Annotated in this window: 39 protein-coding genes; 22 read left to right on the top strand and 17 right to left on the bottom strand. The window is 41.3% G+C overall.

What is annotated here, in order from left to right:
• Window positions 1-116: 116 nt before the first annotated feature.
• Window positions 117-611, top strand: coding sequence for an NUDIX hydrolase (locus RMY16_RS22050; protein WP_322660649.1), 495 nt, complete (start codon window positions 117-119; stop codon window positions 609-611).
• A 185-nt stretch (window positions 612-796) separates the two neighbouring features.
• Window positions 797-1,639: an alpha/beta hydrolase gene (locus tag RMY16_RS22045; RefSeq protein WP_322738164.1), complete on the top strand. Its 843-nt coding sequence runs from the start codon at window positions 797-799 to the stop codon at window positions 1,637-1,639.
• Window positions 1,640-1,763: 124 nt separating this feature from the next.
• On the opposite strand, the gene RMY16_RS22040 is transcribed toward RMY16_RS22045, so the two are convergent.
• Complete coding sequence (locus RMY16_RS22040; protein WP_322738163.1) at window positions 1,764-2,612, bottom strand: pantothenate kinase; 849 nt, start codon at window positions 2,610-2,612, stop codon at window positions 1,764-1,766.
• A gap of 109 nt (window positions 2,613-2,721) precedes the next feature.
• Between RMY16_RS22040 and RMY16_RS22035 the strand changes: the two genes are divergently transcribed.
• Both RMY16_RS22035 and RMY16_RS22030 read left to right on the top strand, forming a co-directional pair.
• Window positions 2,722-4,446, top strand: coding sequence for a diflavin flavoprotein (locus tag RMY16_RS22035; RefSeq protein ID WP_322660654.1), 1,725 nt, complete (start codon window positions 2,722-2,724; stop codon window positions 4,444-4,446).
• Between the two features lie 164 nt (window positions 4,447-4,610).
• The gene (locus tag RMY16_RS22030; protein ID WP_322660656.1) at window positions 4,611-6,323 is read left to right on the top strand and encodes a diflavin flavoprotein; all 1,713 of its coding nucleotides are present in this window, start codon (window positions 4,611-4,613) and stop codon (window positions 6,321-6,323) included.
• Window positions 6,324-6,789: 466 nt separating this feature from the next.
• Here the strand turns inward: RMY16_RS22030 and ribBA are convergent, their stop codons facing one another.
• Window positions 6,790-8,463, bottom strand: coding sequence for a bifunctional 3,4-dihydroxy-2-butanone-4-phosphate synthase/GTP cyclohydrolase II (gene ribBA, locus RMY16_RS22025; protein ID WP_322660660.1), 1,674 nt, complete (start codon window positions 8,461-8,463; stop codon window positions 6,790-6,792).
• A gap of 318 nt (window positions 8,464-8,781) precedes the next feature.
• Between ribBA and argC the strand changes: the two genes are divergently transcribed.
• Window positions 8,782-9,840, top strand: coding sequence for an N-acetyl-gamma-glutamyl-phosphate reductase (argC, locus tag RMY16_RS22020; RefSeq protein WP_322738162.1), 1,059 nt, complete (start codon window positions 8,782-8,784; stop codon window positions 9,838-9,840).
• Window positions 9,841-9,903: 63 nt separating this feature from the next.
• Here the strand turns inward: argC and eno are convergent, their stop codons facing one another.
• The gene (gene eno, locus RMY16_RS22015) at window positions 9,904-11,193 is read right to left on the bottom strand and encodes a phosphopyruvate hydratase (protein WP_322660664.1); all 1,290 of its coding nucleotides are present in this window, start codon (window positions 11,191-11,193) and stop codon (window positions 9,904-9,906) included.
• Window positions 11,194-11,993: 800 nt separating this feature from the next.
• Here eno and gloA point away from each other — a divergent pair.
• Complete coding sequence (gloA, locus tag RMY16_RS22010) at window positions 11,994-12,428, top strand: lactoylglutathione lyase (RefSeq protein ID WP_322660666.1); 435 nt, start codon at window positions 11,994-11,996, stop codon at window positions 12,426-12,428.
• Between the two features lie 51 nt (window positions 12,429-12,479).
• On the opposite strand, the gene RMY16_RS22005 is transcribed toward gloA, so the two are convergent.
• Window positions 12,480-12,635, bottom strand: a complete 156-nt coding sequence (locus tag RMY16_RS22005; protein ID WP_322660668.1) for a hypothetical protein — start codon at window positions 12,633-12,635, stop codon at window positions 12,480-12,482.
• A gap of 423 nt (window positions 12,636-13,058) precedes the next feature.
• On the opposite strand from RMY16_RS22005, the gene clpB reads away from it, so the two are divergent.
• The 10 genes from clpB (at window position 13,059) to RMY16_RS21955 (ending at window position 28,888) form a co-directional block, all read left to right on the top strand.
• Window positions 13,059-15,701 carry an ATP-dependent chaperone ClpB gene (gene clpB, locus RMY16_RS22000; RefSeq protein WP_322738161.1) on the top strand — a complete coding sequence of 881 codons (2,643 nt, stop codon included), beginning with the start codon at window positions 13,059-13,061 and terminating at the stop codon, window positions 15,699-15,701.
• A 1,008-nt stretch (window positions 15,702-16,709) separates the two neighbouring features.
• The gene (gene hpsA, locus RMY16_RS21995) at window positions 16,710-21,668 is read left to right on the top strand and encodes a hormogonium polysaccharide biosynthesis protein HpsA (protein ID WP_322738160.1); all 4,959 of its coding nucleotides are present in this window, start codon (window positions 16,710-16,712) and stop codon (window positions 21,666-21,668) included.
• A 202-nt stretch (window positions 21,669-21,870) separates the two neighbouring features.
• Window positions 21,871-22,518, top strand: coding sequence for a hormogonium polysaccharide secretion pseudopilin HpsB (hpsB, locus tag RMY16_RS21990; protein WP_322738159.1), 648 nt, complete (start codon window positions 21,871-21,873; stop codon window positions 22,516-22,518).
• Window positions 22,506-23,615, top strand: a complete 1,110-nt coding sequence (gene hpsC / locus RMY16_RS21985; RefSeq protein WP_322738158.1) for a hormogonium polysaccharide secretion pseudopilin HpsC — start codon at window positions 22,506-22,508, stop codon at window positions 23,613-23,615. The genes hpsB and hpsC overlap by 13 nt, the downstream gene beginning before the upstream one ends.
• A gap of 38 nt (window positions 23,616-23,653) precedes the next feature.
• Window positions 23,654-24,373, top strand: a complete 720-nt coding sequence (locus RMY16_RS21980) for a prepilin-type N-terminal cleavage/methylation domain-containing protein (protein ID WP_322738157.1) — start codon at window positions 23,654-23,656, stop codon at window positions 24,371-24,373.
• A gap of 188 nt (window positions 24,374-24,561) precedes the next feature.
• Window positions 24,562-25,530 carry a hormogonium polysaccharide biosynthesis glycosyltransferase HpsE gene (gene hpsE / locus RMY16_RS21975; RefSeq protein WP_322738156.1) on the top strand — a complete coding sequence of 323 codons (969 nt, stop codon included), beginning with the start codon at window positions 24,562-24,564 and terminating at the stop codon, window positions 25,528-25,530.
• A 19-nt stretch (window positions 25,531-25,549) separates the two neighbouring features.
• Window positions 25,550-26,539, top strand: a complete 990-nt coding sequence (gene hpsE, locus RMY16_RS21970) for a hormogonium polysaccharide biosynthesis glycosyltransferase HpsE (RefSeq protein WP_322738155.1) — start codon at window positions 25,550-25,552, stop codon at window positions 26,537-26,539.
• Window positions 26,532-27,524 carry a glycosyltransferase gene (locus RMY16_RS21965; RefSeq protein WP_322738154.1) on the top strand — a complete coding sequence of 331 codons (993 nt, stop codon included), beginning with the start codon at window positions 26,532-26,534 and terminating at the stop codon, window positions 27,522-27,524. The genes hpsE (RMY16_RS21970) and RMY16_RS21965 overlap by 8 nt, the downstream gene beginning before the upstream one ends.
• A gap of 27 nt (window positions 27,525-27,551) precedes the next feature.
• Window positions 27,552-28,202: a type II secretion system protein gene (locus RMY16_RS21960; protein WP_322738165.1), complete on the top strand. Its 651-nt coding sequence runs from the start codon at window positions 27,552-27,554 to the stop codon at window positions 28,200-28,202.
• 32 nt (window positions 28,203-28,234) lie between these two features.
• Window positions 28,235-28,888 (top strand): TIGR04282 family arsenosugar biosynthesis glycosyltransferase, encoded by a 654-nt coding sequence (locus tag RMY16_RS21955; RefSeq protein WP_322660686.1) that lies wholly within the window; start codon window positions 28,235-28,237, stop codon window positions 28,886-28,888.
• 118 nt (window positions 28,889-29,006) lie between these two features.
• Here RMY16_RS21955 and RMY16_RS21950 read toward each other — a convergent pair whose 3' ends face one another.
• Window positions 29,007-29,663, bottom strand: a complete 657-nt coding sequence (locus RMY16_RS21950; RefSeq protein WP_322660688.1) for an NAD(P)H-binding protein — start codon at window positions 29,661-29,663, stop codon at window positions 29,007-29,009.
• A 178-nt stretch (window positions 29,664-29,841) separates the two neighbouring features.
• Here RMY16_RS21950 and RMY16_RS21945 point away from each other — a divergent pair, with 178 nt between their 5' ends.
• On the top strand, window positions 29,842-30,513 hold the full coding sequence (locus tag RMY16_RS21945; RefSeq protein WP_322738153.1) for a DUF1997 domain-containing protein: 672 nt from the start codon (window positions 29,842-29,844) through the stop codon (window positions 30,511-30,513).
• A 105-nt stretch (window positions 30,514-30,618) separates the two neighbouring features.
• On the opposite strand, the gene RMY16_RS21940 is transcribed toward RMY16_RS21945, so the two are convergent.
• Window positions 30,619-31,089, bottom strand: coding sequence for a DUF4079 domain-containing protein (locus tag RMY16_RS21940; protein WP_322660692.1), 471 nt, complete (start codon window positions 31,087-31,089; stop codon window positions 30,619-30,621).
• Between the two features lie 196 nt (window positions 31,090-31,285).
• Between RMY16_RS21940 and RMY16_RS21935 the strand changes: the two genes are divergently transcribed.
• The gene (locus tag RMY16_RS21935; RefSeq protein ID WP_322738152.1) at window positions 31,286-32,569 is read left to right on the top strand and encodes an ankyrin repeat domain-containing protein; all 1,284 of its coding nucleotides are present in this window, start codon (window positions 31,286-31,288) and stop codon (window positions 32,567-32,569) included.
• A gap of 574 nt (window positions 32,570-33,143) precedes the next feature.
• Here RMY16_RS21935 and RMY16_RS21930 read toward each other — a convergent pair.
• The 6 genes from RMY16_RS21930 to RMY16_RS21905 all read right to left on the bottom strand — a co-directional run bounded on the left by RMY16_RS21930 (window position 33,144) and on the right by RMY16_RS21905 (window position 41,873).
• Complete coding sequence (locus RMY16_RS21930; RefSeq protein ID WP_322738151.1) at window positions 33,144-34,535, bottom strand: PP2C family protein-serine/threonine phosphatase; 1,392 nt, start codon at window positions 34,533-34,535, stop codon at window positions 33,144-33,146.
• A gap of 1,338 nt (window positions 34,536-35,873) precedes the next feature.
• Window positions 35,874-37,547, bottom strand: a complete 1,674-nt coding sequence (gene ftsY / locus RMY16_RS21925) for a signal recognition particle-docking protein FtsY (protein ID WP_322738150.1) — start codon at window positions 37,545-37,547, stop codon at window positions 35,874-35,876.
• Between the two features lie 253 nt (window positions 37,548-37,800).
• Window positions 37,801-38,442, bottom strand: coding sequence for a transcription antitermination factor NusB (gene nusB / locus RMY16_RS21920; RefSeq protein WP_322660699.1), 642 nt, complete (start codon window positions 38,440-38,442; stop codon window positions 37,801-37,803).
• Between the two features lie 279 nt (window positions 38,443-38,721).
• Window positions 38,722-39,486: a DUF502 domain-containing protein gene (locus RMY16_RS21915; RefSeq protein WP_322738149.1), complete on the bottom strand. Its 765-nt coding sequence runs from the start codon at window positions 39,484-39,486 to the stop codon at window positions 38,722-38,724.
• A 509-nt stretch (window positions 39,487-39,995) separates the two neighbouring features.
• Window positions 39,996-40,904, bottom strand: a complete 909-nt coding sequence (locus RMY16_RS21910) for a glycosyltransferase family 2 protein (protein WP_322738148.1) — start codon at window positions 40,902-40,904, stop codon at window positions 39,996-39,998.
• 126 nt (window positions 40,905-41,030) lie between these two features.
• Window positions 41,031-41,873 (bottom strand): HpsJ family protein, encoded by an 843-nt coding sequence (locus RMY16_RS21905; protein WP_322738147.1) that lies wholly within the window; start codon window positions 41,871-41,873, stop codon window positions 41,031-41,033.
• A 790-nt stretch (window positions 41,874-42,663) separates the two neighbouring features.
• Between RMY16_RS21905 and RMY16_RS21900 the strand changes: the two genes are divergently transcribed.
• The gene (locus RMY16_RS21900; RefSeq protein ID WP_322738146.1) at window positions 42,664-43,308 is read left to right on the top strand and encodes a glycoside hydrolase family protein; all 645 of its coding nucleotides are present in this window, start codon (window positions 42,664-42,666) and stop codon (window positions 43,306-43,308) included.
• A 17-nt stretch (window positions 43,309-43,325) separates the two neighbouring features.
• Here RMY16_RS21900 and menH read toward each other — a convergent pair whose 3' ends face one another.
• The 5 genes from menH to metG all read right to left on the bottom strand — a co-directional run bounded on the left by menH (window position 43,326) and on the right by metG (window position 48,762).
• Window positions 43,326-44,144 carry a 2-succinyl-6-hydroxy-2,4-cyclohexadiene-1-carboxylate synthase gene (menH, locus tag RMY16_RS21895; RefSeq protein WP_322738145.1) on the bottom strand — a complete coding sequence of 273 codons (819 nt, stop codon included), beginning with the start codon at window positions 44,142-44,144 and terminating at the stop codon, window positions 43,326-43,328.
• Window positions 44,145-44,655: 511 nt separating this feature from the next.
• Complete coding sequence (locus RMY16_RS21890) at window positions 44,656-45,057, bottom strand: metal-sensitive transcriptional regulator (protein ID WP_322738144.1); 402 nt, start codon at window positions 45,055-45,057, stop codon at window positions 44,656-44,658.
• Window positions 45,058-45,149: 92 nt separating this feature from the next.
• Window positions 45,150-46,361, bottom strand: a complete 1,212-nt coding sequence (gene lptC, locus RMY16_RS21885; RefSeq protein WP_322738143.1) for an LPS export ABC transporter periplasmic protein LptC — start codon at window positions 46,359-46,361, stop codon at window positions 45,150-45,152.
• Window positions 46,361-46,990: an NYN domain-containing protein gene (locus tag RMY16_RS21880; protein WP_069072029.1), complete on the bottom strand. Its 630-nt coding sequence runs from the start codon at window positions 46,988-46,990 to the stop codon at window positions 46,361-46,363. The genes lptC and RMY16_RS21880 overlap by 1 nt, the downstream gene beginning before the upstream one ends.
• Before the next feature lie 167 nt (window positions 46,991-47,157).
• Window positions 47,158-48,762 carry a methionine--tRNA ligase gene (gene metG / locus RMY16_RS21875; RefSeq protein ID WP_322738142.1) on the bottom strand — a complete coding sequence of 535 codons (1,605 nt, stop codon included), beginning with the start codon at window positions 48,760-48,762 and terminating at the stop codon, window positions 47,158-47,160.
• Between the two features lie 379 nt (window positions 48,763-49,141).
• On the opposite strand from metG, the gene RMY16_RS21870 reads away from it, so the two are divergent.
• From RMY16_RS21870 to RMY16_RS21860, 3 genes are all read left to right on the top strand, one after another.
• Complete coding sequence (locus RMY16_RS21870; protein WP_322738141.1) at window positions 49,142-49,867, top strand: 1-acyl-sn-glycerol-3-phosphate acyltransferase; 726 nt, start codon at window positions 49,142-49,144, stop codon at window positions 49,865-49,867.
• 269 nt (window positions 49,868-50,136) lie between these two features.
• Window positions 50,137-50,940 carry an alpha/beta hydrolase gene (locus tag RMY16_RS21865; protein WP_322660718.1) on the top strand — a complete coding sequence of 268 codons (804 nt, stop codon included), beginning with the start codon at window positions 50,137-50,139 and terminating at the stop codon, window positions 50,938-50,940.
• 308 nt (window positions 50,941-51,248) lie between these two features.
• Window positions 51,249-52,415, top strand: coding sequence for an EcsC family protein (locus RMY16_RS21860; protein WP_322738140.1), 1,167 nt, complete (start codon window positions 51,249-51,251; stop codon window positions 52,413-52,415).
• The last annotated feature ends 321 nt before the right edge of the window (window positions 52,416-52,736 follow it).

The raw sequence follows: 52,736 nt of genomic DNA, 5'->3' as shown, positions 1-52,736 counted from the left end.
AGAATAAAATCTCAAACCACAAACATTTTTGTATAAAACAAAACTCAACAAAATTTTTATTAGTTGAGTTATGTAAGTGGTAGGGACCTATAGAATACAACACAAAACTTTGAAGATTGAACGTTATTGCTTTTTTTCCGGCAGCTGTAGAGTCCACACGTAGCTTATGGCGTATTGGACAAACAGTATTGGGTATAATATTTCGTCATCCCATTACTGGCACTAGTATCATCCCAATTTTACCGGATGGTCGGATTGTACTGATCCGGCGGCGTGACAATGGTCTTTGGTCATTGCCTGGAGGGATTGTGGATTGGGGAGAAGATATTCCCAATACAGTACGTCGGGAATTGATCGAGGAAACTGGGCTAGAATTGGTGAAAATTAATCGTTTGGTAGGAGTTTACTCTGCACCAGACCGCGATCCCAGAATCCATTCAATTTGTATTGTGGTTGAAGCCGAGGTGCATGGGACAATGGAGATTCAAGACACTTTAGAAGTCATGGAAATCCAAGCTTTCTCTCCCTGTTTACTACCTTCAGAAAAGATGTCTCACGACCATACTCGGCAGTTGCAAGACTACTTGAATGGCTTGACAACATTGGCATAATAATATTTTGTCATTTGTCATTGGTCATTTGCCACTAAAGTGATGATTTAAAGAATCTTCTTTACGAGAGGCTCCCCCAAGGAGACGCTAAACGAATCGCACCACACCTTTGGGTTTGTAATTTGACTAATGACTAATGACTAATGACTATTTATTATGATGCTAAAAGTTAACTACTAAATAAAATGGATACACTATTCCGTAACTCTCGGAGAAAGCTCTCTCAAGGGTTACTATTCTGGCGTGAAGTCGGTGAAAAAACTCCTATAATTTTTTTACATGGTGCTTGGAATGAGAGCAGTCAATGGTTATCTGTGATGGAATCCCTTGCACAAGATTTTCATTGTTTTGCACCTGATTTGTTAGGATTTGGTGAATCAGAAAATCCTAATATCCACCATTCGATAGATTTACAAGTTGAGTGTTTAGCTGAATTTTTGCAAGCTGTGAAGCTAAAAAAAGTATATTTAGTGGGGCATTCTCTTGGGGGTTGGATTGCTGCTAGCTATGCTTTAAAGTATCCAGAGAAAGTTGATGGTGTGGTATTGCTAGCACCAGAGGGCGTAGAGATAGCAGGACAAGAAGAGTATTGCCAGAAGATGCGGCGATTATTGAATTATCCACCATTAGTAGTTAAATTGTTGCGATCGCTCAGTCCTTTGACTAAAATCCTGGGTTGGCATGAAAAAATTACACAAGACTTGCAGTTGCGTCAAGCGCTATTGCCGTATCCCATAGGTTGCCAGTTACTTTTCAAACGGCGACAAGTAGAAATTGAGGCGGAATTACTGCAAAAGCAGCTTTACATGATAGATGTCCCAGTTTTTATTTTACAAGGTGGACAAGATACCCCAGATGCTTTAGCCAGAAGTCGTGTTTATGCTCAACTAATGCCAAAAGTCGAGTTGAAAATGATTGCCCATGCCGGAAATGACTTGCCAGAGTCTTGTGCTGAGGTTGTGGCGAGCGAGATTCGGGAGTTTATTCAAGGTATTTTAAAAAGTCATAATTTCAACGAATTAAACTAGCTCATTCAGGGTTTGTTGCCAATCTACTACACTTTTGGGCATAGTTTATTTAGGGATAAACTTCTCTTTTAATTGTATGCTATCTGGGCTTTGGATTGTCTCTTTGCCGTGAAAACTTCGGTTCCTACTCCTTATTCTCCATTACTATTTTCTGCATTCCCAAAAAAATCAAATTTGGTTCCACAATTAAACGTGTTGCGATTTCAGGATATAAAGCTTGCAAATAATTTAGTAATAAAGTGCGATCGCCTCCTTTAATCGCAATCTTCCCATCAAGAAATAAATCCCACCACGCCTCAATAAAATCTTTGATGCCAGCTAATAATGTGTAAATTACTCCGCTTTGAATTGCTTCTTTAGTATTGAGAGCAAAACGTGGTGGTAGAGACGGAAAACTTTGCATTTCTACTAATGGTAATTGTCCTGTTTGTTGATCGAGAGTTGCAAATTGCAAACCTAATCCCGGCAAAATTGCACCTCCAAATAAAGACTCATTAGCATCCGCAGCTGTAAAAGTTAGCGCTGTCCCAGTATCAATTACCAACATTGGAAAACCCCAAGTTTTTCCCGCACCCCACAAAGCTAAAGCGCGGTCAATTCCTAGTGTGGAATACATCCCCTTGAGTGATATTTGCTCTAAAGTAATAACACGAGTATTTGGGTAAGTTTGCCAAATAGCAGTTTGGCTGGGAACTACCGAGGTGAGGAGGACAGGACAGGGTGGCAGAGAGACAAAAGCGCAAAGGGGTGGAGTATTTGTGAGAAAATTACCTTGTTGATCGGGTGGAGAAATTGCCAGCAATAAATCATCTAGGGTTTGACATTCAGCTAGATGTTGTATGACAGACTCAGGAAAATAGTCGGTATCCCAAGCTGAGTAAAGTGTCTCGCCAATAAACAATGCCCAATGCAGCCGAGAATTCCCAATTTCCAAAGCTAACCAAATTTCCTCTTTGTGCCTCTGTGGTTTCACACTTTTAACTTTTTTAAGTCAACTATAGGTTTTTTAATAAAAATTAACATTCAAGCCGTGTCACAATAAAAGAAGAGGAAGAAATACTCATTGTGTCAAGGAGGGAGTTATGGTAGCACTCACCGAAAAAACTGAAAAGCGGCTCACCATACAGACTGTAGAGATTGCTCAAGAGACAACGGCTATTCGCTCTTTGGATTGGGATCGCGATCGCTTCGATATTGAGTTTGGTCTGCAAAACGGTACTACTTATAACTCGTTTCTCATTCGCGGGGAGCAGACTGCCTTAGTTGATACCTCCCATGAAAAGTTTCGTCAACTATATTTTGATACGCTCACCGGACTAATCAACCCAACAGAGATTGATTATTTAATTATCAGCCACACTGAACCAGACCACAGCGGTTTAGTTAAAGATTTGTTGCAAATGGCTCCAGAAATAACCGTTGTCGGTTCTAAAGTGGCAATTCAGTTTCTTGAGGATTTAGTACATCAGCCATTCAAACGGCGGATTGTGAAAAATGGCGATCGCTTAGATTTGGGCAATGGGCATGAATTTGAATTCGTGATTGCTCCAAATTTACATTGGCCCGATACAATTTTCAGCTTCGACCATAAAACCAAAACTCTCTACACCTGCGATGCTTTTGGGTTGCACTACTGCTCAGATAGCACCTTTGATGAAGACTTAGCAGCGATTGAAGAAGACTTTCATTACTACTACGATTGCTTGATGGGGCCAAATGCCCGCTCGGTTTTGTCTGCCCTGAAGCGGATGGCGGAACTGAAAACGATCGACATGATTGCCACAGGACACGGCCCATTATTATCTCACAATGTAGAAGAACTAGTTGGACGTTACCGCACTTGGAGCCAAACGCAAGCCAAGCCAGAAACGGTAGTTGGAATATTTTACGTTTCCGAATACGGATATAGCGATCGCCTCGCGCAAGCAATTGCCAATGGTATCGGTAAAACCGGTGTCGCTGTGGAAATTGTCGATTTGGGATCTGAAGTCGATTTACAAGAGCTGCGAGAACTAGTTAGCCGTTGTGCTGGGCTAATCGTTGGTTTACCTCCGGCTTCTGGCGCTGCGAGCATTCAAGCTGCACTCAGCACAGTTTTAGGATCTGCTAAAGAAAAACAAGCTATCGGCGTGTTTGAAACTGGCGGTGGCGATGATGAGCCAATAGATCCTTTGCTGAGTAAATTCCGCAATTTGGGTTTGACAACAGTTTTTCCAGCAATTCGGATTAAACAAACGCCTACAGAAAATACTTACAAGCTGTGTGAAGAAGCGGGTACTGACTTAGCTCAATGGGTAACACGCGATCGCAGCATCAAAGCCATGAAATCTCTTGGTGCTGACTTAGATAAAGCATTAGGTAGAATTAGCGGCGGACTGTATATTATTACTGCTAAAAAAGGTGATGTATCCAGTGCCATGTTAGCCTCTTGGGTTGCTCAAGCCAGCTTCAAACCATTGGGATTTTCCATTGCAGTCGCCAAAGATCGAGCAATTGAATCACTCATGCAAGTAGGCGATCGCTTTGTTCTCAACGTTTTAGAAGAAGGCAATTTCCAACCATTAATGAAACACTTTTTGAAACGGTTCGCCCCTGGCGCAGATCGTTTTGAAGGTGTGAGAACTCAGCCAGCCGAAAATGGTGCGCCCATCCTCAACGACGCTCTCGCCTACATGGAGTGCGAAGTCATCAGTAGAATGGATTGCGGCGACCATTGGGCAGTATATAGCACAGTTTACGCCGGACGGGTTTCTAAACCAGAAAGTTTGACTGCTGTGCATCACCGTAAAGTTGGCAACCACTACTAAAAAGTTAGGAGTTAGGAGTTAGGAGTTAGAAGTTAAAAATTAGGAGTTGTAGGGACGAGTTGGACAAAAAATATCGTCTGTACAACGGAAGTTAAAAAATTTAGATTAACGACTTTCTTCAACTCATAACTCGTAACTCATAACTCATAACTCTTGTTTTAGCCATGTCAAAAAATAAACCCCGTGACGTTCAAGTTTTCCCGATTGCTACAAATACAAGAATCCTGCGATCGCGCAGTTGGTCAAGGCTGAGATTTGAAATTGAATATGCTCTTGCTAAAGGTACAACTGCTAATTCTTATTTAATCGAAAGCGAGAAAACTGCCATAATCGATCCTCCAGGGGAAACATTTACGCAAATTTATTTAGAAGCTTTACAGCAACGTTTCCATCTTGAAGATTTAGATTATGTAATTTTAGGACACGTAAATCCTAACCGTGCTGCAACTTTAAAAGCTTTGTTAGAAATTGCCCCGCAAATTACCTTTGTGTGTTCTAATCCAGGGGCGAGAAATTTACGTGCGGCGCTGGAAAATCCAGATTTGCAAATTCTTGTCATGCGTGGCGAAGAAACTCTAGATTTGGGTAACGGGCATAATTTACAATTTATTCCCACCCCCAATCCTCGTTATGCAGATCAACTTTGCACCTACGATCCACAAACAGAAATTCTGTACACAGATAAGTTATTTGGGGCGCACGTTTGTGGAGATCAGGTATTTGATGAAGGTTGGGAAGTATATAACGAGGATCGGCGTTATTATTTTGATTGCCTCATGGCTCCCCACGCTCGTCAAGTTGAAACAGCACTGGATAAACTTGCTGATTTTCCTGTGCGAATGTATGCCAATGGACACGGCCCTTTGGTACGCTATGGCTTAATCGACCTGACCAAAGCTTATCGAGAATGGAGTCAACAGCAAACATCTGCTGACTTGACAGTAGCGTTAATTTATGCATCAGCGTATGGGAATACAGCCACATTAGCCCAAGCGATCGCTCGTGGCATTACAAAAGCTGGCGTTGCCGTAGAATCGATTAACTGCGAATTTACTGAACCAGAAGAAATCCGGGCGGCTGTGGAAAAAGCCGGTGGTTTCATCATTGGTTCTCCTACTCTTGGTGGTCATGCACCGACACCTGTACAAACAGCTTTAGGAATTGTCCTATCCACCGCCACTAACAATAAACTCGCTGGCGCTTTTGGTTCCTTTGGCTGGAGTGGGGAAGCGGTTGATTTAATTGAAGGTAAATTAAAAGATGCTGGCTATCGGTTTGGTTTTGATACCATCCGCGTAAAATTCAAACCCGACGATGCCACCTTACAATTGTGTGAAGAAGCTGGAACCGACTTTGCCCAAGCACTGAGGAAAGCGAGAAAAGTGCGATCGCAGAGTCTTCCTGCAACAACAGTAGAACAAGCAGTTGGTCGGATTGTCGGTTCTCTTTGCGTTCTCACAGCCAAAGAAGGCGATCGTTCCAGTGCCATGTTAGCTTCTTGGGTATCTCAAGCCAGCTTTAGTCCACCCGGTTTAACCATCGCCGTCGCTAAAGACCGCGCAGTAGAAACACTGACGCATACAGGAAACAAATTTGTCCTCAATATCCTCAAAGAGGGGAATCATTTGGGGTTGATGAAGCACTTCCTCAAACCTTTTGGCCCAGGACAAGACCGATTTGCTGATGTCGCCGCCGAAGAAGCTGAAAGCGGTTCTCCTATACTTACGGATGCCCTAGCATATCTCGAATGTTCCGTACAAAACCGGATGGAATCTGGCGACCACTGGCTGGTTTATGCGACTGTGGAGAATGGCAAATTGTTAGATAAAGATGGCGTTACAGCTGTGCATCATCGCAAGTCGGCAACTCATTATTAGACTTTTTGCAAAAGTCTGGGTAAAGGTGAAGGGGAAAAGGGTTAAGACACTCAAAATCCTTTTCCTTTAACCTTTTCCTTCTCTTACAAAAATATATTTTTGCAAGAGACTCCATGAGCTGCGCTCACAAGGAACAATGAAAATGATCTTGGAACGATTTTGCGTTGTTTCAGCCTCTATTTTCAAGGCAGGTCTATTAAATCAATGCCACAAGCAGCAAACGGCGAGACAGCCTAACAACCCCGTCGTACCAAATAATCCCTAGCCGCGCATCTTTTGATGTAGTTTTTCACAAAAAACATGACATCAGAATCTCATGAAACGCTAGATACAGCAGTTTGCAAGTAACTGAGGTACAAAATGCAGGAATTAAGATCAGACATAAACAGTTTCTAACTGCTGGCTTCTGCCTAAAAACCCGTAACTTTGTACCTCATGTAAATAGAAAACTGCTGTAAATACGTGGCTATTTGCTAAAGCTGTAAATTTGCTGTGTCTCCAAGCGATCGCTAATTGATGAAGGCAGTGTAGCATCGGCGAATGTCTGCCGATCTAGTTGGACTTGTAAATTACTCAAAGGATCGCAACCAGAGGAAATTAGAAATTCTAATTTCTGGATGTATGGCAAAGTTGCTAGGTTGTCCAGAATTTGGAAGATTGCCTGTATATAAGGATGACCATCCTGGCGATACCAATCACAGCTAGCAACTTTTGCCTGATCGAAACCCAAGTGTACTGTTAGAGATGGCTCGTCAAATATAGCGATCGCTAAAGGACGCGCTTCTTCCTGCAACAATAGATCGTTAGTTTTCGCTAAGTGTCGCAGTTTTTCTAAGCGTTCATAACGTTCCGTTACAACTTCCGGGTCATCTTGCCAGTGGATTGCTACTGTCACCAGATAAGTCTGTAACAGCATGTGACCCAGCTTTTTCGCCTTTGTCGCTAGATAATAGGAATTGTAATCAGTTGCCTCAATCAACAATGGCACGCGATCAACTACTTCCAATCCATAACCCTTGACTCCAGCAATTTTGCGAGGATTATTGGTAATCAAGCGAATCTTTTTGATGCCCAAGTCCATGAGCATTTGTGCCCCCATACCGTAGTCTCGCAAGTCAGCAGGAAATCCCAAACGCTCATTAGCTTCCACTGTATCCAGTCCCATATCCTGCAACGAGTAGGCTTTCAGCTTATTAATCAAGCCGATTCCCCGCCCTTCTTGACGCAGGTATACAACTACACCTTGGCCAGCAGCCTCAATCATTTTCAGTGCAGCTTCAAGCTGCATCCGACAATCGCAGCGCAAAGACCCCAAAGCGTCACCAGTTAAGCATTCTGAGTGCATTCGTACCATCACTGGCTCATCTTTGAAGTTAGCTGGATCGCCCTTGACAATTGCCACGTGTTCTGTATTATCCAGGGTATGGCGATAAGCGTAAATTTCAAACTGACCGAATTGACTAGGCAGTTTAGTAATCACCTCACGATACACTAAGCGATCGTGCTGTAAGCGATAACTTATTAAATCAGCAATACTAATAATTTTTAAATTGTGACGTTTAGCGTATTCAACTAACTGCTGCAACCGCGCCATTGAACCATCAGAGTTTTGAATTTCACAAATTACTCCCGCTGGGTATAGCCCTGCTAGCCTAGCTAAGTCCACAGCAGCTTCCGTATGTCCTGCGCGTTTGAGTACGCCTCCAGCCTTAGCCCGAATCGGAAAAATATGACCAGGACGGCGTAAATCGCTGGGTTTTGTGGCTGGGTTGAGAGTAACCTGGATAGTTCGGGCGCGGTCTTCTGCTGAGATGCCTGTGGTGACACCTAATTCTGGCCCGGCATCAATACTGACAGTGAAAGCAGTTTGGTTAGTATCTGTAATGTTGCTTACCATCAAGGGTAAGTCTAGCTCGTCTAGGCGATCGCCTGTCATTGCCAAACAAATTAGTCCTCTTGCTTCCACTGCCATGAAATTAATCATGTCGGGTGTGGCAAATTGGGCAGCACAAATTAAGTCGCCTTCATTTTCTCTATTTTCATCATCTACCACTACAATGACGCGACCAGCTTTTAGGTCTGCTAAAGCGGCATCAATCGAATCAAATTTAAAAGCTTGGGTAGGATTAGGCTGTGACACAGAAAGATTTCCAGCTATAAACGTAAATTTTTTTAACAATTTCTTCTTTTAGATTGTAGCTCCTTTATAAGGCAGAGAAGTAGACTAGCAATGATTTGATAACGGGGCAAAAATTTTTGCTATTAAAAGTGGCGATAAAGTGCAGCGACATGAAATTAAGGATGAAGGGGATGAGGAAGAATAATAATCGTTTCTTCGCTCCCTTACCTCCTCAGAATAAATTAGAGGGGTTTAAGACGTTTTGTGCGCTGTGCGTCTGGTCGCTGATATTGTTAGCTGAGAACGAATTAACCATTCATGGGATAAGGATTTCAGATCATGGGCAAATTTAGACGCGTACCCGTTGGGATTGTTGGCGCGTCGGGCTATGGTGGAGTGCAATTAGTACGACTACTGATGGATCACCCAGAAGTCGAAATGGTTTATTTAGGAGGTGAGACTAGTATCGGGAAATCCTTTGGGGATCTCTATCCACATTTAGCTCATGCAACTAACCTGCTAATAGAAACGGTAGAACCAGAAATAATTGCTCACCGCTGTGAAGTCGTTTTCCTGTCTTTACCAAATGGTCTGGCTTGTCAAATCGCACCCAAACTGTTGGAAAAAGGATGTAAAGTACTAGATTTGAGTGCGGACTATAGATTCAGTGATTTGACAACTTATACAAATTGGTATGGTATAGAGAGAAGCGATCGCACAATTGCAGCAACAGCAGTTTATGGATTACCAGAACTTTATCGCGATCGCATTGCTGAAGCTCAACTTATTGGCTGTCCTGGTTCCTATCCCACTGCCAGTCTCCTTGCACTTTCGCCACTTTTAAAGCAAGGCTTAATCAGACCAGAAACAGCTATTATCGATGCCAAGTCTGGCACATCTAGCAGTGGACGGCAGGCTCAAACCAACTTATTACTAGCTGAAGCAGACAACTCCATAGCCGCTTTCAATATTGGTCGTCACCGTCATACCCCAGAAATTGAGCAAATTTGCAGTGACTTAGCCGGTCACGAACTCATGATCCAATTTACACCGCACCTTGTCCCAATGGTACGCGGTATTTTGGCAACGGTATATGCCACAATGAGCGATCCCGGTCTAGTACGAGATGACTTAATCACAATTTTCTCAGCCTTCTACCGCAACTCTCCTTGGGTAAGAGTCTGCGGTAGCGGCGTTTACCCGCAAACCAAATGGGCTAACGGTAGCAATCTTTGTTATATCGGTGTAGAAGTTGACCCACGCACAGGTCGCGTAATTGTCATGTCAGCAATTGACAATCTAATTAAAGGACAGGCGGGCCAAGCTATTCAGTGTCTAAACCTGATGATGGGCTGGGATGAAACCTTGGGGTTGCCCAAGTTAGGGTTTTATCCGTAAATCAGTTAGGAGTTAAAAGTGATGAATTATGAATTAAAAACTCCTAACTCCTAACTCTTAACTCTACTTCGGCCCTAATCCTACAGCACCAGCATAAACGGCGCGATCGCCTAGTTGATCTTCAATTCGCAGCAAGCGATTATATTTTGCTACGCGTTCGCTGCGACACAGAGAACCTGTTTTGATTTGACCGGCACGGGTTGCTACAGCTAAATCAGCGATCGTTGTGTCTTCTGTTTCACCAGAACGATGGCTAATTACTGAACGGATACTGTTGCGAGTTGCCAAATCAATTGTTTCTAAGGTTTCGCTGAGTGAACCAATTTGATTGAGTTTAATCAAAATGGCATTAGCGGCTTTTTCTTGAATGCCTCTTTGCAAGCGAGTGGCGTTAGTCACAAACAAGTCATCCCCTACCAACTGCACCCGCGAACCTAACTTCTGGGTCAGCAATTGCCAACTTTGCCAATCTTCTTCGTGCAAGCCATCCTCAATTGACACAATCGGATATTGATCAACTAGTTGTCCTAAATAATCAATAAATTCAGCTGGGGCGTGAGGTTTACCATCGTAAACATACTGACCATTCTTGTAAAACTCACTAGCCGCCACATCCAACGCCAAAGCTACTTGTTCCCCTGGCTTGTAACCAGCTTTCTGAATGGCAGCAACCAGCAATTCCAAAGCCACCTGATTAGATTCTAGGTTAGGGGCAAAGCCGCCTTCATCGCCGACACCAGTAAGTAAACCCTTCTCATCTAACACTTGACTGAGGGTAGCAAATACCTCTGCACCCCAGCGCAATGCTTCCCGGAAGGAAGTCGCCCCAATTGGGACAATCATAAACTCTTGAAAATCCACATTATTTGAAGCGTGTGCGCCACCGTTAATCACGTTCATCAACGGCACTGGTAGCAAATTCGCTAAAGGGCCGCCCAAATAGCGATATAGAGGAATTTCGAGAGATTCAGCACCGGCTTTAGCAGCTGCTAAGGAAACGCCCAAAATCGCATTCGCCCCCAAATTGGATTTGTTAGGAGAAGCATCTATCGCAATCATTGTGCGGTCTAGGAGTTCTTGGTTGAGGGCATCTAAGCCTAGTAATTTTGGTGCAAGTGCTTCTTTGACGTTTTGTACTGCCTTGAGTACGCCTTTGCCTCCATAACGGCTTTTATCGCCATCACGCAATTCGTGAGCCTCAAAAGTGCCTGTGGAAGCACCACTAGGAACCTGCGCTAGTCCGACAACACCGTTGGCTAAATGTACTTCGGCTTCAATTGTCGGTCTACCGCGTGAATCAAGAATTTCACGGGCTGCGATCGCCTCAATGGCAGTATCTAGAAATTTACTCATCTGTACTTTATCCTTTATTCGAGTGTGTTACGCATACAGTCCAGTTGTCTAACCCAATCGCTAGCATAGGCGTTTAAGAGACTTTGTTGGCTGAGATTAAAGAAGATTTCCAGAGTTGGAGTCAACTAACAGGAGAATTGAGCAGATTCTGGAACCTTCGGAGACTGGATTGACTTATGTAACAGCGAATTAAATCATACTGGTGCAAGATATAATACTTCAACAAAAAACTCATATTAACTGTACAAAAACCCACCCCCAGCCCTTTCCCCACAAGCGACGAGGAGACTATGATGTACCTCATGTAATTAAGAAACACTATCAGAAGATGAAGAATCATTTTAATATAACTTTTCGCAGCAAATTCAAGCTGCTAATTTTAACTATATTTTTTGTTTTAAGTTTCGTTGGTTCAGTTCTCAGTCCCACTCATACATAATATTTAACTTTTATCATCGATTTATTGATCAATTTTATTTATAAAAGCATTTCTGAACTTGTAATTTTTTCTTCTTTGGTAAGTAATATAGTGAATTCAAACATTGACATTTAGGCAACAAATATTCTTACAATAAACATACCACAGAGGCTGTAACTATAAGTATGGCTAAATCTTTATCTAATTCAACCTAATTGAATAATTACTTTTAAAGTTGTAGACGTTGAGTAATGGGAAATAAGTTACCAATGATAGAGTTACTAATAATTGAGCAATTATAAGCACAGTTAATGGTAGTTATCTGTGGAAATTGCTCATGAGATATAAAATATAAGAATTATCTAACTAAGCAAAGGTCAACATGCGATTACTACACACAATGTTGCGAGTGGGCAACCTTGAAGAGTCATTAAAATTCTATTGTGAAGTTCTGGGTATGAAATTACTGCGGCGAAAAGATTATCCAGGGGGAGAATTTACCCTGGCTTTTGTAGGCTACGGTGATGAAAGCAACGAGGCGGTGATCGAACTAACTTATAACTGGGGCGTAGAAAAATACGAATTGGGTAATGCTTACGGTCACATTGCCCTTGGCGTTGAAGATATTTACTCTACGTGTGAGGAAATTCGCAATCAAGGCGGTAAAGTTGTACGTGAACCAGGAGCAATGAAACATGGTTCGACAGTAATTGCTTTTGTGGAAGATCCAGATGGGTATAAAATTGAACTGATTCAACTGGGAACTCAAGGGTCAGAAGTCAAACAGGAATCACAAGAACAACTTGTGAGTCAGTAATTCTTATAAGGATTTCCAAAAAATAAATTATCCGGTAGGGTTGAATGTAACTTAACTTAAGCTAGATTTAGATCCCCAACTTTTTGAACCAGTCGGGGATCTAGGTAGTAGCTTTTGCTTAATAGCGATCGCAAAAACCACGCCCATATCTTGAAAAGTTGAGCCATATACGGAGAGATTGATTCTTCCCGCAGATAGGTGTCTCATACCGATAAACCCAAATGTGTGAGACTTTTCGCTTTTTTCCTCCCCTTTTTAGGCGGGTTAGTAAATCTTCTTTGTGTAAATTATATTACTCCCATGCTCTCTTTCATGAGCAACATTAATAACCTAGTTGTAGTCCGCACTTCGACAAAGCTCAGTGACCATCGTAGACATCGCTCTAATAACACCATCTGCCAAAGTCCACTCATAACAGTGTTTTCGTTTTAAATTAGGAAATAGGCAATCGATTAAACTATCACCAATTGCCAATCTAAAATTGCCACCGGAGATACACGCAAATAAGACGCTGAGAATGTTTGGATCGTTGGAGATTAGGGACTAGAGGCTTAATTTTCTTCCCAATCCCCAATCCCAATCCCCACTCCCAATCCCTAAACTAAAAATCCAAATTCCAAAATTATAAAGATGCAACCTACAGATCCGAATAAATTTACTGATAAAGCCTGGGAAGCAATTGTTAAATCTCAGGATATAGTCCGTGCTTATCAACAACAGCAACTAGATGTTGAACATTTAATTATTGCCCTGTTAGAAGAACCTACTAGTCTAGCAATACGTATCCTGGCTCGATCTGAGGTCGATCCGCTCCGCTTGCAGCAGCAGCTAGAAGCTTTTACCCAACGCCAGCCCAAAGTAGGTAAAAGCGATCAGCTTTACCTTAGCCGTAATTTAGATATTTTACTAGACCGGGCCGAGGAAGCTAGAGCCAGGATGAAAGATTCCTACATTTCCGTGGAACACATACTTTTGGCTTTTGCTGAAGACGATCGCATTGGACGAAAAATACTCAAAGGCTTTAGTGCGGATGCACCTAAACTCGAAGCTACGATCAAAACTATTCGTGGTAGCCAAAAGGTGACAGATCAAACCCCAGAATCTCGCTATGACGCCTTACAAAAATTTGGCAGAGATTTGACAGAACAGGCAAAAGCTGGAAAACTCGACCCGGTAATTGGGCGGGATGAGGAAATTAGGCGGGTAATTCAAGTATTGTCTCGTCGTAGCAAAAATAACCCCGTACTCATTGGCGAACCTGGGGTAGGTAAAACAGCGATCGCAGAAGCATTAGCACAGCGGATGGTAAACGGTGATGTTCCTGAATCTCTGAAAAACCGCCAACTCATCTCTTTAGACATCGGTAGTTTAATTGCTGGGGCAAAATTGCGAGGAGAATTTGAAGAACGCCTGAAAGCTGTCCTCAAAGAAGTTACGGAATCTAACGGTCAAATTGTCTTGTTTATTGACGAACTACATACCGTAGTCGGTACAGGTTCTAGCCAACAAGGGGCAATGGATGCGGGAAATCTGCTCAAACCAATGCTGGCGCGGGGAGAACTGCGTTGTATTGGCGCGACTACCCTCGACGAGTTCCGCAAACACATTGAGAAAGATGCTGCCCTAGAACGCCGCTTTCAGCAAGTATTTGTCGATCAGCCAAGTGTGGAAAATACTATTTCCATTCTGCGGGGGTTGAAAGAACGCTATGAAGTGCATCACAACGTCAAAATTTCTGATTCGGCTTTGGTAGCAGCAGCAACCTTGTCAGCGCGTTACATTAGCGATCGCTTTTTACCAGATAAAGCTATTGACTTAGTAGATGAAGCAGCAGCACAGTTGAAAATGGAGATTACCTCCAAACCAGCCGAATTGGAAACCATCGATCGACGCCTCATGCAGTTAGAAATGGAAAAGCTGTCATTAGCTGGCGAAGAAAAGGGTACCCCCCAAACAAAAGAACGTTTGGAGCGCATTGAACAAGAAATCGCCAATTTAACGGAAAAACAGCAAATATTTAATGAGCAATGGCAAGGTGAAAAGCAGATATTGGAGGCTATAAGCGCCTTAAAGAAAGAAGAAGATGCCTTGCGAGTGCAAATTGAACAGGCGGAACGTGCTTATGACCTAAATAAAGCTGCCCAACTGAAGTATGGCAAATTGGAGGGAGTGCAGCACGAGCGCGAAGCCAAAGAAGCGAGCCTTTTAGAAATTCAAAACCAAGGTTCCACGTTGCTAAGAGAACAAGTTACTGAATCCGATATTGCCGAAATCGTCGCTAAATGGACAGGAATCCCCGTCAATCGCCTGTTGGAATCGGAACGACAAAAATTGCTGCAATTAGAAAGTCATTTGCATCAACGAGTCATTGGGCAAGAAGAGGCTGTAGAAGCAGTAGCAGCCGCAATTCGCCGTGCCCGTGCCGGGATGAAAGATCCCTCTCGTCCCATTGGTTCATTTCTGTTCATGGGCCCCACAGGTGTAGGCAAAACTGAACTCGCCCGTGCTTTGGCTCAGTTTCTGTTTGATTCTGATGATGCATTGGTGCGCTTGGATATGTCTGAGTACATGGAAAAACACTCAGTTTCTCGCCTTGTAGGAGCGCCTCCAGGATATATAGGCTATGAAGAAGGCGGTCAACTTTCCGAGGCAATTCGCCGCCGTCCTTACTCAGTGGTGCTGTTGGATGAAGTCGAAAAAGCGCACCCCGATGTATTCAATATTTTGTTACAGGTACTAGATGATGGGAGAATTACTGATTCTCAGGGAAGAACGGTAGATTTTCGTAACAGCGTTATTGTGATGACCAGTAACATTGGTAGCGAACATATTTTGGATATATCTGGTGATGATTCCAAGTATGAGACGATGCGGGTTAGGGTAATGGAAGCATTGCGATCGCATTTTCGCCCCGAATTTCTCAACCGCGTCGATGATATTATTCTCTTCCATACACTAAATCGCACAGAAATGCGGCAGATCATCCGCATTCAACTCAAACGGGTAGAAAATCTCCTCCGCGAGCAAAAAATCTTCTTTGAAATATCTCAATCTGCCTGCGATCACCTTGTCGAATCAGGCTATGACCCAGTTTACGGTGCCCGTCCACTCAAACGGGCAATTCAGCGAGAAGTAGAAAACCCCCTCGCCACCAAATTATTGGAAAATACTTTTATCTCTGGAGACACGATTATCATTGACAAAAATGAAAACGGTCTGTCTTTTAGCAAAAAAGTGGTTGTGAAGGTGTCAGTACCACAGATTGCTACATAGCACCTGACGTCTCCCCTTCACTCAACGGGAGACGCTAGCGCCTGCTGTATGATACCCAAAGGGCTGTAGGGAAAGACCACATTGGCTTCACAAACAAAGTCTAAGGAGAATTGAGAGTTTGAACCTACGGAGGTGGGTAAACCCCGTGTAGTTGCGGTTTCTAACAGTCTTTTTTAGTGTTAATTTGACTGTGGTTGTATCTATGATGCATGGTAGCTTCTGCTACAGGGTACGAAAAATTATTACCCTGTGGCAAAGACTTGCTTGCCTTTAAAGGTAAGCTAAAAAACATCTAATTTGCATAATCGAATTAAATATAACTCTTGTGGGGTAGGCATCTTGCCCGCCCAGCTTATGCAATTTAAATGTAGAACAGCTTAGTAGTGGGATTTACGCCAAGTCGTACTTAGTAGTCTGCCAACCCAAAATTGTTAGGTGAGGGCTGGGAAAAGTGGAAAGGTTAAAGGAGTAAACATCTTTTCCCTTTCCCCCTTGCCCTTTACCCTGCCAAGTTTCCTTGGCAAACTACTAGTGAGTAATTAGTAATTAATCAAAGCAATGTGAACAACAAGATTCCCGACTTCTTAATTAAAGAAGTCGGGAATCTAAGCTGCACATCTGATTATTTTGCACCTAACTGATATCTTTCCTTTAACAGATGGGTATTATAAGTCTACTCTGCTAATAACATCTTCATAAATTTGTCTTCAAATAAAACACATTTACGCAATTCTACTGTGAGGTAATGCTCTTATTATTTATCAGACTAGAACTAAATAATTCTGAAAAAATCAGTGTTTACCGGATAAAATGAACAATTCATAAATGATATAACTTTAATAAATTATCTTTTTTTTATAACTACTTTATTTGGAAGTTATTCAAGCCAAATAAAGTAGTTAGACAAATATCGTCTCATCTAATGCCTGTAACAATACTTGATAGGCATGACTGAAAACTTTGAATAAATAGAAAACTCGCTATAATCCACTTGACCAGGAAGCAGATATGTCTCGAAAACGTCAGCTATTCAAGGTAATTCAAAAAACCTTCAGACAAATTAGCAAGCAGTTTTTATCTGCAATCAACAAGCAGATTATTTGGCTTTTGCGAACTATTTCTGGTACTCAAAGAAGACGCAGTTCGGTTAATTCTGGCTTTGTATTGCCAACAGTGGCGATGGTAGTTTTGGTAGTTGTACTGTTAACAACTGCAATTTTATTTCGGTCTTTTGAGCGTTCTAAAAATGCTAGTAATGTCCGTGTGAATGAAGCGACAATGCAAGCTGCCACCCCTGCTTTAGACAGGGCTAAAGCCAAAATAAGTGCACTGTTTGCCGACCCAACTCTACCACGCTCTGTCCCATCAAATCTAACCCTATACAACACTTTAGTTAATAAACTTCCTGTCTATACATTTGGTGATGAAACTCCTATAACCCTAGCTTATAACCTTAATAAAAGTACTTCAGCTCCGAAGATTGAAGCAGCTAGTAGTATGGCTTTAGAAAATCAAGAAAACATACAAACAGCCTGGAAATTTCCTGCCGATACAGATAATAACGGTAAATTTGATAGCTTTATTCTCTATGGTATCTACTTCCGTACTCCCCCCCAAACTGGTACAACCCAAACCAGAAGTAGAAGCCCACTAGATGCTAGAACCCCTCCTATGCTACCAGCTAAAGCAGGTGGAGCTTGTGACATAGCTGGTGATACTAGTGCCAGCTTAGTAGGTAGTTCGGGTTGGTATAAGCTACCAAATGGCGAATTGAAAAAAAGCTTTTTCGTTTATGCAGTAACTGTTCCCATTAGTGATATTGCTCAAGCTACTTCTCTTGATACAACCAAATATGAGAAGTATCGAGGTAATAAGGGCTTCTCGGCTTTAGAAATGCAACAAGATCGTAGTCAAGTTTCTATTACTAATAATGCTGTTGTCTATGAAGATGACTTAGATATTACACCAGGGCCTAGATTCCGTCTCAATGGACGTATTTTTACTAACAGTAACTTATTTACTGGTGAAACTAGTGAAGATATAACCTTCTATCAGGTCAGTAGTAGGTATTCATGTTATTACGAACGAGAAAATGGCAAGATAGTTATTGGCGGTAATATTGCAACTAGTAGCCCAATCAGTACAACTAATCTAGGTGGAACACGCGTAGATTTATTTCGAGAAAATAATGCACCTGATACAACTAAATCTTTAGCAGGGACTAATAAAACCACCTCAGATGATTCGAGTGATATTGCCTATAACACTCAAGCTTATGCTCAACGCATAGACTTATTAGTGAAGGCACAACTTAACAAAGCTGCTACTACTGATCCTCAAGAAATCAGAACTAATATAACCAATCGGCTTCTAAACGATCCAAGTTTAGATACGAATAAAGTACGTAAGGAAGAATTGGAAAATTGGTTCCGTAAACGTACTAGGCGTGTACCATTTCAAGAAGTTCCTTATGGTACTTCTGCTATTATAAAATCTGGCACTACTGAGTACGACTCAAACTCAGTAACAGATGTAGCAATCTTTATGAACGGTTCCGTGAATACGCTACGTCCAATGGATGCCTGGATTTATCCAACAGATGCTAATACATCACTAACATTAAATACAGCGCAACTACCTACTAGAGATCCAGACATTGTAGATAATACTCCCGTAATAGAAACAGAGTTAGGCGATCGCATCGTAGTAGGCAACAACCTGCCTGAACTAATATGGGACAACACAAAAGGAGACTTTGTAGGAGAGAATGATCCTCAAGCCATCTCCCCTGCGGTGAAGTGGACAGGTAGCACTACCAAAGATCGTACTCGTAGCACTCGCGTTAGACAGTTATCAGATTTAGGTGTAACAGGACGTGATGGTTTTTGGGAGATTTCAGCCGCTTCACCCCGATCTAATCCTCTTGATGTGGTCGGTGGATTGAGGGTGATTACAGGTGCTGGAATATATAGACCTAATACAGATTCTGGATTACCTACTCGTCCAACACCACCTGATGATCTAAGCACGCCAGATCCAAGCAGTCCACCAAGCACGCCACCAGTGGTAATCAACGAAAGCGCTGGCATAGTAGTCTGGCCTGATACTATGCCTATGCTTGTACCTGATTCGACCGATCCTCTGAACGGTACGCCAAAACGTGGTGATTTGGTAATGCGTGCCACAGCAGTTTATCACTACAAGTTTAATTCCTACGATCCTCAGGCGGCTGACGATTATCAAACACCCATGGCCTGTGTAAGTAGCTACTACGATCCCACAAACAAGGATACAGCAAGAAATACAGGTACACTGGGGGATGTGAGCGGTGAAGTAATTGGTGCTAGACCCGCTGGAGCCAAATCAAATAATGGGATCGTTTACGAGGCTCCCGCTACTACATCTGCTGGTATAACTAGAGGACAGACAGTAGATGGCAATGGTTTTTTTGCACTTGCGGCTAGCGCTGATGATGTGACTAACACTAGTGTAACTTTGCTAGATCGCTTGAAATATCAAGCCAAGTTGGTATTTCCCAATGGCCGCCTTGTCAATCCATTACTACGGCAAGCACTGGCCAAAGCAACAACCAGTAAACTCACTCTCTCTGAGCAATCAGCAATTGACTCTACCATCTGTGCAATCCAAATTGCTGATGGCACTTTGACTAGGAGTACTACCTACGTTCCTGATGGCGCAATCAAAGAAACTGCATTTCTTGATGCCCGACAAATTAAAGCTATAGATAAAGGTGCTGTATTAACTGGAAAATACAATCTGGAAGTGGAACAGCGTCAGCCATTAGAAATTCGTGCCACTACCATAGATTTAAGTCTGCTTCGCACAAAAGCAATCGGCCTTGTATCGGATAAGGAATATCTGTTGCCCAATAGCGGCATTATCTATGCCTCTCGTGATGATGCTCAAAAAGATCGCAGTGACTCAGCAAGTGATAATGTCAGCGCCAGTGACTACAAACTAGATCCTGAACGCCGACCCAATGCCATTATGTTGATTAATGGCAGTAACTTGAGTCGTCTGACTGATTACAGACCAGAAGAAAAAGGCTTGATTTTAGCAACCGAGCTACCAGCGTATGTTAAAGGCAATTTTAATCTCCACGCTAAACAAGAATTTCTAGGTGGGGATCTTTTAGATCCTAGTGCTGCTAACTACGATACTAAATTTTATGCTCGTACTGCGGCAAATCGCGATCCTAACTTTGCTTGTCGGCCTAATGACTCTAGACTACCTAATTGCGCAACAGGCGAAACTTGGCGACCAGCATCAGTACTTGCCGATGCTGTCACCTTGCTGTCTGGTAACTTCCGCGAAGGTTTCCGCAATGAGGGTGATTACGACTTGCGAAATAACCACCAAGTGAGTGATACTGACGCCGTATTGAATCGATTGAAGGCAGGATTTTGGAATAACAACTTTGTTACTTCATCTAATTTCTTCACTTCATCTAATGATGATACGTACTACAAAGGGACTCCCACTGGTGCTGACTCAGTAAACTTTAACAGTTCTTACTTGAACAATTTCGTCACACCCATTCAACGACGAGGAAGTTTCCCAGAGTATGTAATGGAAATGTGCTTCAAAATACCAGTTTCAGAATGTAGAGAAACTGATTGGTATATTGGTTACGACGGCGATAGATCAATACAATCTCATAATCTTCCAGCAAATGCAGAGCGTGACAAACTCTTAGCTGGTACTACTGCCAAATCGGCACAGGCTGATTTTAGAAGATTTGCCCGGCGGGTTGCGTTCAAACGAGATAATGTTGGTAAGCTGCTTACTAGTAGTGGTGTTGTCATAGCAAATATTGGTACCACTTCTCCCGTTGCACTAGGCATAACAACAGTAGGGGGAGCTAAAGTAGTAGCTCAATTTAATGATGGCAGCCTACCCGAACCAGCAAATAATGCTCTCTGGTTTGCAACCACCAAAGATATTAATACTAGTAAGCCACCACCATTCAACGGCAGCGAAATAATTTACAAAAATAACATTCGTCTATTCTACAGGTATCCCCAAGTACCAGCTGCTTCGCTTTCTTCGCTTAGGGATTTTCCTGGAAGCACGACAACATTCACAAGAGATGGATCTCTTCAACCACTATTAGAGCCTGTATTGCAATTACAGGTAACAACCACAGATCCTGACGATACTGAAAAGACTTACGTCGCTATAGCATCATCGTCTAGTTTTGTTAAAAACACTAGATGGTTGTCTCAGGCAAGTGAAACAACTTTTAATCTAGTAATTGCTTCTGGTGACACTCCTGCTCGTGTGAATTCAATTACCGGGGGTTCAACTCCAACCACCTACGAAATTAACGGGGGTTTGCATAACTTTGTGCGCTTCTTAGAAAACTGGAATGGGATTAATGCCAATATCAACGGTTCATTCATCCAATTTAAACGCAGTATCTATGCTAGCGCACCATTCCAAGTTCTCGTCAGACCAGGGCCAACAACTGTTGCTGCAACCTCTCCTAACCCTAGTTCTCTTTCTTCTACTGCCAATATTGACAGTATATTTTTCAGAACTCTCTTTTCTACAAGACCTGGTTACACATCAGATAGTACTTTCACTACTAATGGTGCTGGGGAAGCGCCTTATTATACGCCTCCTAACCGTAACTGGGGTTTTGATGTGGCGTTACTGGCACAAAATCCTGATTTGTTTGCCCAGCGCTTTGTAACTCCAGCAACAGATCCTCCGAATGAATACTTCAGAGAAGTAGGCCGCGATGACCTTTGGGTGAAAACTCTGTTGTGTGCTGTCCAAGATGAAAATGCGAGTGCAGGGAATGGGTTTGAGGATGCGCCCAGCGCCTACTTTGGCACCATCGTCTCTACCCCTGTTACTACCCCTCCGGCCCCTGACCGCAAGTTCAAATTTGCGCTACCTGCAATTGAACGTCCTACTAGCTGCGAACTCCAACCGTTATAAAGTGTCTGAATGAGAGTTTTTACAGCACTTTTTGGGTGAATAGATCGCGTTAACAGACCTAACCTCCTAGCCCCCTTCCCTATTAGGGAAGGGAAAATTCAAAGCCTCTCCCCTTGTAGGGGAGAGGTTTGGAGAGAGGTTACGAGTATATTACACCCGACCGCAAATTACTTTAAAACATAGCCCTATTAAGAAATTGAGTATGAACCCACGCCAACTACAAGAATTATCTGCGCAGTCTAACGAGTCTGGTTTTACGATCATCGAGTCGCTTGTAGCGATCCTTGTGGTTGCCATTTTGCTGGTAGCGATCGCACCTGTCCTAGTAATGTCAACAGCAACTCGTGTGCAAGCTAAACGGGTGGAATTGGCAACAGGAGCAGCTAAAGCCTTCATTGATGCTATCAAATCCAAAACAATCTCAGATCCGACAATCACCGTTACACTGACTGCTAGCACAAGTAGAAATGTATCCAGTTCAAGTAGTGACTATTTATTGAGTACTACGTCAGCTCCTACTGCTAGCACTGGTTTGTATTGCTTTAACAAAAATGGCAGCCTTGCTAATCCCAACTGTACTAGCGATTTATTTTATATTCAGGCTATTCGCGTTGCTGTGACAGATAGCGACGCTGATAAAGGTCAAGGCTATCGTTTGGGAGTTCGGGTATATCGTTCAGATGCGGAATTTGGTTCTTTAACTGCGGGTAGCAGTGGAAAAACAGCAGCAACATTCACAGGGGGACTAGGCGATCGCAAAGCACCCCTAGTAGAAATGACAACTGAAATTGTCAGGGGTCAAAGCTCCTATAGCGCTTTGTGCAATCGCCTTGGTGGTTGTCAACCATAATTAACTCGGTAAACATAAATAATTTCATGACTCAGTATCGGTCAATAAGGAGAACCTGTAGCAAAATGAATATATTGAGGTGGCTGTTAAGTACTCAGCTAAAACCCTCTCACAAGCAAAATAAAAATAGTGGTTTTACTCTGATTGAATTATTGGTGGCTATGCTCATTGCATTTTTAGTAATTACGCCGTTACTAAGTTTTATGATCAGTATTTTAAACACTGATGGTCAGGAACAAGCCAAAGCGAACTCTGAGCAAGAAATTAAAGCTGCACTAGATTATATTACTCGCGATCTCCAACAAGCAATATATATATATGATGCTACTGGAATTGCTTGTCTAAGCGGTACTGTTGATACTAGTACTTGCCCAAATGCAAGTACAAATCAACTACCTAGCCCAACAGATAGAGTTCCTGTGCTTGTCTTTTGGAAACGAGAATTTAGCCAAGACGCTGTTGAAACTAAAAATTCTTCAGGTGTGGTTCAATTTAAAGATGATTCTTTTGTATACTCATTGGTAGCTTACTATTTAATTCAAGACAGTAATCCTAACTGGTCTAAAGCTGCCCGCATCGCCAGATGGGAAATTAAAGATGGCGTTACAAATAGTACTGGAAGTACTTGTAATGGATTTACTGAAAAATATAGTCGATGTCCAGATGTAGGTTTTAAGCCTTTTGATTTATCCCAAAAGGGCATAACATTGCAAGCAAAAATGAATAGTTGGACAAATAGTTTGGTATCTGGGGGCAGTTACAGTCAAGTTCCCGTAGTTTTGGTTGATTTTATAGATCAAACAACAATAGCACAGGAAACCCCGACAGTTACAGCAGCATCAATAACTTGCCCTGCCCCTACTGGCTTGGTCTTTCAACGAGTTCCATCAACGATTGTTAGAAGAGGCTTCTATGCTTGTGTTAATTCGGTTGGTGCAGATAATAGAAGTTCTGTTGAAGTTTTTTTAAGGGGTAATGCACAAGCTCGTCTAATACAAAATGATGAAACTAAAGTACGTTATGCGCAAAGCAAATCTAGTTATTTTCCGAGTGCAAACATTAAGGTTCAAGGAAGCAGCTTCATTTTTACCAAATAGCTTCTATCTTTGATAAATATTAATAAAAGCAGGATAGTATGCCGAATATTATTAGTTTACAACTATTAGATTATTTCCAGTTGCACTGCCGAAAAACAAAGCTAAAGCAGCAATATTTAGCCAATAGAGCCTCTACTAATGGCTACAATCAACAAGATGCTGGATTTAGCCTTATAGAGTTAATAGTAGTACTGCTGCTAGTAGGAATTTTAGCAGCGATCGCAGCTCCTGGTTGGGCTGCCTTTGTAAATCGGCAACGGATAAATAAGTTTAATGACGCCGTTTTCGCCGCACTGCAAGAAGCACAACGCGAAGCTAAAAACAATAAACTTAGCTACAGTGTCAGTTTTCGGAAAAATAGTACAACCCAAAATGTAGAGGTTGCTATTTATCGTAGCGATGCTGCAATCGGCACATGGACATGGAAACCTTTAGCGGCCGATGTGGGAACCAATTCTGATAGATTTTTGCTGGGCGGAAATCTTAGTGGGGAAAACATTGCTAATACTACTATTAATTCTCCTGTATCCTATCCTTTAAGTACATCAGCAAAAATTACCTTTGACTATATGGGAGTTCTAACTCTGCCAAATAACTTTGGAACAGTGGCAGCAGGTACAGAGCCACCTGGGTTAAAAATAGTGGTAGCTGTACCAAGCTCTGCAAATCCTACATTGGCTAGTAGCGTAAAGCGATGTGTCATCGTGAAAACTCTCTTAGGCTCAATGCTGACAGCAAAAGATGATAAATGCAGTTAAGTAATTTAAATGCCAATATTTCTTTAAAAATACGTAATATTGCTGTACATAAAACTGCACGTTGATAGCAAAATTGAAACATCATGTGCAGTTTTAATGTTTGATAGAGTTATTTAAGAGCCATTGATAAATTAGCCATTGCCTGACCATAATAAAAAGCGTCATCATCAAAATATACTTTTCGGAAAATGACTGATAACCTTGACTTTACTGTAGCTATCCCAACTTATAACGGTGAAAGTCGTTTGCCTGAACTACTAGAACGACTACAAAACCAAGTTCACACCGAAAATTTATCTTGGGAAATTATAGTTGTAGACAATAACAGCACTGATAATACAGCTAAAGTTGTTCAAACCTATCAAAAAGATTGGCGATGTCCTTACCCTTTAAAGTATTGCTTTGAAGCAAAACAAGGCGCAGCTTATGCTCGAAAAAAGGCAGTTTTAGAAGCTAAAGGTAAGTTCATAGGTTTTCTAGATGATGACAACTACCCAGTATCAAATTGGGTATCAGCAGCTTATGCTTTTGGTGAAAAGTATCCGAAGGCGGGAGCTTATGGCAGCCAAATTCATCCTGACTGGGAAGTAGAACCACCTGAAAATTTTCAGAGAATTGCTCCATTTTTGGCAATTACAGAGCGAGGTAATTTACCACTATTATATGAAGCAGCTAAAAAATTGCTACCACCATCTGCCGGACTTGTTGTTCGTAAACAAGCCTGGTTAGAAAGTGTACCAGAGAAGCCTATTCTAACTGGAAGAGTTAAAGGCAGTATGCTTACCAGTGAAGACTTAGAAATGTTGTCTTATATCCAAAAAGCAGGATGGGAAATTTGGTATAACCCAAAAATGGAAATTTCTCATAAAATACCAAAATTTCGTTTGCAAAAAGATTATTTAATTCCATTTTTTCGAGGTATTGGACTTAGCCGTTATGTAACTAGAATGGTTAATGTCAAACAGATATATAGACCATTTGCTTTTTTAGCTTATCTGACAAATGACCTGCGTAAAATCATTTTCCACTTATTTAAGTATAGAACTATGTTGAAAACTGATTTAGTAGCTGCTTGCGAAATGGAACTGTTTTTAAGCAGTTTTATTAGTCCTTTTTACCTTTGGAAAAATGGTTATTTAACTAAAAAATATAATTAAAAATTAATATTTTACTTTTATGGATATTGAAAAACTAGATTTTACGGTAGCTATTCCTACATACAATGGTGCAAAACGTTTACCTAAAGTTTTAGATTTGCTACTCAATCAGACAGGTATAGAAAGCCTAAATTGGGAAGTTATTATTATTGACAATAATAGTAAAGATGAGACTAATCAAGTAGCTGATTATTACCAGAAAAAATTTAATCAACATTTTACATTGAGGTATTTTCAAGAAAAACAACAGGGAATAGCATTTGCAAGAATGCGGGCTATCAAGGAGGCTAGAGGTGAGTTTATTGCATTCATAGATGATGATAATCTCCCAGCATCTGATTGGGTTTTTCAGTCTTATACTTTTGGAAAAGAGCATCCTCAAGCTGGTGCCTGGAGTGGTCAAATCCACGGTGATTTTGAAGTAAAGCCACCAGAAAATTTTACAAGAATTCAAGCCTTTCTAGCCATTAGAGAACACGGATTACAGCCATATTTATTTGATGCAGATAATTTAAGGCTTCCTCCAGGTGCTGCATTAGTTGTTCGTAAGCAAGCTTGGTGTGAAAGTGTTCCTGATGAATTGGTTTTTAAAGGTAGACTGAGTAAATTGATGGTTGGCGGGGATGATACAGAAGCTCTCTTATACTTACACAAAGCAGGTTGGGAAATATGGTATAATCCCGCAATGCATATCAATCATCAAATTCCACATTGGCGCTTAGAAAAAGATTATTTACTAGTGCTCGCACGTGGTTGTGGTCTGTGTATTTTCCAGCTACGCTTAATCAATGCTAAAAATTGGCAAAAACCATTAGTTGCGATCAAAACTATATTGGGAAGTTTACACCGATTATTAAAACATTTTATTAAGTATCGAGGTCAATTAAAAAGCAATTTAATTGCACTTTTTGAAATTAACTTTTACTGGGCTAGTATGCTCAGTCCTTTTTATTCTTTAAAATGGAGGATAGATAGACTTTTAGAAAATACAACTATAGAAAATGATTAACTCAACTTTAAATACAATATTTGTTTCTGTAATTATACCAGCTTATAATAGCGAAAAAACCATTATTGAAACAGTTCAATCTGTCTTAAACCAAACTTTTAAGAATTTTGAGTTGATTATAATAAATGATGGTTCACAAGACTCAACTTTAGATGTTATTGCAGAAATTAAAGATCCCAGAATAAAAGTGTTTTCTTACCCTAATGCTGGCGGAAATGTAAGTCGTAACCGAGGGTTAAAACATGCAGTTGGAGAATTTATTAGTTTCTTAGATGCAGATGATCTTTGGACACCTGATAAGCTTCAATGCCAATTAAAGTCTTTGCAAGAAAATCTTACTGCAAAAGTTGCTTACAGTTGGACTGATTATATCGACGAAAATAGTGAAATAGTACTCTCTGGTACACACGTTACAGCCAATGGAGATGTTTATGAAAAGTTATTAGTGACAAATTTTTTGGAGAATGGCTCCAATCCTTTAATTCGTAGAGAAGCTTTAATCGAATTAGGTGGATTTGATGAATATCTATGTGCTGCTCAAGATTGGGATATGTGGCTACGATTGGCCTGTAAATTTGATTTTATATGCGTACCATGTCCACAAATCCTATATCGTATAAGTCCTAATTCAGTTTCTTCCAATCTTGTTAGGCAAGAGAAAGCTTGTTTGCAGGTGCTTGAGAGAGCATGTAAGGAAAGGTCTTTAGCACTTAATAATATTCGAAATCTAAGTTTGGCGAATTTATACAAATACTTAACATGCAAAGCCCTACAAAAGCCGTTTAATCGGCAAAAAGGTTTAACTGCCGCTAAATTTTTATGGAATTATGTTCTGAATGACTCTTCAAGGCTTCAGCATATAAGTTTCACTTTAAAACTATTATTAAAAATTTTCATAATCCTTTTAATGCCTACGTTGCTCGACAGTATTACTAACCAGCGCCAAGTAAGAAGCCAAAAAGCTGAAACATTGTTCAACAACTAGGTGGCAGAAAAACGACCAGAAGCAAAAATGGATAGCCTGGTGCATCTACCGTCTTTAGTTTATGCAAAAAATCTCTTGAAGAATAATCATTCTAACAGTGGTTTTACCTTACCAGAGATTTTAGTAGTTATTGTATTAATTGGTATATTAGCTACGCTCGGAATATCCAATTGGCTGACTTTTGTGGAGACTCGTCGTCTCAACACTACTCAAAATGAGGTTTATTATGCTATGCGCCAAGCGCAAAGCCAAGCCACTAAAGATAAATTAACCAGGCAAACCAGTTTTCGCATACAAAATGGTGTCGTGCAATGGGCAGTTCATCAAGCAGAGGCAGGACAATTCATTTCTGATACTGTTAAAAACAATGGCAACCTATGGCATAATCTTGAGCCAAACATTCGCATTGATGAAGAGGAAAACAATAAAGGAAAAAAGGAGACGACTTTACTAAAACACCCTTCACAGCAAATGTGGCGAGTTTTATTTAACTATCACGGTTGTCCTATCTCTGAAATTGGAAATCAGTGTACTGTAGGCGGATTAGGACAGATAACCTTCTACAGCTTGAATGGTGGTAAAGCTAGACGTTGTGTCTATGTTTCTACGATTTTGGGGGCCATGCGAATGGGAAAAGATCATGCTAGAGCTAACGAAAACGACAAGTATTGCTATTAATATATTTTTAGTTGATTCAAACAAGGTATTGTGTGCTGAATTTACCAGCAAACTCAAAACAGCACCTGATTATTTTCACCCGTTATCCAGAACCAGGTAGGACAAAAACCCGATTGATACCTGCTTTGGGAAATGTTGGTGCTGCCAATCTTCAACGGGAAATGACTGAGCATACAATATTTCAGGTTCAAGAATTACAAAAAGCCATTTCCATATCTGTGGAAGTGCGTTTTGCAGGTGGCGATTCGCAACTTATGCAAAAGTGGCTGGGGTTGGATTTGGTTTACCAGTCTCAAGGAGAAGGGGATTTAGGTTCGCGGATGGCGCGATCGCTTTTTGATGCTTTTCAATCTGGTGCAGAAAAAGTAATTATCATTGGTACAGATTGCCCTGGAGTGAATGCCCAGATTTTAGCAACAGCCTTTGAGAAGTTACACGCCTTTGACCTCGTACTTGGGCCTGCGATCGATGGTGGATATTACTTAATTGGTTTGCGCCAACCCATCCCGGAGCTATTCGTTAACATCGAGTGGGGAACTGCTCAAGTATTCCAGAAAACCGTGGATATTGCCCAGAAACTTAATTTATCATACGTGGACTTGTTGCCCTTAGCTGATGTTGACCGACCGGAGGATCTGCCAATTTGGGAACAAGCCCTTGCACGGGAGATAGAGCGATCGCTTTAGGAAGCAAAATCAAGGGGCGAATTGAAAAAGTGCGTAGGCATCACTTTTCCATGAAGATGTGAGTCGATTATTTTGGGGATGAGAATAAGAAGCAGAAGCAATAAAATCCTGTGGAATATCAGCACTGCTGAAATAGCTCCTTAAAGCTTTTTGAGGCTGCTTCAGGTTTAGCAATAATTTCGACAATTTTATTACGTGCATCTGCTTCAAGCAGCGCCTCAACAGCAACTTGGGCGACTTTCTGCCTGGGGATACTACCATCAAACAGTGTATCTGCACTCTGCATCACGATGCGATCAGAGTTGTCTTCGTTCTTTAACCCACCAGGCCGCACAATAGTATAAGTAAGACCACTTTTTTGAATATACTCTTCAGCTTGTTTTTTCCACAACAAAATTAGCCAAAACAAGTTTAGCGGATGGAAAAACCGGGAAGTACACAAAGAAGAAACTAAGATAAGATGCTCAATTCCCTTTGCCTTAGCAATATCTACTAAATTTTTAGTCCCTTCAAAATCCACTTTATAGGGGCCAGTAGGGTCAAAGCTAGGTTTTGCCCCAGTCGCAACCAACAGAACTGTGCTATCTCCCAACGCAGCAGTTAAACTTTCTGGTTGTAATACGTCGCCTACCACTAATTCGGCTTCAGGAGACAGAATACCCCTAGCTTTCTCTATATCCCGCACCAAGGCCCGGACGGGAATATTCCGCGCTATCAACTCTTGCACAATCCGGCGACCTGTTTCACCTGTTGCCCCTGCTACAAATGCTTTCATGATAAATGCTATCCTGGGAAACTATTGTGTGCTTGTTTAGTTCTTTATTTTAGTAATTCTATGGAGTCGCTCGCAGATTAATAAGGTTTCGGTCAAAATGGGATCTGAATGCGAAATGATCCAGGTATGTGGGGAATCATTAATATAGACCAACGCCAAAATATACAGTAATGCATTTATGCTTTCAAGAAAAGGCGAATATAAATCCTGGGAAATAACAGAAGCTGTTTTACCTGTAGTGTCCACCCAAGAAGCCGAGGACACATTAACAGAACCAAATGTAGCGACGCTTACAAAATTTTACGGTCGTTATCAAGATTTTATGGAAATGGCTGCTCCAGTAGAGAAGGTTGCTGAGTATCTCAATGCTCACTCCTCATGGTTTTCGCGCTGTGCTGAACCCATGAAAGTACAATCACTTGGGGAAAATGGCTATGCTTTAACAATTGGTCGTTTTGGTTCTTTCGGTTATGAAGTAGAACCAAAAATAGGTTTGGAATTGTTGCCCCCAGAGGAGGGTATTTACCGCATCCGTACAATCCCCATTCCTGACTACCAGCCGCCTGGTTATGACGTAGATTATCGGGCATCTCTACAGTTAATAGGAAATGATGCTTGCAGCAGTATTGGCGAAGTTACAAAAGTTGAATGGGAATTAGATTTGATAGTTTATCTTCACTTTCCCCGATTTATTCAGCGATTACCTAAGTCTATAATTCAATCTACTGGCGATCGCTTACTTAATCAAATTGTCCGCCAAGTCTCCCGCCGCTTAACTCGCAAAGTTCAGGAAAATTTTCATAAATCTCTAGAAATACCATTTCCTGGGAATTCCAAACAAAAGCGCTGAGTCAACAATCCTTTGTCATTTTTCATCTACTAATGACAAAGCGCAAAGTCTGAGCGGAGGTTTCCTCCGATCAGAACTTTGTAAGAGAGGACAAATGACAAAAAACTATGCTTTAGTGAGAATTCTTTGGACAATTTGCACCCCAGTAACAGCCTGCCAAGCAAAAAGTCCCAAAAGGGTGAAATTTATCAAAATGTGAGTTGCACGCGCCCAATTCGCCCCTTTCTGCATATAAGGGGACAAAGCAGCAGAAAATGCTATTAGACTTGTCATACCTAGTCCTGCTAATAGGTGAGGACCGACAAACAACTTACCATTATTTATGTAAGTGACGGCCATCCCTCCAATCGCACCTGCCACCATCAAAGCTAGGAGTATAGACCCGATTTGGTAGTGTCTAATGTTATATCTACCTTTAATCAATTCTTTCTTCTCTTCCCCCTGAGCATTTCTGGTACGCTGTAATTGCAGTCCTAAATAGGCAGCATAAATTGAGAGTACTAATAGCGCCCACATGAACGCTGGATGGAAAAAGTTCAGCCAATATTTCACCGACGTAGAAAGTTCCAGACTCATTGTGTTCTCGCCTAATTATTAAATCTTCATAAAAATTAGCATAACTCTATTTTCTGTGCTTAAAGTTGCACAAATAAAAAGAGACTTTCCCCTCTTACCCAGCTATTTTCCTTTGCCCCCTTGCCAAAGTGGATAAACAATCTCAGACTAAATTTTGAGGGTAGACGAACAAAACCCCCTGTGTGGGATCTTATTCATGATTGAAAACAACGATACTTTGCTGCTAAAAGCTGCTAAAAGTGGCGATATTAAGGGGCTGTGTGCGCTATTGGCTGCTGGTGCGAGGGTAGACGCGTGCGATCGCCAAGGCACCACGGCGTTAATGTTTGCTGTCAATTTAGGCTACACCGAAATTGTGCGATCGCTGCTGGATGCTGGGGCAAATATCAACTTGCCGAGAAAAACCTATGGTTTGACGGCTTTGATGTTGGCAGCTAGTGCTAAGCAGCTTGACATTGTGCAACTTTTACTATCGAAAGGTGCGGATGTCAATGCCACTAATGAAGATGGCAGTACAGCTTTAATGGCAGCAGTACTCAAAGGTCATATCGATGTAGTGCGAGTTTTATTGGCTGCTGGTGCCCAAGTTAATATCGCTGATAAAGATGATGATACGGCATTGAAACTTGCCGTTAAGCAGGGAAAAATAGAAGTTTTACAAGCAATTCTCCAAACTGGTGTCGATGTCAATATCCCAGATGAGGAGGGTGAGACACTTTTAATGCTAGCGGCAGATTTGGGACATATAGAGATTGTGGAAGCACTGCTAGCAGCAGGGGCTGATGTGAATGTGAAAAACGCAGATGGTGGAACTGCTCTATCGGCAGCAGTAGCGGCTGGACACAGTGCGATCGCAGCAACTTTACTAGATCGAGGTGCCCAGATTAATCTTCAAGATCAAGATGGTGAAACTGCCTTACACCTTGCCGTTGTGGAAGGCTACATTGATGTCGTACAAATATTACTTAACAGGGGTGCAGATGTCCAAATAAGGAACCATCTAGGCGATACACCACTGCTTGTAGGAGCATTGCAGGGACATAGCCAAATTGTCGAGGCACTACTACGTTTTGGCGGAGATATAAATGGGAAAAATCTTGGTGAAGTTCCTTTGACGTTGGCTGTATCGCAAGGACACACCCAAACGGTGCAAATTTTATTAGACTATGGTGCTGATGTTAACATTCCAGCGGATGATGGCAAAACTGCTTTAATTAAGGCAACTGAACGCAAACACAAAGAGATCGTACATTTGCTGCTAGCAAAGGGGGCAGATGTAAATTTTCAAGACTCAGCCAGGGCCACATCATTAATGTGGGCTGCTTCAGCAGGTTATGGCGAAATTGTGCAGTTATTACTCCAAGCTGGGGCAGATGTGAATTTGAAAAACCGGGGTGGTTATACTGCTTTGATGATTGCAGAATTTAATGGTTATAAAAATGTGGTGCGGAGTCTGCAAAAAGCTGGGGCGCAAGAATAGCCATCTAAATTCTTCATCTAAAATATTTTCATAAATATCTTGACAAATCAATTAAATAAAGGCTAAATGCTTAAATACCAAGAAAGTTTAAAAAAACCAAATCTGGGTCGAAAAAATAAAGAAAGCAAAACTCCGTCGTAGCTGTTGTGAACTTGCTATGGCGGAGAAATAAAAAATTAAAACGCCAAAAGGGAGCAGACCAAATGCTTGCGTCACAAGGATAGAAAGAAAGCAAAAATGAAGAAGTAAATTTACCTTTTACTTTTTACCTTGTACATTTTACCTTTTACCTGCTCTCCCCCTTGGCGTTTCCTACTGTGCTAGATGTGCAAAATATATAATTTTTAATTGAACAGAAAAGTATTCTAACGATCATTTTTTATGTATTATGCTAAAAGCTAAATACAAACAAGTTTCCAAAAAAGGTTGATATACAACCATTTGGGCGATCGCTACGGAAATTCAAAGAAAAATAAATAAAAAATTAAATTTAGTGAAATCACTGTGGTGAATCCTCTGTCACCATAAACTCAAGCATTGACTCATGACTTGAGCAAGCATAAATGTCCAATGATTATAAAATTTGCAGGACAACTAGTGTCATATCATCAGTGTTTTGTTTATCAGCACCGATGAATTGCTGAACTTGGTCAAAGAGGTAATCCACAATCTCCTCTGGTCCATTGCAGTATTTACAAGCCGTATTGAAGCCAGCAACAAAATTGTCTTCATCGAAGCGATCGCCACTAGCAGCAGCAGCATCAGTCAAGCCATCTGTATAGTAAATAATTGTATCCCCAGGCTCTAACTGTGCCTGGGCATCTTCATATTGGCTGTTAGCATCCAAACCGATCAACATTCCCAAAGTATCTAAACGGGTGACAGTTTTCGTGGCTGCGTGCCACCACAATGGAGGATTATGTGCGGCATTACTATAAGACAAAATTCGGCTGTGGGGGTTATATTCTGAGTAAAATAGCGTTACAAAGCGGTGGGAATTTTCCAAATCCGCATACATAACTCTATTTAAGTTTTGTAGAATTCCGGCTGGCGAATTACCATGTAGCACTTCTCCTCGTAGCATTCCCCGCATCATCGTCATAATCAGCCCAGCGGGGACACCTTTGCCCATGACATCTCCAATAACCAAACCCCAGCGACTAGTTTCGTTGCCACCTTTGATTTTGGGCTGAATCTTATTATGATTGGTAGCAATAAAGTCGTAGTAGTCTCCGCCGACGCGATTGGCAGGTTTACAGCGTGCCGCCAGAACTGCACCAGGGATTGTAGGGCATTGACGTGGTAGAAGTCGCCGTTGAATTTCTGCGCCAATTTCTAATTCTTGGTCTAGGCGTTCTTTTTTTCTTAGTTCTACAGCTAGTTCATCGTTTTCGATCGCTACTGCTGTTTGGTCTGCTACTAACCTAACTAACTTTTGTCTGGTTTCTGTCCAGCTATATTCTGGATCGCGACTCAAGACATAGAGCCATCCCCGTTCTGTATGCTTTACCAAAATCGCCGTACCAAAGATTTGCACATCTGGGCCCAAATAGCGATGCATCTGGTCATCCAAAATCCCCGTGGCATTCGCTAGGGGGGCAGTATTGGGCAAAAGCGTAATTTGACTACTGGCTATTTCTAGCGCTTTGCGGATATTCTTGCGCTGGCCACTATCTTGCCAATGTAACTGTTCTAACCTGACTTGACCATTAGGTTTGTAAAGAAACAGGGCGCTACCGTCTGCATCTGTCACTCTTGTTGCCATCAGCGGAATCAGTTCCAAAAACTGATTCAAATTATTGAAACTTCTCAGGGCAAATCCTAAAGAACTTAGCAAATCTTGAATTTTGTTCTGTTCCCGGTGCAACCTTGCCACAAGTTCTTTGAGTGCCACAACTGGTGTGACATCCGTCGCGGCACTACTATTATTATCAGTGGGTTGAGAGGGCAGTTGAGACACAGGCACGGGTATTATTGCACTTTATATTGGCAGATTTTAGATGACTTATAAATCTTTTGGCTTTGGCATTGCTAAACCATATTTAGACAAGACTTGCCATTTTAGCAAGAGTATAAAGACGTAACAAGCAAATTTTATAAGTATTTTATTTGCTTATTGTATTTAAGATGGAATGTTAGTAATTTCAAATCATGTATTTTTAGCCCAAATTCTAACCGTAAAAATTACTACTTTTGCTTGATCTATCAGAAAGCTTTTCATTTTTCCATAACTTAACTACCAAAACATATCTCTAAAGTCATAAGAATACTTTATTCAAAGAATAATTTATAACCCTCTCTGAGGAACTGTTTAGGTAGAAGCAGCTAGGAGACTAGAAGTCTTTTGACTGAAAACCTCTATAAGCGCTCAAATAGAGCTTGATTTACTCAAAAACAGACTTATGCTCGTTCCCAAACCTGAGAATATGTCAATAAGTTTTCAAATACTTAATTTGTATACCATAATTACTGGGATAATCGCCAAGATTGAGCTTTTCCATTTTTAATTTCTTGTTTTGCGAATTTTGAGTTGCTGAAGATGCAAAACTTCAACCCATCAAAACAGGATAAAAGTGAAGTAACCTATCTTTTTAGTCAGATGTAACAGAGTTAAACCATTAGCTTGTAATTTATTCTAGAGGTGAGTCATTTGGTAAGTGTAAGATATGAATATAAGAGATGACACTAAAAATATAAGAAATATCTTCCAAGAAGTTTAAGTCAAAAGCCAGAAAGACTGTTTTCATTTAACCATCAGAATTCAAACCTCTCTAGAGACGTTGCACGAACAAGTCGCCATGGGCAACACTAAGCACCTATGGAGGGAAAACCTCCTGTGCTGGTTCACCAACGCATTTTTCACCACTGAGACTGCTGTCCATCCCATAACAGAGTTCTATGGGAGTCAGTGTCTCGATTCCCTTTTCAATTGCTGCAAGATGAAAGTCTAGGGGCTTTTGTATGTCGCAACTAAATACCTTGATGCTACATTTAAAAAGCCAATTTTAGACTTCAAAAAGGGCATTAGCTAGAAATTTCAGCAAAAGTCACCCATTTATTTTGACAAATTCATAATTTTAGGACTTGAGCTGTTTCTAGTTAGTTCAAGTGATAATACCAGATCAGTCATCCCTAAATTTATTAGTTTTAGGACTTACGCAAAAATAGCTAAAAAGCTTAATTTATCGAACCTCCTTCTCTGTTAGAGGCTGACGCCAAAGCGCAGTGTCTCTTAGAGAAGAATCATACAGTATTGCGTAAGTCCTAAGTCTGTTGAGAAAATTTTTAACTCGAAATTTTTCAACTAACCACTCAAGAGAGCTTCGACAAACTCATAGCTCGAAAAGGGGCGTAGGTCTTCAATTCCTTCGCCAGCACCAATAAAGCGAATGGGTAAACCTAGCTGCTGTACAACGGCAAGGGCAACGCCGCCTTTGGCAGTGCCATCTAGCTTAGTTAAGACAACACCACTGAGTTGGGCAGCTTGGGAAAAAACTTCGGCTTGCCGCAGCCCATTTTGACCTAAAGTGGCATCTAGAACTAATAGTGATTCTACCTTGGCATTTGGGGCTTTTTTGTCGATAATTCGCCGGATCTTACCGAGTTCGTCCATTAAATTTTTCTTGTTTTGCAGTCGCCCAGCTGTATCTACCAGAAGTAATTCGGTTTGACGCGCTTGAGCGGCGGCGATCGCATCAAATACAACTGCTGCCGGATCTGTATTTTTTCCCGGATTGGCAATTACATCCACGCCACTTCTACTACCCCAAACCTTCACTTGTTCCACGGCGGCGGCACGGAAGGTGTCTGCTGCCCCAATCAAGCATTTATAGCCAGATTTTTGTCCCAAGTGGGCAATTTTGCCGATGGTAGTGGTTTTACCGGCACCATTTACCCCAGTGATTAACCAAATATTTAAAGTTTCTTTTTCTGGGGTAAAGGTAGTTTTGTGGGAGGTTTTGCTCGGTGCATCCAGCATATCCCGGAGGATTTTTTTCAGGAAAGTGATCGCTTCTTCAGGTGCAGTAACTTCTTCTCGAAGTTTTGTCTGTAGGGCATTGATAATAAAGTCTGTCGCTTCTACACCCACATCAGCTTGCAAAAGCAATGCCTCAATTTCTGTTACAGCAGCTTGGTTTAGCGGCCCTTGACCAACGATCGCCTTGAGTTGATTAAGAATACTACGGCGAGTTTTGTCTAATCCTTGCCGGAGCTTTTTCAGCCAGGTAATTTCTTCAATAGAAACGTCTTCTGCACTCCTACCTTGAGCTGCTAGAACTTTCGCTGACCAGACAAACCCATCATCAAATACCAATCCCGGAACTTCCTCTCCTGTTTCTGAGGTTGTCGCTACTGGCTGTACTACCTCCGGTTCTGGAACTTCAATGGCGGTGGCTATTAGTTGTTCTAGCTTGGCTTGCCGTTCTGCCGCCGCCCGTTCTAAGAAGGATAAGTTAGCTGGTGCTGTTGGCTGTGTTGCCTCTGGCGTAGCTAGTGGTTCAGTGGGTGTTGGTTCAACTTCGCTTGCCGTGAGTTCTGGGCTGGAAATATCTGGCTGTTCAGCAATTGCTGCTAGTGAGGAATCTTCTGTAATTTCTTCCTCACTAGCAGCTTGGATAACTTCTGGCTGTGTAGTTTCTACGGTTGTACTAGCAGGTTCCTCAGTTGCTTCTGGTTGAGTGATTTCCGCAATTACCGTTTCTGCGGTTTCAGGTTGTATTGATGGTGCTAAGGTATCTGCTGGATCGGGTGGGGTTTCTACTACCTCGACTTGCTGTTTTTGCTGAATATTTTTGTAGGCAGCTTTCGCAAATGCCAATAAGTCTGCCGTTGTGTCTGGTGTAGTTTCAACAGTTGGTGTTGAGGTTTCGGCTGGCTCTGGTTGGGGTTCTTTTGCAGGAGGAGTTTCTTCCTGTTTCTTATCAGAAGGAGTGTTAGAGGAATCGTTATGTTGACGACGGAACCAATTAAAAACCATTGCAGCAGTATTAGTTATATGAGTTATAAGTTATAAGTTATGAGTTTAATTTAACTTTGTACTTTTTCTTGGGGTGAAAACTTCCGGGTTATCCTCACCTTTCAACGCCAGTTTAAAGAAAATCAGTTCGACAAAAGGTTTCCTTTGTTAGCGCAGCATCTCCCTTTGGAAGGGTTCCGCTTGGAGGAAGCCGCAGAAGCGGCTACAGACTTTTCTCCACGGCAGTATAAAAATTATTAATTCCGTAGCAGTACTATGCAGTTTTTTTCTGCTCAGTGACTCGGCGCAAAACACCGTTAATAAAGCGATGACCATCGTCTCCACTGTAGCGTTTGGCTAGTTCCACAGCTTCGTTGATGGCGATACTGTCTGGAACTCCTAAGAACTTCATTTCTGCCACGGCGATTTGCAAGATATCGCGGTCAATTTGGGCGAGGCGAGTTACTTGCCAATCTACTAAGGCAGCAGAAATGAGTTCATCTATAATGTGTCGATTTTCGTTGACGGTAATCACAAGCTCTTTAGCGTAATTCCGAACTCCCTTGTCCTGATTGGCTAACTGAATCAATACTGGGAAATCAACTGCTGTACCCAACTGATTGATTGCTGTCTGGGTGCAGGCGATCGCTTCTTGAAGCATTGTTCTGGCAGTATTGAGGTCGGAGGCCCGAGTTTGGCTACTTAAGAGGCGATCGTTACTGCGTTGCAGTTCACCTGCGGCATTATCGAGGGTATCTTGTACTTCTGATGTCAGAGTGCGTACTGCACCTAGCACTAACTTGGATACTAGTTGATCGTCTTCCAATTTATCTAATTTTTTTGGGCTGACTGGCAATTGGCTAAGGCTTAAAAGCGCCAATTCACGGGCAATTTGCTGGGGTTTACGAGGTTGCATAAAACTGAGGGGTGATTGTGCAAGAACTGAATTAACTAGGCAAGACAAACTTACAAGCCTATCAATTTTGACACAGTTAAACAACATTACGCATTTGCTTGTGACTATGCCAGATTGATTCCAGAGAGGCAGAGGGCAGGAGAAATACACTCTTATATCTCTTGCCGCAACCAAAGCTTTTCTTGGAGTTTAAGTCAAGATCGCCAAAATCTCTGAGTTGGTGGCTTGGAATTAGATGGGGTGCGATCTGCTATTCTTTATTCCAACCTCCTGCCTTCTTCACGTTTCTTCAACGGGAATAACCTGCTGCTTGATTTCTTCGTGTTTTACTTCGAGTGTGGACTCTTTGGAGAAAACCAAAGGCGTATTGGGGGCGACAATGCCACCTGATACAACTATTTTAAAGGCGTCTTCAATCGACATCGAGAGGTTCACCACCTCGTCTTCAGGAACGACTGCGTACCATCCCGTAGTCGGATTTGGAGTGGTGGGAATAAAAACACTTAATACAGGACGCGACATCTGGGCTTGGATATCACTGCTGATTGCACCAGTCACAAAAGCGATCGCCCAAATTCCTCGGCGAGGATACTCCACCAAAATTACCCGGCGAAACTTGCCATTAGAATCTTTCAGTATTGTTTCTAAAAGCTGTTTGAGAGTTTTGTATACCTGCCCTGCTAAAGGAATTGCCTGTAAGAATCGCTCACCAAAATCTAACAACCACTGCCCAGCTATATTTCGAGCCATCAAGCCCATTAGTAATATACTTAGTAGTGGTACAGCCAAACCTACTAATAAATTAAGTATATTTACTAAAAATGGGTTTAACCCATCAAAGGGATTTAATTGTTTGGGAATTTGCGTGAGGAAGTTGATTACCCAAGTAGCAATGGTAATTGTCAGCCAGATAGTGGTTGCTAGGGGAATTATTACCAACAAACCAGCAATTAGGTCGTTTTTTAAGTCCTGTTTTAGGCGATTGATTACCAAGCCCCGATTCTCCTGTTTTAAGCTAGAGGAACTTTTGTTATTCGTATCCATACCAGCAGATTCGTCAAATTCCGAAGGCTTTAACTTTGGCAGATTCTGCCGCAAGTAACTGTCTACAACGCCAGCAAGTTGCCTGCTGCTGGAAATCAGTTATTTTCCTATAAGCATACACATAGACATTAACCAATCCGATGGCGACTAGTTATTCTTAGAGGATGTTACTTTTCTTTATAAGACTTGTAAATGATTGTTGCAACTTCTTAGGTATTATTAATCTACCGCGCTTAATCAAAAGTTGCTCATGATTGTGAAAGTACTACAGGGTAAACTAATAAATTATTTTATCTGGTCAGTCACTCACTTTTGAGCAGGGGCGGCTTTTATGAAAATGTTCTGTTAAAAACATTAATTTATTAGGGATTCTTAAGAAATAAATAAGATCCCCGACAACTTTTACAAAGTCAGGGATCTGTGTAGCACATCTGTGTGCCCTATGATTTTGCGTAGTTTACCGCCGTAGGCATCGCTATACAAGAAATCCTTCTAATCTCCAGCCCTCTTCACGCCGCATCAACCTGTGTAGTTTCAGAATCCGCGCCCTGCAACTGTTGCGTACTCTCTTGTACCAAAATTGCTGTTGTATCTAAATTAGGTTTTGGTAGATGCTTCATTTCCCAGACTTTGAGCAAAATCAGGTATTCGTAGAATGCCTGTAATGTACACCAAGCCACTCCGGCGCGTCCATCTAAACATCCGCCTAAGATAAAATACATATATATAAACCGTAGCAACGGTCTGGCGGGCAAACGTAAAGATAAATCCTTCAAGGCACGCCGTCTTTCAACTTCCGATTTGCCAAAGAATAAATCTTGCCAGTTAACCTTTCCCTGTTCTAGCTGATACAATGTTTCTTGAGCTTCATCCGTAGAATAACGGTTGTGTTTATCAATCCAGCGGCTCAAACCTTTGCTACAAGTGTAGTGTGGGTATGTTTCTTTTAAAAAGCTAGTTGCACCCTCACAAACTTCTCGCTCAGTATGACCGTAGTCTGTAAACCATACTTTACCGTGGCGGAAGAGTCGCATTTGGTAACGGGGATACTGTGTGCTGTAGCGAATCCAACGATTCATGAACATGACGCGTTCAGCCACGTAGTAACCGATGTAGTCTGGATTCTGACTTGCCTTTTCGCATTCCGCAAACAGTTCTGGGGTCATACGCTCGTCAGCTTCGAGAATGTAAACCCATTCATGCTTCGGAGCGATAGACTCTAACATCCAGGTGCGTTGGCGTCCGTGGCTTTCAAAAGCGTGTTGGACGACGCGGATGGGATAGCGACTGGCGATTTCCACAGTGCGATCGCTACTGCATGAATCCACAACAATGATGTCATCTGATAACATCGCCGATTCGATACAAGCAGCAATATCTAGTTCTTCGTTATATGTCAGTATGTAAATTGAGAACATTACTCAAGTTTTATAGCGATTTTACTCAGTGATAATTGTCTTTTTATTGTTATTAGCTATTAGACGCATGGCAGTATCAGCCGTCAATAATTTTTGGATATTTCCTACTGCCATGCCAATAGTGGATTAGCGTGCGGCAGTTCTAGGTTTACCGCCTTGTACAGCACCACTACCTCTTAGGCTTGTCCAGCCGATGATAATGTAACCAATGGACAATAGCAAACTGCTAATACCAATCCGCAGTCCAGATTTCCAAGCAGTATCTTTAGCTTGTTGCAGTGCTTCGTCTCGGCGCTGGCGAACTTGGCTCAATTGTTGAGTTTGCAGCGTTTGAATATCTGTTTGTTGTTCGATAGCTTTGTCAAGTACTTGGGGATTTGTTTTAGCCTTCTTGAGTAACTCTTTTATATTTGCGGGAATTTGAGGGCTTTCAATTGCTTGCTTATATTTTTGGTCATCTTTGAGGATTTCACTAAACTGAGCTTTGGTTTGGTTTCGCAGTTGGTCTAGTTGCGCTTTTCCTTGCTCAGTATTCAGTTGTGCTTGCAATTGCGATAACCGAGTGTCCAGTTGATTTTCTGCCTGAGCTGCTTCTTGGGTGATTCGGTTGACTGTTTGAGCCTTCGCTTGATTGACGTTATTTAGGTGCAGGGGAAAAATCAGCAAGAACATCAACCCTAAAATACTGGAGATAATCGCGGCGGGAAATCTTAAATCGATACCTTGGGGGCGATCGCTTGCTGGATCGGCATTCTCAATCCAATAGGCACCAAACAGAAGCCCCAAACCGACTAGAGGAACAATTCCTCGATCGACGAGCGCTGTTCCCAAATTGATTTGCCATACCCGATCGGTGGGTTGAAAGGGTAACAACAGAATCAAAAAGTCAACGAAAAAGGACAAAATGCAGATTATTCCAACTACCTTAAGTGTGAGAGCAGTAGTCACGGAAGTAAAACGGTTAACCATAGTTTTTCAAACTGGTGGTGAATACGAATGATTTTCATATTTCAAGCTACTTGAATATTGTGCCCATGACTATGACTATTGTGTAAAAACACAAAGCAGATTCAATATTGCTAAAGGCTATCTGCCTCTTGGTTTTCAACTAGCCCACAGTAACATTTGTTATCTACAGTGTCTTCAGAAAATTCCTGGTATTTTAATATACGTAGTTGATGCAGGGCTAGAGGAATAGACTCATTAATTACCCAATCTCCCTGATTTCAGTTCTCAATCGGTCTTAATGCAGACCTTTTATAAGGGTTCACAGATGTGCATCGGTATCAACTTAAATCGAAGCTTTGCAATGAGGTTGTATAGACTTATTGCCCGATTTGAGCAAGGAAGCAATAATTACTGAGATCAGATGCTACCATAGGCAATTGAGTTTATATTTAGGCGTAATTTTTGGGAGTATCTCACTTGCTATACTTACAGTAGTTTTATTTTGCATGAAGTAAAAAGCTATCGGTTTTGAGGCAAGAGGTAGAAACTCCTTATATTTAATGCGTGAGTCCTGCATTTTGTATATCAGTTACTTGCAAACTCTTGTATTTATACTCTTTTTTGCTAATTCCTAAAAAAATGAGCAAATCGGAAATAATAACTAACAATCAGGTGTGAACTTTACCGGAATCAGTTCGTCGATGATTTTTGTTAGCAAAAAGAGTGAATTTGAAGGAGTTAGGCTCTGAAAGGCTTTGAATTCAAAGGTGTTGAAAAACTTATTGGCCCAATAGCCGCGCTTCTCGGCTTTGTGTATTTGTTGCAATGGTATATTGGAGACTTGCGATCGCCTTCCGATCCTATCTTTGAAAATCAACAGCCGCCTTTGGTGATGAAAGAGGGCGACCCTTATATCCGCGCTTTAATGCGAACCATCTCGGCAAGTGAGGCTAGTGGAAACCGTCCCTATTCGCTGTTATACGGTGGACAGCAAGTCAACGACCTTAGCCGACATCCTGAGATATGCGTCACAATTGTCACAGGCCCCAACACAGGTAATTGTTCTACGGCTGCTGGCAGATATCAAATTATCAACATTACTTGGTATCGTTTAGCCCCTCTTTATCACCCAAAACCAATGCAGATGATGTTTTGGACTGCTTATAGTTTTGAAGCAGAATATCAAGATGTAGTAGTTTATCGTTGGTTAAATGATTCTAAAGTTTGGGGAACTAATATTTCTCAACTGTTGCGTCAGGGAAAGTTAAATGAGGTTTTGCGGCGACTCTCTCCCACTTGGACAAGTCTGGGATATGGTATAGAAACTAATTCTGTTAGTAGCTCTTTGCCTAAGGTTTACCTGAAAATGTTGCAAGAAGAATTAACCGCAGCTAAACAACCGACAGCCCCGATGCCAGCATCCCCAACTCCTTCTAGCAAGGCAGTAAAGAAGTAGTGAAGTTATCCTAATTTTTAATTTGCTGCGGATAAAAAGCTTTTGATATTTTCCCCAAATACCAAGGTATTTTCAAAGTGGATATTGTGTCCAACATTGCTAATTATTTTTATCTGAACAAATTCACATACTTTAGCTATTTCTGTATTAATAGATATAAATTTTTGATCGTATTCACCTACTAGTAAAAGCATGGGAATTTTATTGAATTGTAGCTTTTCCCATAAAGAAGGTTGACATCCAGTACCCATAAAGCGCAGTGATTTATCTAATTCCTGTGGATTGTTCTGCAACCGACTTTCAACCATGCGGTCGTATTCTGGATGATTTTTTATATCACCAAAAATCGGTTGATTATACCAATTTGATATAAAATTGGCAAAATCGCTTTTTTCGAGACTTCTTGTTAATTTTCTGCCTATTTGAGTATCAAGTTTAATGCGTTCTAATCGTTCTGCTTCTGTTGGCAAACCTGGGGAAGCTGACTCTAGAACAACTTTATGAAAGCGTTCTGGAAAATGCAGGGTTAGGTATAAAGCTAATCTTCCACCCATTGAATAACCAACTAAAAAGCACTTGGCAATTTTTAACTCATCGAGTAAGTTGATTAAAGCATGAGCAGTGTTTGCCATTGTATAGTATTCATCTTCACCCAAAACTTGGGTTTTGCCATGTCCGGGAAGGTCAAGTGTTAAATAGGAAAATTGGTTGAATAATAATTTTATGACTTCATCAAATTCATCAATGTTACCCATGAAGCCATGCAAAAAAAGAATTAGTGGTTTATCTAGAGTGCCAATTAAAGAATAATGAAATTGATAGTTTTTTAAGATCATAGTCTAGTTAAAACATCGTTATTCCACAGCATATTTATTATCTGATGGAATAAGTTTTTCCCTCGTTGCCTCTTAGAGTATAGCAAAGTGCTGAGTGCTGAGTGCTGAGTGCTGAACAAAAACCCAGTCGTTTCAGGCCTTTGAGCAATCAACACTGTCCTAACCTATGTGACTACGGCTATATGTTTGAAAAGTTATGATTGATGTATCAAATATTTTTTTACCCCACCCTAACCCTCCCCTTATAAAGGGGAGGGAACCGGATTTTCTTGTTTCCCCCCTTTATAAGGGGGATTAAGGGGGTAATAATTCGATTAAAATCACAACATATCACTTTTCAAACATCCTCTTAGAAAAAGTAAAAAAAGGAAAGTCTATAAAAATAGATTGTCTACCAATTGGCAATATAATGTTGCTGGAGTGAATGTCAGGATGCAATATTGAGTTTTGATGTATCGCTGCTAATACATCACTAATTTTGCGAATACATTTTAGATTGTTTTTCTAATTCTTAAGGCAAAAATCGATCTAAAGCAGCTTTTAACTGTTTAATTTCAACATCAATATTACCCTCTTGTGCGGCTCTACCAATACACTCAGTTAAATGTTCATCCAAAACAATTCGCGCGACTCGATCCAATGCGCCCCGCACTGCGGCAATTTGCAGTAGAACATCAGGACAAGGGGTGCTTTGCTGCACCATTGTCTTAATACCACGAACATGTCCTTCTATACGCGATAATCGATTGACAATTCGCCGTAAAGACTCTTCGCTATGGACGTGAGGATGAGTCAACTCTCCAGTTCCATGAGTACGATCTGTATGCTCTTGGTCTGTATCGTGATAGTGGGAATGTTCTACTTGCTGGGATGTTGGCAAGGATTCCTTACTTAATCGGTTTGATCCATTCATGGGCTATGAAAAGGCTTGTATTACTAAGATCCTAGTCTAGTACTCGACCAACCCAAAATTTATGGGTGAAGGTGGGACTCATTCACCTAACTTTACTGCTGACGATTGGCTTTTTCTTGAGGAATAATCTCCGTTACTACCCTACCGCTAGAACTGCCACCTTTAACAACAATATTTTCTGTTTGCAGATTACCAACTGCTGTTTCACCCGCAAAATTTAAAGGTGGGTCAATTTGTCGGTAAACAACATTTCCCTGAGCTTCAACTAACTTATTATCTAAATACCAAGTTAGTGTATTGGATCTTAGAGACTGCCGACGCTGACCAATAGCATTGACGTTACCTTTTAAGTAAACGGTTTTTTGCGGTATTTTCATTTCACCTTGATTGGCTGTCACTGTGACATTTTCGGCACGATGGAACATTCGCGCAGGTGATTTTGTAGTGACAGTTTCTGCGTTCATGTTCCAGGTCATAGAGTTACTAGCTATTTGCAGTGGTGGGTCTAGTAATTCTAGTTGAGCATTTTTTTGGACAATGGCAATTTTTGTTTTTAAGTTGACTTCAGCAGAATTTCCCTTACCGCGATCGGTAATTTTATTATCTTTGTAGCGGTCAATTTCTAGAGGGCGATCGCCAATCAGTTTTTCTTCTTTAATATTCCAGATTAAATGTTCGGTTCTCACTTGCATCTGGGGATCGATAGAATTTGCTACTACTCCTCCAGAAAATTCCATCCGCTGTTCGCGGGTTTTTACTCGCACTTCCTGCGCTACTGCTTGTAGTTTTTTATGAGTACCGTTAATCTTGTTACGAACAATCAACAAATCTTCTTTGGGACGCCATTCTAATTCATTCCCTTGCAACACAATCCCATTACTAGGATCTGTGGCAAATATCTTACCTTTCAGAAACAACTGCTTCCCATCTTGTTCAATGTCTGCTACATCTGCCTTGATTTGGTAAACAATTTTACCATCTTGATATAGTTCACCATAAGGACTTTCAGCCTGACCAATTTGTTTTTCTTTGGTGTATTTTGCGGTTTTAGCCTTGACTTTCCAAATTGGTCTTCCCACTTCATCTGCTTGTTCTAGGGTGACATCAAAGAAAGTCAAATTGCTATCTTTATTAGACGAATCCACAGTATTTTGTTGCGAAGTTAGGGGAGATTTGCTTCCGCAACCAACTAAACCAAATACCAAGAAAAAAGTCAAAGGTAAAATAAGAAAGGAGGGAGTGGAGGAGAAAATTTGAATTTTTCTCTTTCCCCATCTCCCTCTTTTATGAAATTGATGCGTCATTATTCTTGGATTTCTAGGTGTCCATCACTACTTCTGGGATCTTCCAAAAAACCGATCCCAGATAATGGCCGGTATGGATAGCTTTGGCGAGGAGTTTTTTGAATATCTTCTTTGATCGCTTCTAAATCAATGTAGCGATCGCTTACATTAATTAAGCTGTCGCTGGTCATCGAACGCAAGCTGACAACTTCTACCCGCACGCCACGATAGCTGACTGAATTTACTGCATAAGCCAAATCCCCATCACCGCTGACTAAAACTGCGGTATCATAAGAATCTACTAACGCCATCATGTCTACTGCTATTTCTACATCCAGGTTAGCTTTTTTAGAGCCATCTGGTAACTGGACTAAATCCTTAGCAATGACTCGATAGCCATTGCGACGCATCCACAGCAAAAACCCCTGTTGCTTCTCGTTTGTCCGATCTACACCAGTGTAGAAAAAAGAACGCAGTAATCTAGAACCTCCTGTTAATCGACATAATAGTTTCGTGTAATCAATTTCAATACCTAGTTGCAGTGCAGCGTAAAATAAATTTGAGCCATCAATAAATATGGCGACCCTACCTCGATTCTCCAAAACTTGTTCTGGCGTAAATATTGAATCGTTTTCCAAATTATTCAACATCATTGTGATACCTCAATTTTTATCTCTGTTATTTTTGATACAAATTACCAAGTTTTAGATGCTAGTCACAGCGGCTTATGATAATGTTCTGCGGCTAATTTAAATTGAGCCACGATAAATTTTGTGAGAAAATAAAAAAATTGAACAAAATCAGAGTTTGATAAGGACTAATCGTTTTTCGGGGATTCTATTCGCTGAAAAACAGGTTGGTGTTTACCCAACTGTTGTTTGCTCGATAGTAGTCCCCATGTAGCATGGGTGGCAAAAGGAGCATTAACCGAACTTTCTATTTGATCGTTAAAGTTTATTCCAAAGCCCAGTTGCTGATAAATATCGCTACTGATGTTCGGAATAATTGGGGATAGCAGATAAGCTGCCAGTCTAACCGATTCTAGAACTGCGTAGAGAACCTTTTCCACCGATTCCTGCTGTCCCTGTTTATATAATGACCAAGGAGCTTGTTCATCAATAAACTTATTACTGGCTTGTGCCAATGAAAGTATGGCCACGCAGGCTTGACTGAAAGCTAGCTCTTGGTATGCTTGTTTTACCTGTTCCCCTAGACGTAAACCAATTGCTTTCAAAGGATTTTCGTCAGGAATCCCTTCATTGCCGATTGATGGGACATTATTCTCAGCACAGTACTTTTTCACCATGCTCAAAGTGCGATTGAGCAAATTACCTAAATCATTTGCCAAATCTGCATTCAGAACATTAATGAACCTAACTTCATTAAAATCTCCATCTTTGCCAAATTCGATTTCCTTAAGGAAGTAATAACGAACGGCATCACTACCATAGCGCTGCACTAAGGCTATAGGATCAAGGGTATTACCCAGACTTTTGCCCATCTTCTGCCCGTCTTTAGTCAAAAAGCCATGCCCAAAGACTTTCTCTGGCAAGGCTAAGCCAGCTGACAACAGCATTGCTGGCCAGTAAACTGCATGGAAGCGCAGAATATCTTTACCAATTAGGTGCAAGTTGATTGGCCACCATGTTTCTAACGCATTTGCTAAAGTCGGTTCTGCATCTGGTTCTAATAATGCTGTGACATAACCTAGCAGCGCATCAAACCAGACATAAAGAGTGTGCTTGGGATCAACCGGTACGGGAAAACCCCAATCTAAATTCACTCGTGAAATGGAAAAGTCTTGCAGTCCTTGATTGACAAAGCTGAGGACTTCGTTGCGCCGACTTTCGGGTTGAATAAAATCCGGTTTAGATTGATAAAATTCTGTCAGCTTGGTTTGATATTTGGATAAGCGGAAAAAATAGTTTTGTTCGTCTCGCCACTCCACTTCTTTGTTAGTATGAATTGGGCAACGGTGTCCTTCTAGTAGATCCCGTTCTTCTTTGAATTCTTCGCAGGATACGCAGTACCAGCCTTGTTGTTGTCCCTGGTAAATATCACCCGATTCCCATACTCGCTCAAAGAATTCTTTGACGATCGCTTGATGATGAGGCGCAGTAGTCCGACTAAAGCGATCGTATCGAATGTCTAATAATTGCCATAAACTGACGAAACTAGGGACAATTTCATCACAAAATTCTTGTGGCGCTTTTCCTAAACTTTCTGCCGAACGCTGAATTTTTTGCCCATGTTCATCTGTACCTGTAATTAGTAATACTTGATAACCCAGTAGCCTCTGAAATCGCGCCACTACATCGGCTGCGATCGTCGTGTAAGCACTGCCTATATGAGGGACATCGTTTACATAATATAGGGGTGTGGTCAGTGCAAATGTCAATTCTTTTTTATTCACTAGATTCATACAAAATAAAAATTAACTTATTAAAACGTTTTATATCTTACCTTTTATCGGCAAAGCCAGGCAATTATACAATATTATTATCATTTTTTCCAATAACATCTTCATACTAGCAAACTTATCAAGCCCAGAATTGTTTTTTAATGTGCATCAATTAAACTCATTTTTACCTAAAAAATGGAAATTAACTAATCATAATTTTTTTGAATAGTTTCTATTAGATATTATTGTGATCAAAAATACATAATCAAGAATACAGAAAATCTAGTTGCTTTTGTAGATTAGATATTTCTATCTTAAGACGGTCATGGCAATAGTAAAGAAATGTAAAAATTAAATTAAGACAAGTTGCCATATTTACTGGAAAATATATTGATTAGGTATGAGTGGAAATAGCCCCCTAGAGGTTTCTCGCGCTTTGGTGGCGGCATTCTCAACGCAAATGTTCCGCTATTACGAAGACCGCATTCCCCAGGATGCGAGCGTCTTGGTAGTCAGCAATCACCGCAGCTTTATGGATGCACTGATTTTAATGGCAGCGTTATCGAGTCCGATTCGCTTTGCTTGCCATCACTACATGGGACAAGTTCCAGTCATGCGGGAGATTGTCACCGGTCAATTGGGGTGTTTTCCTTTGGAAGAAACTCAAAACCGCCAGCAAAGCTTTTTTTCGCAGTCACAATTGCTATTGCAGTCCAAGCAGATGGTGGGAGTATTTCCAGAAGGGACTGCACCAATGGTGAAATTTACTCAGCCAAGCCAGGTGGGTGAGTTTCAGCGGGGATTTGCCCATTTGGCATTGCGAGCAAATGTGCAGGATTTAGCTATTTTGCCGATCGCGATCGCTTCCTTAGAAGAAGTAAACACCAATGGCTTCCCATTAAGACTTTTGAGTGTATTCGACCCTTCAGAACCTTTATTTAATCAAAATGGTTGGCATCCCTTGGTAATTTATCGTCGAGTTGCGGTGTTAATCGGTCGTCCTTATTGGATTACGCCCCAACATCATAAAAAATATCATGGCAAACAAGCCAGAACTGTTGTGGCTGAACTGACAGAACACTGTCAGGGCGAAATTAGCAATTTATTGCGTCAAGGTTGCTATTAGAGCTATTCGATTTTGGACTTCGGCTTTGCTCAGTCGAACAATTTTGGATTGTCTGCACAACTATGAGTAGCTTGTTCCGAGACTTTTTTGTTTTTGCTAAAAAGTACCGAAGCTCATAAAAGCAACAATTCGCAGTCCAAAAGTTTTATACCATTGACCAATACTTCTCTGCGAGACGCTACGCGTAGCTTGCTTCCCCGGAGGGGTACGATTACGCGGTAGTTGAGCGCAGTCGAAACTCAGTACAAGTGACCAATGATTAATGACCAATGACTATCACAGAAGTTGAGCTAAACCCTTGTTTCCTAACTCCTAAACGAGTACAGCCAGAGTATCCACTATTGGTATATTTGCCAGGAATGGATGGAACTGGTCAACTATTGCGATCGCAAACCGCAGGATTAGAAACTGGCTTTGATGTGCGCTCTTTGGCGCTCCCCCGGAAAGACCTTAACAGTTGGGATGCCCTAACTAAGAGTGTATTGGACTTGATCGATGCCGAATTAGAAAAAAGTTCTCAAAGACCAGTTTACTTGTGTGGTGAGTCCTTTGGTGGTTGCTTGGCAATGAAAGTGGCAATCCAAGCACCCCATTTATTTGAGCGAATTATCCTAATTAACCCAGCTTCGTCCTTTCAGCTTCGCCCTTGGTTAAGTTGGGCATCCCAGCTAACTTACTTAGTGCCAACAGGATTGTATGATATTGGCGCACTAGGCTTGTTGCCATTTTTAGCATCTTTGTCACGCATTTCTCGGAGCGATCGCCACGATCTGCTAAAAACGATGCGTTCTGTCCCAGCAGAAACCGTTCTTTGGCGGTTGTCTTTACTGCGAGAGTTTCATATTGATGAGGAAAAGTTAAGGCGTTTAACTCAACCAGTTTTGTTGATTGCTGGTGCTAGCGATCGCCTTTTACCTTCTGTAAGCGAAGTCAACCGGATAGGGAAAATCTTACCAAATAACAAGATTGTAGTGTTGCCCCATTGCGGGCACGCTTGTTTGCTAGAGCAAGATACTAATCTCTATGAAATTCTTAAGGATAACGACTTTTTAGAAAGTAAAGCTGATAGCTGAGGTAGGATTAGATGAATATACACAATTACTTACACAAGAAGATTTAATTGCTGGTAATTGATCGAACAATATTGCCAAAAGAAAGGGTCGTTCTTATTCCAGAAATACTCACTATTTTAGAAGGCAAAATGTTTTTGACATTAAGTTATCAGTGGTAAAATCAAAATCTCTGTCATCCATCTTCTGTCTACAGTTAAAGCTCAGAATAATTCCTATCAGCTCTGACAAATTGTACTTATTGAGAGATGTCAAAGCCGCCCAAACTTCGCTAAAACCAAAAGAGAGGCTTTACAAGATGGTGTCAAGCAATGGCAGACAAACCCCAAAAAATAGAGGTGAATAAATTAGCTAATTCACCCAGAAAAACTTCAGAAGCAGGAATTCAGGCTCAATCATCAATAGAAAATGAACCGTCTATAGTAGAGTCTTTGATTAAAACTGTTGCTGAGACTGGCCAAGCAGTTTTAGACACAGCAATAGGGGTAGGAGAAGCGACGGCGAAAGAAACACACAAGTTTATTGAGCAAACAACTCAAACCAGCGGTCAGGTTGTGAATCGCCTCAGCGAAAATTGGCTGATTAGAAAACTATCTGGAGTATTAAATCTCAATTGGCTCATTAACGATACTAACCTTGTTGATTTAGAACAAGCAGAAACGGCGGTAAAAAAGCTCAAAAAACAGTATCCAAATGAATCACCCAGCCAGATTGCTCACCGAATCATGGTGGAAAAAGCAACTCAAGCAGGGACAGTTGGACTAGCCACTAGTTTTTTGCCAGGAATAGCAGTGGCATTGTTGGCAATTGATTTAACAGCCACAACAAAATTGCAGTCAGAAATGCTTTATCAAATTGCATCTGTCTACGGGCTAGATTTAAAAGATCCTGCCCGCAAAGGTGAAATTTTAGCAATTTTTGGGTTGGCTTTAGGTGGAGGACGTTTGTTGAAAGCTGCGGGATTAGGCCTGCTGCGAAATGTACCCTTGGCTGGTGCAGTTATTGGAGCTAGTTCCAATGCAACGATGATCTATTCATTGGGGTATGCTGCTTGTAGATTTTACGAAACCAAGCTGGATGAATCTACTTCTCTGGCATCACCACAGACATTGGCAACATTAAAAGCCGAAAGTGAAAAGTATCTAGAAAGTGCGATCGCTCAAGAAGCCGTCATGGATCAAATCTTAGTTCACATGATCCTAGCTAGTCATCCAGATAAGACTTTAGAAGAAATTTTGCCAGAATTACAAGCTCTAAAACTCAGTCCTACCTCGTTGGATGCCATTGCCCAAAATATCAAATCACCCAAGCCTTTAGATATACTGCTCAATCAGCTGAATCGTGATTTTGCCATGCCCTTGCTCGTTCAGTGTGAAAAAATTGCCCAGCTTGACAATAAGACTACACCAGTTGAACAAATAATAATAGATGCGATCGCCCGTAAATTTAATATTGATACAAATAAAATCGGGCGATAGGGCATGGGGCATGGGACAAGAAGCAGGACGTAAAAGAATCTGACTTTTCACGGCATCTGGAAAACCTCTCTCTAAATCTCTCTCCTAAAAGGAGAGAGACTTTGAATTTTCCCCCTTCCCGCCACGGGTTGGGGGTTAGGTTTTTGGTGGACTTTTCCACATAACGCGAAAAGTTAGGTAAAAGAATGGAGATTATAGCTTCATTAACGAGGATCAAACACTCGTTAACGGAGTTCCGAGGTGGATTAACGAGGATCAAACACTCGTTAACGGAGTTCTGAGGTGGATTAACGAGGATCAAACACTCATTAACGGAGTTCT

The organism is Nostoc sp. DedQUE12b, from assembly GCF_034530835.1.
GTDB lineage: Bacteria > Cyanobacteriota > Cyanobacteriia > Cyanobacteriales > Nostocaceae > Nostoc.
Note: the sequence above shows the minus strand (reverse complement) of the source record. Positions and strands in the feature narration are given on the sequence as shown.

What these genes read in the sequence shown, in the direction of transcription:
- hpsE (WP_322738156.1), top strand. Translation starts at nt 24,562, where the DNA reads ATGACTGATAACCTTGACTTTACTGTAGCTATCCCAACTTATAACGGT.
- RMY16_RS21950 (WP_322660688.1), bottom strand. Translation starts at nt 29,663, where the DNA reads ATGAAAGCATTTGTAGCAGGGGCAACAGGTGAAACAGGTCGCCGGATT.
- RMY16_RS21960 (WP_322738165.1), top strand. Translation starts at nt 27,552, where the DNA reads ATGGATAGCCTGGTGCATCTACCGTCTTTAGTTTATGCAAAAAATCTC.
- RMY16_RS21935 (WP_322738152.1), top strand. Translation starts at nt 31,286, where the DNA reads ATGATTGAAAACAACGATACTTTGCTGCTAAAAGCTGCTAAAAGTGGC.
- hpsB (WP_322738159.1), top strand. Translation starts at nt 21,871, where the DNA reads ATGAACCCACGCCAACTACAAGAATTATCTGCGCAGTCTAACGAGTCT.
- RMY16_RS21865 (WP_322660718.1), top strand. Translation starts at nt 50,137, where the DNA reads ATGACTATCACAGAAGTTGAGCTAAACCCTTGTTTCCTAACTCCTAAA.
- RMY16_RS21860 (WP_322738140.1), top strand. Translation starts at nt 51,249, where the DNA reads ATGGCAGACAAACCCCAAAAAATAGAGGTGAATAAATTAGCTAATTCA.
- RMY16_RS21945 (WP_322738153.1), top strand. Translation starts at nt 29,842, where the DNA reads ATGCTTTCAAGAAAAGGCGAATATAAATCCTGGGAAATAACAGAAGCT.
- RMY16_RS22005 (WP_322660668.1), bottom strand. Translation starts at nt 12,635, where the DNA reads ATGAGACACCTATCTGCGGGAAGAATCAATCTCTCCGTATATGGCTCA.
- lptC (WP_322738143.1), bottom strand. Translation starts at nt 46,361, where the DNA reads ATGACGCATCAATTTCATAAAAGAGGGAGATGGGGAAAGAGAAAAATT.
- RMY16_RS22035 (WP_322660654.1), top strand. Translation starts at nt 2,722, where the DNA reads ATGGTAGCACTCACCGAAAAAACTGAAAAGCGGCTCACCATACAGACT.
- RMY16_RS21915 (WP_322738149.1), bottom strand. Translation starts at nt 39,486, where the DNA reads ATGGATACGAATAACAAAAGTTCCTCTAGCTTAAAACAGGAGAATCGG.
- RMY16_RS21870 (WP_322738141.1), top strand. Translation starts at nt 49,142, where the DNA reads ATGAGTGGAAATAGCCCCCTAGAGGTTTCTCGCGCTTTGGTGGCGGCA.
- metG (WP_322738142.1), bottom strand. Translation starts at nt 48,762, where the DNA reads ATGAATCTAGTGAATAAAAAAGAATTGACATTTGCACTGACCACACCC.
- nusB (WP_322660699.1), bottom strand. Translation starts at nt 38,442, where the DNA reads ATGCAACCTCGTAAACCCCAGCAAATTGCCCGTGAATTGGCGCTTTTA.
- RMY16_RS21905 (WP_322738147.1), bottom strand. Translation starts at nt 41,873, where the DNA reads ATGGTTAACCGTTTTACTTCCGTGACTACTGCTCTCACACTTAAGGTA.
- menH (WP_322738145.1), bottom strand. Translation starts at nt 44,144, where the DNA reads ATGATCTTAAAAAACTATCAATTTCATTATTCTTTAATTGGCACTCTA.
- RMY16_RS21910 (WP_322738148.1), bottom strand. Translation starts at nt 40,904, where the DNA reads ATGTTCTCAATTTACATACTGACATATAACGAAGAACTAGATATTGCT.
- ftsY (WP_322738150.1), bottom strand. Translation starts at nt 37,547, where the DNA reads ATGGTTTTTAATTGGTTCCGTCGTCAACATAACGATTCCTCTAACACT.
- RMY16_RS21880 (WP_069072029.1), bottom strand. Translation starts at nt 46,990, where the DNA reads ATGTTGAATAATTTGGAAAACGATTCAATATTTACGCCAGAACAAGTT.
- hpsA (WP_322738160.1), top strand. Translation starts at nt 16,710, where the DNA reads ATGTCTCGAAAACGTCAGCTATTCAAGGTAATTCAAAAAACCTTCAGA.
- clpB (WP_322738161.1), top strand. Translation starts at nt 13,059, where the DNA reads ATGCAACCTACAGATCCGAATAAATTTACTGATAAAGCCTGGGAAGCA.
- eno (WP_322660664.1), bottom strand. Translation starts at nt 11,193, where the DNA reads ATGAGTAAATTTCTAGATACTGCCATTGAGGCGATCGCAGCCCGTGAA.
- argC (WP_322738162.1), top strand. Translation starts at nt 8,782, where the DNA reads ATGGGCAAATTTAGACGCGTACCCGTTGGGATTGTTGGCGCGTCGGGC.
- gloA (WP_322660666.1), top strand. Translation starts at nt 11,994, where the DNA reads ATGCGATTACTACACACAATGTTGCGAGTGGGCAACCTTGAAGAGTCA.
- hpsE (WP_322738155.1), top strand. Translation starts at nt 25,550, where the DNA reads ATGGATATTGAAAAACTAGATTTTACGGTAGCTATTCCTACATACAAT.
- RMY16_RS21980 (WP_322738157.1), top strand. Translation starts at nt 23,654, where the DNA reads ATGCCGAATATTATTAGTTTACAACTATTAGATTATTTCCAGTTGCAC.
- RMY16_RS21890 (WP_322738144.1), bottom strand. Translation starts at nt 45,057, where the DNA reads ATGAATGGATCAAACCGATTAAGTAAGGAATCCTTGCCAACATCCCAG.
- RMY16_RS22045 (WP_322738164.1), top strand. Translation starts at nt 797, where the DNA reads ATGGATACACTATTCCGTAACTCTCGGAGAAAGCTCTCTCAAGGGTTA.
- RMY16_RS21965 (WP_322738154.1), top strand. Translation starts at nt 26,532, where the DNA reads ATGATTAACTCAACTTTAAATACAATATTTGTTTCTGTAATTATACCA.
- RMY16_RS22030 (WP_322660656.1), top strand. Translation starts at nt 4,611, where the DNA reads ATGTCAAAAAATAAACCCCGTGACGTTCAAGTTTTCCCGATTGCTACA.
- RMY16_RS21940 (WP_322660692.1), bottom strand. Translation starts at nt 31,089, where the DNA reads ATGAGTCTGGAACTTTCTACGTCGGTGAAATATTGGCTGAACTTTTTC.